Raw genomic sequence first — 56,709 nt, forward strand, 5'->3', positions numbered from 1 at the left:
GGGCGCCGGGGCCTGGTGCGCCCGCTCCGGGCCGGAACGCTCGTCCGATCCTGGCGAGCCGGGTGGCGGGGGCTCGGCCGGCGTCCGGCCGGGAGCGCCGGCCGGCAGTCGTCGGGAGGCGGGCGAGGTCTCGGGGGAGAGGTCGCCGGGCTGTTGAGGGACGCCGCCGGTGGGCCGCATGGGACGCTCCTTCGCTGTCGGTGTGGCAGCAGGAAAGAGCAGCCGGCGGGCCGGCGGAACGCCGAGAGGTGATCGTCGGGCCGGATACGGCGGTGCCGCCCGCCGCCGGCCGCCGCTCTCTGATCGTTTTCACGCCCGGTGGCGGACCGGTGGACCGCGGCCGTCGCCGCAGACCGGGGGGCCGCCGGCATCCGGTCTCACCTGGCGTTCGAGATGTGAGACTTGACTCTCACGATATATGAGAGAAGACTCTCACGTCATGGAGCAGCGAAACCGGATGGGTGACTTCGAGATCACCGACCCCCAGACCATGCGCGCGCTGGCGCACCCGGTGCGGCTGGCGATCCTCGAACGCCTGCAGCGGCACGGCCCGGCGACGGCGACCCAGCTCGCCCCCGACGTGGGCGCGACCCCGTCGGTGACCAGCTGGCATCTCCGGCACCTGGCCGCCTTCGGGCTGGTCCGCGACGCCGAGCCCGGCCCGGACCGCCGCCAGCGGTGGTGGGAGGCGGTGGCGCGCGGCTTCCGGTTCCAGGCACCCGAGGACCCCGACGACGGGGAGGGCTGGTCGGCGGCGAGCGTGCTGACCCGGGAGATGTTCCTGCGGTCCCAGGACCTGCCCGGCCGGTGGGCCGCCGAGGTCGAGCCCGGGCTCGAACCGGCGTGGCGGCGCCTCGCGGGACTGGCCGACACCCGCGTCGTCGTCTCCGCCGAGGAACTCGCCGCCATCGAGGACGCGATCGAGAGCATCCTCGCGCCGTACGTGACGCGCGACCCGGCCGAGCGTCCAGGCGACGGCCGCAGCGTCCGGCTGCTGCGCTACACCCTGCCGGAGGCCGCCGAGGACCGGACCGGAGGGACGTCATGAAGACCGCCGACCAGACCCCGACCGTTTCGCTGTGGCGCGACCGGCGGTTCCGCCGGTTCTGGGCCGGCCAGTCGATCTCGCAGTTCGGCGACCGGATCACCGAACTGGCCCTGCCGCTGATCGCCGTGGCCACGCTGCACGCCTCGGCCGACCAGGTGGCGTGGCTGACCGCGCTGATCTGGACCCCCAACCTGCTCGCGATCGTGCTCGGCGCCTGGGTCGACCGCCGCGCCCGCAAGCGGGCCCTGATGGTGCTGGCCGACCTGGTGCGCGCCGCGGTCCTGCTCTCCGTCCCGGTCGCCTACGTGATGGGGGCGGTGACGCTGGGCCAGCTGTACGCCGTGGCGCTGCTGACCGGTGCCGCCGGGGTGCTGTTCAACACCGCCTATCCGCCGTTCTTCACCCGCCTGGTGCCCCGGTCGTCCTACGTCGACGCGAACAGCAAGCTCAGCGCCAGCCGCTCGGTGTCCTACGTCGCCGGCCCGGCGATCGGCGGGGCCCTGGTCCAGCTGGTCACCGCGCCCGTCGCCCTCGTCGTGGACGCGCTGACGTTCCTGGCGTCCGCCGTGCTGGTCGGCCGGGTATCGGTCGACGAGACCCCGGCCGCCCACGACCCGGCGGCGGCCACGCTGCTGCGGCGCGCCCGGGAAGGGCTGGTGTTCGTGATCCGCCACCCGGTGCTGCGGGCGGGCCTCGGGTGCGCGGCGACCGTCAACTTCTTCACCTTCGTCGCGGGCAGCGGGCTGATCGTGCTGTTCGCCAGCCGGAATCTCGGCCTGGACGCGGGCGTCATCGGCCTGGCGTTCGGCATCGGCGCCACCGGCTCGCTCCTCGGCGCGGTGCTCGCCCCGAGGGTCTCGCGACGGATCGGCGTGGGCCGCAGCATCGTCGTGGGCGCCGTGATGTACCCCGCGCCGATCGCCGTCATCGCCGCCGCCACCGCCGACGGCCCGGTGTGGACCCGCGCCGGAGCCCTGGCCCTGGCCGAGTTCCTGTCCGGCGTCGGTGTCATGCTGTTCGACGTCAACCTCAACTCCCTGCAGGCGGCCGTGATCCCCGACGGCATGCGCAGCCGGGTGGCCGGTGCGTTCGGCACGCTCAACTACGGCGTCCGCCCGGTCGGCGCCGTCATCGGCGGCCTGCTCGCCACCTTCGCCGGCCTGCGGGTGACCCTGCTGGTCGGCGCGGTCGGCGGAGCCCTGTCGCTGCTCTGGCTGCTGCCCTCCCCGATCCCGCGCATCCGCTCCCTGACCCCCGACGACCCGGCATTCGCCGCGATCCCCGGCAGGGACGTGACCGGTGACGAGCGGCACGCGCATCCCTGATCGGCAGGGTTCCCCGGGACGGCGCTAGCGCTGATCCAGGTCGATCCGCATCACGACGCGACGGGTGGTCGGGTGGCTGACCTGGTGGAACCCGGCCGCCACGAACGTGTTCCGGGAGCCGACGTTCATCTCGCCCCAGGACACGGTCTGCCCGGGGTGGGGGATCATCGGGTATCCCTCGACGGCCTTGGCGCCGCGCGCTCGCGCGTACTCGACGGCCGCCTCGGCGAGCGGCCGGGTGAGGCCCTGTCCCCGGTAACCGGGGCGGATCGCGAAGCAGACGATCGCCCACACGTCCGGGTCGTCAGGATCCTCGGCCCGGCCGGCCCACGGCACCGGCGACCCGCGCAGCCGCCGGTAGCCGGCCCGCGGCTCGACGGCGACCCAGCCGACCGGCACCCCGTCCAGGTAGGCGACCATGCCGGTCGTGCCGTCCGCCTCCGGGTTGCCGCAGTCGGTCTCCGCGCGCAGCCGATGCGCCCGCTCCTCGACCGGCATGGCGTACCAGTCGCGGTCGCCCAGCTTGATCCGCCGGCACTGGCACCTGGCCGCGGCGCCCCGCCCGAACACCGCCTGCAGGTCGTCCCAGCTCGCCTCGTTGGCGGGCACCACCGACACTTCGCTCCCCGGCATAGGCAGCACCCAAGCACACCCCCCTGACATTACCTACCGCACCAGCATCATGGTCGCCCAATGTAGTCGGGCTGCTACGATCGGGTTTCGTCGGTGAAGGGCGTAGCGATTGGAGTATCGACGTCCGGCACCCAGGGCAGATCCAGAAGGCGGGCCGCGGCCAGGGATCTTCGCGACTCGTGGAAAGGGCGGGACAGGTGATGGGCGGGCTCCGGGTTCTTGATCGGCGGGTCATGAGTGCGCGTGCTGCGGCTCGTCAGCTTCGCATACCGCCGACCACCTTGATCCACTGGTTGGAAGGCGAGGAGCGGCAGGGCCGTTTCCATCCGCCGGTGCTCCGGGAGGAGCCGACCGGCAGTCACGATGTGACCTGGGGTGAGATGGTCGAGGCCCGCTACCTGCGCGCGTATCGCGGGCGCAATGTGTCGATGCAACGATTGCGGCCACTGATCGCCGGCCTGCGCCGGGAGTTCGGCGTACCGTATCCATTGGCGCACTTCACGCCGTTCGTCGACAGCCGGCACCGGTTCCTGCTGGAGATTCAGGATCGGCTCGATATCCCAGCCGGACTCCGGATGGTGTACCAGGTCGGTGACGGCCAACTCGTGCTGGACAACCGCGTCCTCGACTTCCTGGACCAGATCGACTTCAGCGAGACGGCCGATCGGGAGGCTCGGCGAATCCACCCGCTGGGGCGGAACTCGCCGGTGGTGATCGATCCGCTGCTCTCGTCTGGAGCCGCCACCGTGCAGGGAGTTCGTACCGAGATCCTTGCCGAGCTCGCCGATGCGCAGGTCCCGGTGGAGGAGATCGCCGAAGATTTCCAGCTCCCGATCTCGGCGGTCAAGGCGGCGCTCGCCTGGGAATGGCAGCCGGATGCCGCCTGACGTCCCATGAAGCACGTCACGGCGCGCTGGTACATCGACGCGGACGCTCTAGGTTTAGCCCACGTTCTGATACGTGCTCGACGGGACGTGACGTTCTGCGGTGATGACGGGCAACGCCACCACAAGTCGTGGACTCTGGCGCCCTGTCTGGTCCAGGACACGGCCACCCCGGACGACGTCTGGATCCCGCGAGTCGCCGGAGCCGGGCTGGCGATCATCACCCGCGACAAGCACATCTCGATGCGGACGGCGGAGAAGAACGCTGTCCTGGCGGCTCGCGCCAGGATGTTCGCGATCACTTCGGACGAGAGTCTCGACGCGTGGGGGATGCTCGAGGTCATCGTGACCCAATGGCGTCACATCGAGAAGGCGGCGACCAGGCCGGGGCCGTACATCTACGCGGTGACCCGTTCGGGCATCAGAGAAATCGCCTTGACCTCGTAAGCGGCGGATCAGGCGCGGTCGTCGCCCACGCCGGTGCCGGCCACGGCCGGGCGCCGCGTCAGCTCCTCGGCCCGGCCGGCTCCCTGCTGCACAGCTGACCGCTCGGGCGGCCGACCTCGCCCTGGGCAACGGGATCGGCCACGTGCCGGTGGCGGAGGACTCCCGGCAGGGCGCGCCCGAGTAGACGGGTACGCGGCGGCGGTGGGCCATGGGCCGGCGGATGCCGGAAGAGAAGGACGGTCACTCCTCGATGGCACCGCCGACGGAGCGCAGGTGCTCGCGGAAGGTCAGTGCGGGGTTCTCGCGGCGCCGGGCGAGATAGGCGGCGAAGTCCACCTGTTCGCGCAGCGAGACGCCGGCCAGGATCCGCTCGGCCTGGCGCCGCTCGGTGTCGCGGATGTTCTCCGCGAGCGCGAGCAGGTCGGCCAGGCCGGCGGCCGGGACGAAGATGACGCCGTCGTCGTCGCCCAGCACGACGTCGTCGCCGCTGACCGTCCATTCGCCCACGGTGGCCGACGCCAGTGCGTCCGCCGGCCGGTCGTCCAGGCGCTGCGGGCCGGCCGGCAGGGATCCGAGGCTGAAGACGGGCAGCCCGATCCGCCGGATGTCGGCCGTGTCGCGGTGCAGGCCCCAGATCACGATGCCCGACACTCCGGCGGCCCCGGCCTCCAGGGCCGCCAGGTCGCCGACGCAGGCCTCGTCGAGCCGCCCGCCGTTGTCGACCACCAGCACGTCGCCGGCTTCGGCTCCCTCGAACGCCTCCAGGAACACGTCCACGCTGCCGACGTGCCGGGCGGGGAGCACCCGTCCGGCCACCCGGCCGCCCGGCACCGCGGCCCGCAGGGCCGGGGGAGCACATCGCACCGGGACCTTCGCCCGGACGCAGGCGTCCGCCAGGTGCGCGGTGGTCAGGGCCGCGAACCGCTGCCGCAACGCGTGGTGGTCCATGGGCTCTCCTACTGGTCGTGTAGTTCAAGGGTCGGCGGCGCCGGCGTGCCGGTCACGGGGCGGCGGTGCTGGGCGGATTGGTGGAGGGTCGGCGGTGCCGGGCCTGCCGGTGGCGGGTCAGCGGCGCAGGGCCCATTCGACGGCGGGGCAGCGGTCCATGACGACGGCGAGGCCGGCCGCCGCGGCCCGCTCGGCGGCGGCCGGGTCGACCACGCCGAGCGGCAGCCATACCGCGCCCGCGCCGGCGGCGATGGCCTCGTCCACCACCTGGCCGGCGAACTCCGACCGCCGGTACACCCCGACGACGTCCATCCGGTCCGGCACGTCGGCCAGGGAGGCGTATCCCAGCTCGCCCAGCACGGTCTCGGCGGCCGGGTGCACCGGGATGATCCGCCGGCCGCGCAACTGCAGCAGCCGGGCCTGGTCGTACGCGGTGCGCGAGGGGTCGTCCCGTAGGCCGACGAAGGCCCAGGTCTTCGACTCGTCGAGCAGCCGGCTGATGACCCGCGGGTCGGCGAAACGATCGTCCACGTCCTGCCCAACGCGCTCGGTGCCGCGGAGCTTCCCGGCCGGGCCGCAGACCCTGGCATCGGTTCCGGGCCTGGGGCGGTGCCGGCTCCTCGCGTCGACCCCGGTGTTCCGGGTGTCGACTCCGGCCGGGGAGGGTGTCACGGGCTCACCGGGTCGCGCCGGCCGGCCGGGGTCAGCCGGGCGAGGGCGTCGAGGGGGTCGGCCAGCAGGCCGGCGAAGGCGAGTTCGGCGGCGCCGACCAGGGTGGCGTCGTCGCCGAGAGCCGAGGTGCGCAGCCGTACCCGTTCCCGGGAGATCGCCAGGACGTTGGCGGCCACCCGGGCGTGCACCTGCGCCGCGGCGCGGGGGTAGACCTCGCGCAGCATGCCACCGAAGATCACCAGGCCGGGGTTGAAGAGGTTGATCAGGTTGGCCACTCCGATGCCGAGCCAGTCGCCGATCCGCCGCACCGCCTCCCGCGCGGCGACGTCACCGCGGCCGGCGGCCCGGACCACCGCCCGCACCCCGTCCCGGCCGGACAGCTCGGCGGTCCGGCCGGCGGCGTCGATGAGGGCCTGCTCGCCGACCTCCGCCTCCAGGCAGCCGCGCGAGCCGCACCCGCAGGGGCGCCCGTCGTAGGGGTTGACCATCATGTGCCCGAGTTCGCAGCCGTACCCGCCGTCACCGTCCAGCAGCTTGCCGCCGACGATGATCCCGCCGCCCACGCCGACGTCCCCGTGCAGGTAGACCAGGTTCTGGAAGCCCACGCCCGCGCCGCGCTGGTGTTCGGCCAGCGCGCCCAGATGGGCCTCGTTGCCGACCGCGACCGGCAGGCCGAGGCCCAGGCGGAAGGCGAGTTCGGTGCCGAAGGCCTGGTCAACCCAGCCCATGTTCGGCCCGAAACGCACCATCCCGTCGTCCCGCCGGATCATGCCGCAGTACGCGGCGCCGGCTCCCGCGCACTGTGATCCGGCACCCGCTTCGCGGTGCAGCCGGCGGGCGAACCCGGCGAGCACCCCGACCACCTCGTGGACGTCGGCACCGGCGCGCCGCCGGGCCGCCTCCCGGCGGTCCAGGATCCGCCCGCCCAGCCCGACCCGGGCGGCGATCAGCCGGTCCACCCGGACGTCGAAGGCCAGCACGTACACCCGCTCGGACTCCGGCCGGACCACCAGGGACGGCCGCCCCGCCTTGCCGGTGTCGGTGGGAAGCTCCTCGCGGACCAGGCCGGCCGCGGTGAGGTCGGCGGTCAGCCCCTTGATGGTGCTGCGGTTCAGCCCCAGCCGGTCGGCGAGGGCGGCGCGGGAGGCCGGGCCGCCCAGGTGCACCTGCCGGAGCAGGGCGCTCAGATTGGACCGGCGAATCTCCTCCTGGGATCGGCCGGCTCTCATCATCATGGGGATCCTGACGACTCGGGGTTGTCATTCACGCGCGGCGACGGTGGCGCCGGGCCGGCCGTGGCACCGCGAACGGCGCACGGTCCCTCCAACGGACGATATATCAACGACGGCCGTCTGCCGATCAACCTGAGCCGGGGGGACCACCTGGCCGGTTCTCGGGCGGCTCGGCGGCCACCGACCCGAGCAGGCGCGCCGCCTCGGCCGCCACCGCCGGGAGGGCGCCGGCCGGGTCGCCGGCCCGGGCGAGCAGCATGCCGGCCTCGCACAGCGCGCCGAACATGAGCTGGGCGCGGACGAGCGGGTCGCCGCCGGCCATCCGCCCGTCCGCGATCGCCGCCCCGATGCCCGCGGTGAGGACGCGCAGCGTGTGCTCGCGCTCGATCTCGCGGACCGTCTCCCAGCCGAGGACGGCCGGGCCGTCCAGCAGCACGACCTGCCGGAACGTGGGGTCCAGGCAGTGCTCCAGGAAGGTGAGGCAGCCGCGCAGCAGGGCCGACCACGAGTCGGGTTCGGCGGCGGCGGCCTGCTCCAGCCGGGCCGAGATCCGCCGCTGTTCGTGGACGAACACCGCGCGGAACAGCGCCGCCTTGTTCTGGAAGTGGTGGTAGGCGGCGCCCTTGGTGACGCCGCCGGCGGCGGCCACCGCGTCGATCCCGGTGGCGGCGTAGCCGTCCCGCCCGAACAGCTCCCGCGCCGCGGCGACCAGGGCGGCCGTCGTCCGGTCGGTTCGCTCGGTCTGGGTGCGGCGCGGCATGGCACTCCCCTTGACAGTTCGATCATGCCGAACATATGTTCGATCCTCGGTTACATACTCTCGGTATGGAAGTGAGCCGTCATGACCCCACCTCCCATCGCAATCTATGGCGCCACCGGACATACCGGCCGGCTGGTGGCCGCCGAGCTGCACGCCCGCGGGCACGCCATGGTGCTGGCCGGGCGAGACGCCGCCGCCCTGGACGCGATGGCCGCCGAGTTCGGCGCCAGCGCCTGCCACGCGCCGCTGGACGATCCGGCGGCGCTGCGCGCGCTGGCCGGGATCGCGGCGGTGCTGGTGAACTGCGCGGGCCCGTACTCGGCGACCGGCGCGCCGGTGGCGACCGCCGCCGCCGAGGCCGGCTGCCACTACATCGACCACGCCGTCGAGCCGCACCACGTGAAGTGGCTGTTCGACACCCTGCAGGCCCCGGCGCAGCGGTCGGGCGCCACCATGATCCCGTCGCTCAGCTTCTACGGCGGCCTCGGTGACCTGCTGGCCGCCGCCGTGGCGCGCGGCGTGGCCGGGATCGACCGGGTGACCGCCGCCTACGCGGTGGCCGGCTGGCGGCTGACGGCCGGCGCCCTGGAGACCGCCCGGCAGCTGTTCGCCGACACCCGGCGGATCGGCTTCACCGGCGGCGCCCAGCAGGTCGGCTGGGTCGAGCCGCGCAACGCCGTGTTCGCCTTCCCGCCGCCGATCGGCCCGCGGGCGATGATCGCGCCGGTGCCGTTCCCCGAGGCGCTGACCGTCCCGCGGCACGTCCCGGCCCGCGAGGTGGAGGCGATGCTCACCGCGCGCACCTTCGAGGAGGAAGGCGTGTTCGACGGCGTGCACGCCACCGCCGCCACCCGGGCGGGCACCGACTTCACCGTGGCCGTCCAGGTCATCGCCGAGCATGGCGGCCGGTCCGGGCAGCTCAGCGGGCGCGACCTGTGGCGGGCCGCCGCGCTGGCCTCGGTGGAGGGCGCGGTGCGGCTGGCCGAAGGCGACCCGCCCGCCAAGAGCGGCGTGCTGGCCCCGGCCGAGGTCTTCCCCGCCGAGCCGTTCCTGCGCGACCTCGAACGCCTCGGCGCGTTCACCCTGCAGCTGTGAGACGCATGTCAAAGCCCCATGGAGGAGACACGATGGAGCCGATACTGGTCACCGGCGCGGCCGGCGGGCGGCAGGGGTCGACCGGCATGCGCGTCGCCCGGCTGCTGCTGGAACGCGGTCGGGCGGTGCGCGCCCTGGTCCGCCAGGACGACGCCCGGGCCGCCCGGCTGCGCGAGTGGGGTGCGCAGGTCGTGCTCGGCGACCTGCGCGAGATCACCTCGGTCATGCCGGCTCTGCGCGGGGTTCGCCGCGCGTTCTTCACCTACCCGGTGAGTGACGGCATGCTGGAGGCGGCGGCCGTGTTCGCCGCCGCCGCCCGCCGGGAAGGGCTGGACCGGGTGGTCGAGGTCTCGCAGCTCGCCGCCGACCCCTACGCCGGCACGCCGCACATGCGCCGGCACTGGGTGGCCGAGGAGCTGTTCGACCGGGCCGGCGTCGGCGCGGTGCACCTGCGGGCCGGGGTGTTCTTCGAGAACCTGGCCGTCCTGGTGCGCGCGGCGGGCGGGCGCGAGCTGGCGCTGCCGCTCGGCCCGCCGGACACGGTGCTGCCGCTGGTCGCGGCGGCCGATGTGGCGCGGGTGGCGGCCGGGCTGCTCAGCGCGCCCGCCGGCGAGCCCGACCCGATCTGCCGGATCACCGGCGAGGTCATGAGCATCGGCGCCGCGGTGCGGACCTTCGGTACCGGCCTGGTGTACGTGGAGCAGGATCCGGAGGAGTGGCGGCGCAAGGCCATGGCGCTGTACGAGGACGCGGTGGCGGTCGAGCACCTGTCCGCCCTGTGGGAGCTGTTCCGCCAGATCGGGGCGCACCACGAGCTTTACGAGGTCACCGAGTCGATCCGCCGCTTCGGCGGCCGCGCGCCGATGACCCTGCGCGAGTTCGCCACCGAGGAGGGCCCGTTCAGCTGACCGGGCCGGCCGGACGCGCGGCGAAGGCGGACGGCCGATGGGCGGCCCGCCGGGCGGTCCCGGATCTCCGGCCTTCGGCCTGGTGAGGTTCGTCACATCCGGCGGGCGGCTGACCGCCTGGCCGGCGCGGGCGGGACGCGCGCGCCGGCCAGGTCGAGGTCACCGGCAGGTGGCGCCGTTGAGCTGCCAGGCCGCCGGGGAGGGGTTGGCGCCGGTGTGGGCGCCGTTGAAGCCGATGAGGATGCTCTTGCCGGGCTTGAGATCCTGGTTCCAGGCCGGCGCCGCCGCGGTCACCGCCGAGCCGGTCTGCGACCAGACCGCCGACCACCCGCTGATCACCCGCTGCCCCGGGTCGGGGAAGGTAAAGGTGAGCCGCCAGCCGGAGATCGTCGTGCTGCCGGTGTTGGTGACCTCCAGCGTCGAGGTCATGCCGCTGTGCCAACTGTAGGAGTTGTAGGTCACCTTGCAGTTACCGGGCACCGGCGTGGGCGTCCAGGGGACCTGGTCGTTGTGGATGGTGACCTGCACCGTCGCGGACCGCGGGCTCTCGGCGCCCCACACGTCGACGGCGACCACGTACAGATTGGCGACACGCGACGCCACGCCCGAGGACGGCCAGTTCACCAGGAAGGTCGCCCCCAGCGCGTCACCGGCGACGGTGGCCAGCTTCTGCTGGGTGCTGCCGTAGTCCTCGTAGACCTTGTAACAGGCGATCCCGTCGGGGTCGACCGAGGCGCTCCAGGTCATCTGCACCTGGTTCAACACCCTCACCGACGCCTGCGGCGAGCCCGGCGCGGGCGGCGGCGTCAGCGGCGGGCTGCTCGGCGGCGGGGTCTGCGGGTCGTAGCACGGCCAGGGCAGCCCCGGCCCTGGCGTGCCCCCGGACGGGAACACCGTCGGTGACGCCGTCCCCTGCGCCGACGCGGCTGCCTCGCCGGCGGAGGCGCTCGCCACCGCCGGGATCAGGAATCCCGTGGCGACCGTTATGGCGACGGCCCACGATACGGCCCAGCGTCCTGTCATGGATTTCCCCCTTGTATCCGGTGCGGATGCCGTGCGGTCCGAGAATGGGAATGGAACGGCCGCCGGTCAACGGGGAGCGGGACTCGCGGACGCGACCGGCGAGGACGGGCAGGTGGTGGCCGGTGCTGCCGGTGCTACACCCCGTCAGGGTATGAACGTTTCATCCGCCGGGACGCCCGCCGCGGCCTGGACCGGCACCGTCGCGCCGGACCGCGGGGGTGGCCGCGGGCGGATTTCGGCCATCCGCAAACATGTCCGGCGGATCACATCCGTCCCCGCCGGCCGGGCGGCCGGAGCCCGCCCGCGGGCACCGAGGCGGGCAGGCCGGACGCCGGGCCGCCGGGGGACGCGCGTTCGCCGTCGCGCGCCGCGTGCCCGGTGCCGGGCACGCGGCGGCCGGGGACGGGCCGGCCCGGGGCGGTCAGCCGAAGGCGCGGCGGAGCCGGGGGACGCGGCGCAGCAGCAGGCCGTCCGCCGCCAGCGCGACCAGCATGGTCAGCCCGGCCAGCGGGAACAGCAGGCCGAGGACGGCCATGATGGCCAGCACGCCGAAGGTGGTCCGCCGGTCGGCCGCGCGGGCCGGGGCGCCGACCCGGCCGGCCGGGCGGCGTTTCCACCACATCCACACCCCGGTGACGGTCAGCGTGACCAGCGCCAGGCAGGCGCCGAGCATGACCACCAGGTTGGCCGGGCCGAAGCGCCGGCCCTCGTGGATCGCGATGCCCTGCTCCACCGTCTTGGCCAGCACGCCGTACTCCGGCCAGCCGTACGACACCAGCACCCGGCCGTTGTACTGGTCGACGTGCACGGTCCGCGACCCCGCCGGGTCGCGGCGCGGTTCGGCGACGACGGTGTAGACGCCCTCGCGCCCGCCGGGCAGCAGCACCTTGAGGTCGCAGTCGCCGGGCCGGCAGCCGCGCAGCACCGGCCGGGCCGCCGCCAGGGCCTGCTCGACGGTGATCGCCCCCTGCTGCAGCACCCCGCCGGTCGCGGTGTGCCCGGCGTGCCCGCCGGCCGGGTCGGTGCCGGACGGCGGGACGGGGAGCCGCTCGGCCGACCACGGCACCTTGGCGTCCGGGTGCTGCGACAGGTCCCCCGACAGCGCGGGCGGAGTCGAGGTGTTCGGGAAGGAGTCCGCGCTGGGTGAGGTGGAGCCGGTCTTCTCCTGTACGCGCTGCAGTCCGTCACCCCAGAACCCCGACCAGGGCAGCCCGGACAGGATCAGGAAGACGATCACCACGCCGGCGCCGGCCCCGGTGAGGGCGTGCACCCGGCGCAGCCGCGCCCGCCCGGTCCGCGGGGCGCGCCGGCGGGCCGGGCCGCGCCACCACAGGTAGGTGCCGGTGGCGGCCAGAATGAGGGCCCAGCAGGCGGCGGTCTCCACGATCCGGTCGCCGGCGGTGCCGGCCAGCAGCTCGCCGTGCACGGTGCGGACCACCCGCATGAAGGTGGCCGAGTCGTCGATCTGCCCGAGGACCCGGCCGGTGCCCGGGTCGACGTAGACCGAGACGCCCTGCGCGAACGGCCCCGTCTCCGTCCCGGACATGATCACCCGGGTGGAGCGGTCGGGCGCGGCCGGCGGGATGACCGACATCACGTCGGTGCCGGGCCGGGCCCGCCGGGCGGCGTCGATCTGGTCCGACAGCGGGATCGCACCGGCGACGGGGGCGGCGAGCGTGCGGACGTCCTGGTAGCGCCACTCCTCGAACGGCTCTTTGAACAGGTAGATCGAGCCGGTGATCGCCAGGACGAGCAGGACGGGGGCGACGATCAGGCCGGCGTAGAAATGCCAGCGCCACACGGCGCGGTACCGGCGGGAGGTGCCGCGCGGGGACGGCGTGGCCGGTTCGGTGTCCGGGTGGACGGCGACGGACGTCATGGGGGTACTCCGTTTCGAAGGCACGCGGGTGACGCGTGCGGCACGCGGGGCGTGCGAAGGCGAGAGGGGGCCGGTCAGGCGCCGGTGGCGGGCATGACCGGCCGGCCGGGCGGCTCCACCGCCGCGGGGGCGGCGGAGCGGCGCGCCGGTGACGGGCGCGTGGGCGGACCAGGCCTCGGCACCACCGCGCGGGGACGCGGGAGGCCGGCCGGGCTCGGCGGGACGGCGCCAGGACGCGTGGGGTCGGCCGGGCTCGGCGCGACGGCGCGAGGACGCGCGGGGTCGGCTGGGCTCGGCGCGACGGCGCGGGGCCGCGTGCTGGGCCGGCCGCCCGCGGCGCCGGGGACGAGGCCGTACCGGGGCCGGGACGGACCGGCCGCCCGGTGACCCCGTACGGGCCTGGCGCTCAGGCGCGGGCGAGGGCCGGCGGGCCGCGGCGGGAGAGCGGGGACGCCGCCGGCCGTCCGGTGGCGGCGGGGCCGCCGGCCGCGCGGCGCGGCGCGGGCCGGCACGGTGCGGCCGGTCCGGCCGCCTGGAGCAGGGCCAGCGTCCGCCGCAGCGGCGGCAGCGAGCAGGCGAGGGTGAGCAGCAGCGTGGCCAGCGCGGTATCGCCGCGGGCCAGCCACCAGGCCGACAGCAGGGCCACCAGCACGTGCACCAGGAGCATCACCAGGGCGGCGGGCAGGTCGCCGGTGGCATGCCCGCCGTGGTGCCCGGCCGGATGCGGGCCGTCGGGCGGCGCCGCGCCGGCGCCGAAGAGCTGGTGCATGCCGTACTGGGCGGCGAAGCAGGCCGCGAGCAGCGTGCCGGGCCCGCGCCGGCGCCCGCCGAGCGCCAGCCCCAGCAGGCCGGTGGCGGCGATGGCGGCCACGGCGACCTGCGGCCGTACCGAGGCGCCGCCGGCGAGCACGTGCCCGCCCAGGGACACCGTCCCGCACACCATGGCGAACACGGCCGCCCGCAGGGCGCGGATCGCCGGATGCCGGATGGTCGGCTGCACAGGCCCGATCGTGGCAGAACCATCGGGGACGGCAAGCCCTCGCCGGCGGCGCGCACGCCGGGCCCGGTCACCGCGTTTTTCGGTGACCGGTCTTGGCGCCGCGGCCGGATGGCCTTCCACGAGCGGAGATACGCGCGGGCCGTGCCGCCGGTTCGATCCGCGCGCCGGCGATCATCTCCGGATGCTCGGCGCTGGACGGAGAAACCGAATGAAAGATCCACGCCGGTGCACCCGTCGCGGACCGGTCGCGGCCGCGCGACCGGTGCACCGGGGCCCGACGCGGGCGTCGGTTCCGGCAGGAGTCCCCGGCGACGCGTGCGGTGGTTCCGGGTGGCCGCTCTCCCGGCCGGCGGATGCGACGGCCGGCCCGGGTCTCGCGGTCGTCCGCTCGGGTCGGCGGGCAGATAACCGGTAAAACGGTTTTCCCGGCGGCGCCCACCGTGATGGGGTGGCCTCCGTGATTCGCAACAAACTGTGTGAAACGGGACTGGATGATCGGGTGAGCGGCGGGGCGGGGCCGGTGGGGGAGTGAGCCGGCGGATGCTGTTCCTGCTGGCGGTGACCTGCGGGGTCGCGGTCGGCAACGTGTACTTCCCGCAGGCCGGCATCGCGCCGGTGGCCGCCGGGTTCGGCGTCCCGCCCGGTACGGCCGCGCTGGTGGTGACCGCGGTGCAGGCCGGGTACGCCGCCGGGATCTTCCTGCTGGTGCCGCTCGGCGACCGGGTCCCGCACCGCCGGCTGATCGTCACCCTGCTGGTGCTGACCGGCCTGGGCCTGGCCGCGGCGGCCGCCGCGCCCGGGCTGGGAACGCTGGTCGCGGCGAGCGCGGCCATCGGCGTCACCACCGTGGTCGCGCCGATCGCCGGGCCGATGGCGGCCGGCCTGGTGCCGGCGGGACGGCGGGGCGTGGTCAGCGGGACGCTGCTCAGCGGCTCGCTCGGCGGCATGCTGCTGTCTCGCACCGCCGGCGGGGCGCTCGGCGAGCGGCTCGGCTGGCGGGTCCCGTACCTGGTGGCGGCGCTGCTCACCCTGGCGCTGGCCGCGCTGCTGCACCGCGCGCTGCCCGCGCACCGGCGGGCGTCCGGGGACCGGCCGGAACCGGAACCGCCGCGCCCGCGGGTGGTGGCGGCCGGGCGGCGTTACCTGGCACTGATCATCGAGCCGCTGCGGCTGCTGCGCGCCGAGCCGGAGCTGCGCCGGTCCGGCCTCTACCAGGCGGCGATCTTCGGCGGGTTCTCCGCGGCGTGGACCGGGCTGGCGCTGTTGCTCACCGGGCCGCCCTACCGGCTGGGCGCGCAGGCGTTGGGGCTGCTCGCGCTGGTCAACGCGGTCACCATGCTGTGCACGCCAGTGGCCGGCCGCCAGGTGGACCGCCGCGGATCGGACGCGGTCAACCTCGTCACCATGACCGCGGTGATCGTCGCGGCCGGCGTCCTGCTGGCCGGCGGCGCGGGCGGCTGGGCCGGCCTCGCGGCGCTGGCCGCCGGCACGCTGCTGCTGGACGTCGCGATGCAGTCCGGCATGGTCGCCAACCAGGTGCGCATCTACGCGCTGCCCGTGGAGATCCACGCCCGGCTGAACACCGCGTACATGGTATGCGCGTATCTCGGCGGCGCGGCCGGGTCGTGGCTGGCCGCCCGGGCCCACGCCCTGGCCGGCTGGCCGGCCGTGTGCGCCCTGGTCGCGCTGCTCGCCGCCGCGGTTCTCGCCGTCCACCTGGCGGTCACCCGCGCCCGGCGCCGCGGCGGCGCGGGCGGTCCGGTGGCGGCCCCGAAGGTGGCCGGGATCGAGTGAGCGGGCACGCCGGGCGGCCCGTGCCGGCCGGTGGCCGGCGACCCGAGGCCCCGCGTCACGGCCGTTGCCTCGCCCCGCCGCCGGTCCGGGCCCCCGAGACCGGCGCCGGCGGGGATGCCGCCACCGGCGAGGTGCCGCCGGCGGTTCCCGCGGGGGCGGTGGCCGCCCGGCGGACGGGCGGGTCCGGGGGTCAGCCGGCGGGCCACCAGTCGGGCAGGTCGGGCTCGTCGGAGGCCCGGGACGGCTCGGGGCCGTCCGGGCCGACCCGGATCATGCGGACGCCGCGGATGATGCGGAACAGGTGGCCGGCGACGACCAGGTCACCGGTGATCCGGCCGGGCGGGCACCCGGCGGTGCGCACCGCCTCGGCGACCTCGTCGGCGGTCCAGCCGGGCGGCGGGAAGCGGGGGAGGATCTCCCGGAAGTAGCCGGCCAGCGCCTCGCGTGCCCGGCCCGGCCCGGACGCCTGGCCGACCGGCGTCCAGTCGCCGTCCCGCAGCTCCATGGCCCGGTAGCACAGCGGCAGCAGGACGATGCCGGGGTATCTCTCCAGCGCGGCCCGGGCGTCCAGCCAGGTCTGCGCGGACACCGTGCCGGGCTCGGGAACGAGATTGACCAGGTCCAGCCGCAGCGCGGCCTCGGTCGGCGCGGTCGGCGCCACCGGGTCGAGCAGGAACCCCCGCTCGGGGTGGCGGTCGGCGGGGTCGACGTCGGTCACCCGGGCCGGCTCCGGCCCGTCGGCGCCCCAGCGGACGAACTCGTGCCCGCGGACGACGCGGTAGCGGCGCCCGCCGACCACCCACTCGTTGCCGCGCGCCGGCCGGCCCCGGTCCAGCCCGGGGTCCAGCCGGGTGGCCAGCCGGAACATCTCCGCCCGGACCGCCGGGTCGCGGGTGCGCCGGCCGGTGCGGCGCAGGTGGGACGCGAAGCCGACCCGCACGTCCCACGGGTCGGATTCGGCGCCGAGGACGATGCGCCACCGCCCGTCGTAGGCGGCCAGCCAGAACTGGGCGGGGCCGCCGCCCATCAGCGCCGGGTACCGCACCGAGCGCTCCGCGGCCTCGCGTTCCTGCGCCGCCAGGGCGGTGCCGGCCACCTCGATCACGTTGATCAGGCCGAAGCCGGGCATGCTGCCGGGGGTCATGCCCATATGGTGACCGCTCGCCGCCGGATACGCCACGTGTTCGTTCGGATTCGTAGCGTGTGCGACCGGGGTGTCGGGGCGGGCCGGCCGATCCGCTGGTGTGGGCGCCACCGCCCCGGCGGTCAGCGCCGATGTCCGTCCGCTTCCGGCGCGCCCAGGACAGGTTCGCGGGCGGCGGCCAGGCGGGTGGTGACCCGCAGGCCCCACTCCGCGGCGGACCGGTCGACGCTCAGCAGGTCGGGAAGCAGAACGGCCGCCCGGAGCACCCGCCACGACGGATACCAGCGGCCGGCGAGGGCGCCGGCCCGCCGGACGTGCGTGGCCGCCGCCGTGCCGCTCATCATGCCGATCCGCAGTCCGGTACGGGCGAGATGGACGCCGTCCGCCCATTGGGCGGCAAGGACGCTCGGCACCCGCTCGCCGGGGTCGAGGACGCCCCGGCCGCGCAGTTCCGCCTCGGCACGCTCCACGGCGTCCGCCACCTGGTGCAGCAGCGACCGCTGTGCCGGGGAGGCAGACTCGTCCAGCGCGTGCCGCCACAGGTCCGGACCGGCGAGTTCCCGCCGGCGTAGCACCTCCTCCACCGCCGACAGCGCCGGTCGCACCACCTCCGCGGTGCCGCCGAGCACCGCCCACAGCGCGGCCCGCAGGTTGTCCTCCACCGGCATGTCGGGATCCTCGGCCTTGACCAGGCGCTCGGCCTCCGCCCAGGCGTGGCGGCGCGAGCACCGGCGCGGCAGGACGTTGACCGGTTCTCCGGCACGGGTGGCGCGCAGCGCGCCGACGGCGAGCCCGGCGGCCAGCTCGGGATCGTAGGACGGGTCGTCCTCCCATCGGGGCTCCTCCGCCGGTGGGCGCCTCAGTGATCTGCGGCCGAGCATGCGGTAGGCGGTGCCGTACACCCAGAGCAGCACGGTGCCGGCCAGCACGGGGCCGAGAATCCACGGCAGGACGGTTTCGAGCGTCATCGGGTCGGGGCCGGTCGCGCCTGCCAGGCCAGGGTCCGCCAGGGGCTTGCCGGGTCGCCGGTCAGGACGCGGTGCGTGGCCAGCGCGGTGTCGTACCACATGCCGAACTCGTCGTTGTCGAACTGCAGGACACGGCCCAGGATGTAGCCGGCGGAGTACTCGTCCCACGACCGGTAGGTGGCGGCGGCGAGCGCGCCGGCCTGGAGCACCGCGGTCCGCGCCTCGGGCTCGCCGCAGTAACCGGCGCGCAGGTTCCACAGCGCCAGCGGAGGGACGCGGCCGTAGTCGAAGGCGCGCACGGTGTGGACCAGGCCTTCCAGCGGGAGCACCCCGTCGGCGCGCAGCCGTGCCTCGTAGCGGGTGATCCGTTCGGCGATCGCGCCCAGTTCGGTGATGGCGATCTCGCTGAAGCCGCACTCCCGGCCCGTCTGGAGCAGGGCGTCCCGCCACTGCGCCAGGTTGGGGGGGAAGCCGGCCTGGGCGAGCCACCGCTGCCGGATGCCGAGCGCCACCTTCACCGCCGGGTCGCCGCCCGCCGCGTCGAGCAGGTTCGTGACGGTCTCGCCCCAGGAACGGGCGTCGGTGATGCCCCAGATGTCGCGTAGGTCGGCGATGGCGATGCTCGGGTGCTCGCGGTCCGGAACCAGCGCGTTCCACGGCTCGCCGTTGGCGTGCAAGAGGGGCGCACCGCACGCCATGGCCTGGGCGAACTCGCCGACGATCGGGGCACCGGGGAAGGTGACCAGCCGGTGCATCCGCAACTGTTTACGAACGACCCGGCCGGCGCGGACGCCTCGGACCACCCCCCACCCGGATAGACCGACGGCGAGGACCATCAGTACCACGATCACGGCGAACATGAGATCGGACATCGCGCATCTCCAGCATTGATCCCCGGCGGGAGCGATCGGGCCCCCTCCCTAAATGATCAAGCTTATCCGCAAATGTGATCTTGTCGGAATCCGCAGGCCACCGGGCCGGTGCGGGCACCTCCCGGCCGGGCGAGGCCGGCGGCGGACCGCCGCGGCTCCCGCGGTCACCGCGGCGCGGGGCCGGCGACGGAGAACGTCTCGCCGTTCGCCGGGACGCCCACCTCGAACCAGGTGAACGGGACACCGGTCGCGCCGGCCGGGTCCGGCCGGTCCATCAGCTGGAAGTGGACGTGCGGCTCGCTGGAGTTGCCGGAGTCGCCGCACTCGGCCAGCACCTGCCCGGCGGTGACCCGGTCGCCCGCGCGCACCTTGAGCGAGCCGCGGCGCAGGTGGGCGTAGAGGGCGAAGGTGCCGTCTCCGAGGTCGAGCACCAGATGGTTGCCGATGACCCGGTGTGCGCCCAGCAGCTCGCGGACGGCGCCCTCCACCACCAGGTAGAGCAGCGCGGGATAGGAGTTGCGGCTCAGGTGATCGCGCTGCCGGTCGGTCGCGCGGACCACCGTGGCGTCGGCGACGGCGTGCAGCGGCGCGCCGAACGCGGGGAAGTCGCGGTTGCGGCGCATGATCGGCCACCAGCCGAAGCGGGGGCGGGTCCCGCCGGCCGGCTCGGCGACGACGTCGATCGCGTACGTCTGGCCGTAGGCGTGCGTGCCGTGGCTGGGCGCCTTGTCGGCCGGGCTGTTGAGCGCCGACCATCGCCCGGTGACCGGCGGGCGGACCTCGACGGGCCGGGTCTGATCGGCGGTGGGCGCCCGGCCGGCGGCGAACTGCAGGACGAGCATCGCGCCGAGCGGGATCCACGCCCACATCCAGGAGATGTCGTAGTAGTAACTCGCCACCACCAGGGCGAAGAACGCCGCCCAGCAGCACCGGTTCAGCGTCGTGACATTGCGGTGCATCGGAGACCTCCATCGTCGGTATCGGGCTGGTCTGGGAGTGCTCGGACGACTCCCCTCCTTCCGGTGGGCCGCTCCGGGGCGGAACTCAGGGCCGGGAGGCGAGCAGCGCCACCAGCAGCGGGACCACCCGCCCTGGCGGGACCTCGTGCCGGCCGCGGCCGGTGGTGTGCAGCCAGCCGGCCGCGGCGAGTTGCCGCAGGTGGTGGTACACCTGCCCGGTGGTGCCCAGGCCGGGGAGTTCGGTCAGCTCGGCGGCGGTACGCCGGCCGCCGAGGATCTCGCGCAGCAGGCGCAGCCGGACCGGATGGCCGAGGGCCGCGAACGACTCCGCGGCGGCCGGCCAGTCGCCGGCCAGCAGCGCGTCGGTGCCGAGCGCCTGCTGCCACTCGTAGCGCTCGCCGGCCGGCAGGCGAACCGTGCCGGTGAACAGCACGCCGCCGTCGCCGGCGCCGTCGGCGGCCAGCTTCGCGGTGAGGCCGTCCAGCGCCCAGAAGTCGCCGTCCGCCCGGGCGCCGTCCGGGCGGACGGCGCGCCCGGCGCCCTCCAGTTCGGCGACCCGGCGCTCCAGCTCGGCGAGTCGCTCCTCCAATTCCATATTTTCGATATTACGTAATCACGTAGATATGTCAATCGGGCAGGTGCCATGGCCACGAGACCGGGGTGGTCGATCGGGTCTGCCGCGCGCCCGGTATCGGCCCGCCGGTTCCTGATCAAGGGCGGGACCGGGTCCGTTATCTCTCCCAGCGAACGGCGGAGCAGCTCAGCGGCCGGAAAATCAGGCGATACCGGCCGCGGCCTCGTATAACGTGATCCGAGTGAATCTCCCCCGTCGCGGCGAGGTGGGACCGTGCTGAGCCGGCTGCTCCGCGCCCATCTGCGTCCCTACTCGGCCGCCCTGGCGCTGGTCGTGCTGTTCCAGCTGGTCGGCACCATCGCGTCCCTGTACCTGCCCAGCCTGAACGCCGACATCATCGACCGGGGCGTCGCCCGCGGCGACACCGGTTACATCCTCGGTACCGGCGGGTGGATGCTGGCGGTGTCGCTGCTGCAGATCGCCTGCGCGATCGCCGCCGTCTACTACGGCGCCAAGGTGGCGGCCGGCTTCGGCCGGGACGTGCGCGGCGCGGTGTTCCACCGGGTGATCGGGTTCTCCACCCGGGAGGTCACCGGCCTGGGCGCGCCGTCACTGATCACCCGCTGCACCAACGACGTGCAGCAGGTGCAGATGCTGGTCGTGATGACCTGCACGATGCTGGTCGCCGCCCCGATCATGGGGGTCGGCGGCATCATCATGGCGCTGCGCGAGGACGTCGGCCTGTCGTGGCTGATGCTGGTCTGCGTCCCGGCGCTGCTCATCTCGGTCGGCCTGATCGTCTGGCGGATGGTGCCGCAGTTCCGCCTCATGCAGGAGCGCATCGACCTGGTCAACCAGGTGCTGCGCGAGCAGCTCACCGGCATCCGGGTGGTCCGGGCCTTCGTCCGCGAGCGCGAGGAGACCCGGCGGTTCGCCGCGGCCAACGAGGCGCTGACCGACACCGCGCTGCGCGTCGGGCGGCTCACCGCGCTCATCTTCCCCACCGTGATGCTGATCTTCAACGCCTCCATGGTCGCGGTGCTGTGGTTCGGCGCCTCCCGGGTGGACGGCGGCGAGATGCAGGTCGGCGGGCTGATCGCCTTCCTCAGCTATCTGATGCAGATCCTCACCGCGATGATGATGGCCACCTTCATCTCGATCATGATCCCGCGGGCCGCCGTGTGCGCCGAGCGCATCGTGGAGGTGCTGGACACCGACTCCTCGGTGCGCGCCGCCGGCCGCCCGGTCCGCGAGGTGCACCGCCGGGGCGAGGTGGAGATGCGCGAGGTGGAGTTCCGCTATCCCGGCGCGGCGGCGCCCGTGCTGTCCGGCATCACCTTCCAGGCCCTGCCCGGGCGGACCACCGCGGTCATCGGCAGCACCGGCTCGGGCAAGACGACGTTGCTGTCGCTGATCCCGCGGCTGTTCGACGCGACCGCAGGCACCGTGTCGGTGGACGGCGTGGACGTGCGCGAGCTGGACCCGCAGGTGCTATGGACCAGGATCGGCCTGGTGCCGCAGAAGCCCTACCTGTTCAGCGGCACCGTGGCCAGCAACCTGCGGTACGGCAATCCCGCCGCCACCGACGAGGAGCTGTGGGAGGCGCTGGAGGTGGCGCAGGCCCGCGACTTCGTCGAAGCGATGCCCGAAGGCCTGGCCGCGCCCATCTCCCAGGGCGGCACCAACGTCTCCGGCGGGCAGCGGCAGCGGCTGTCCATCGCCCGGGCCCTGGTGGCCCGGCCGGAGATCTACCTCTTCGACGACGCGTTCTCCGCGCTCGACCTGGCCACCGACGCCCGGCTGCGCGCCGCGCTGCGCCCCTACACCGCCGAGGCCGCCGTGGTCATCGTCGGGCAGCGGGTGTCCACCATCGCCGACGCCGACCAGATCATCGTGCTGGACGGCGGCCGCATCGCCGGCATCGGCACCCATCACCAGCTGCTGGAGACCTGCCCCACCTACGTGGAGATCGTGGAGTCCCAGCTGACCGCGGAGAGTGCGGCATGAGCGACCGTCCCACCGCGCCGGCGGGCAAGGCGCCCGCCGCGCCCGCCGCACCGGCCCGCCCGCCGGCCGGCGGCGGCCCGTTCGGGCGCGGCCCGTTCGGCGGCGCCGGGATGCCCGCCGAGAAGTCGATGGACTTCTGGCCGTCCGCCCGCCGGCTGCTCGGCCGGCTGCGCCCGGAACGGCCCCGGCTGGTGGCGGTCATCCTGCTCGCGGTGTCCAGCGTGGCACTGCAGGTCATCGGGCCCAAGATCCTCGGCCACGCCACCGACCTGATCTTCAGCGGCGTGGTGTCCCGCGGGCTGCCGTCCGGCATCACCGCCGAGCAGGCGGTCCAGGGCGCCCGCGCGTCCGGCAACGGCAACCTCGCCGACATGCTCGCCCGGATGGACCTGACGCCTGGCCGGGGCATCGACTTCGTCGCGCTCGGCACCACGCTGACCTGGGTGCTCGTCATCTTCGTGGTGTCCTCGCTGTTCATGTGGCTGCAGGGCCACCTGCTCAACGACGTCACCCAGCGCACCGTCTACCGGCTGCGCTCGGACGTGGAGGACAAGCTGCACCGGCTGCCGCTGCGCTATTTCGACGGCCGGCCGCGCGGCGAGCTGCTCAGCCGGGTCACCAACGACATCGACAACGTCGCCCAGACCATGCAGCAGACGCTCAGCCAGCTGCTGGTCTCGGTGCTCACCGTGGTCGGCGTGCTGGCGATGATGTTCGTGATCTCGCCGCTGCTCGCGCTGATCGCGCTGGTCACCGTGCCGGTGTCCATGGTGCTCACCGGCCTGGTGGCCAAGCGCTCGCAGAAGCTGTTCGTCGCGCAGTGGGCGCACACCGGCACCCTGAACGGCCACATCGAGGAGGCGTTCACCGGGCACGAGCTGGTCAAGGTGTTCGGGCGCGGCCCGGAGGTCGAGGAGGTCTTCCGGCAGCGCAACGAGGAGCTGTACAAGTCGAGCTTCGGCGCCCAGTTCATCAGCGGGATCATCATGCCGCTGATGATGTTCGTCGGGAACCTCAACTACGTGGCGGTCGCCGTGGTCGGCGGCCTGCGGGTGGCCACCGGCTCGATGTCGCTGGGCGACGTGCAGGCGTTCATCCAGTACTCTCGCCAGTTCACCCAGCCGCTCAGCCAGGTCGCCTCGATGGCCAACCTGCTGCAGTCCGGGGTGGCCTCGGCCGAGCGGGTCTTCGAGCTGCTGGACGCCGCCGAGCAGGAGCCGGACCCGGCCGAGCCGGTGCCGGCCACCGCGCGGCGCGGGCGGGTGGAGTTCGAGCACGTCTCGTTCCGCTACGAGCCGGACCGGCCGCTCATCGAGGACCTGTCGCTGGTCGCCGAGCCCGGCCACACCATCGCCATCGTTGGCCCCACCGGCGCCGGGAAGACCACCCTGGTCAACCTGATCATGCGGTTCTACGAGCTGGACGCCGGCCGGATCACCCTGGACGGGGTGGACATCACCGCGATGAGCCGCGACGAGCTGCGCGCGCAGACCGGCATGGTGCTCCAGGACACCTGGCTGTTCGGCGGCACCATCCGCGACAACATCGCCTACGGCGACCCGCGGGCCACCGAGGAGCAGATCATGGCCGCGGCCCGGGCGACCTATGTCGACCGGTTCGTGCGCACGCTGCCGGACGGCTACGACACGGTGATCGACGACGAGGGCGGCAACGTCAGCGCCGGCGAGAAGCAGCTGCTCACCATCGCTCGCGCGTTCCTCGCCGACCCCTCGCTGCTCATCCTGGACGAGGCGACCAGCTCGGTGGACACCCGCACCGAGGTGCTGGTGCAGCACGCCATGGCGGCGCTGCGCTCCGACCGCACCAGCTTCGTCATCGCGCACCGGCTGTCCACCATCCGCGACGCCGACCTCATCCTGGTGATGGAGGAGGGCAGCATCGTCGAGCACGGCACGCACGAGGAGCTGCTCGCCGCCCGCGGCGCCTACCACCGGCTGTACTCGGCGCAGTTCGCCGGCGCCCTGGTGCCGGCGGACGGCGAAGCCGCCCAGGGCTGACCCCGTCCGATCATCCGGCCCCGGCCACCCGGCCGCGCGACACGGCGTGGCCGGGGCCGGCGGCTCAGCCGGGGGTCTGCGCCGTCTCCAGCCGGCGGATGATCGGCGTCACCAGCTCGTTCAGCTCGCGGACCAGCACGGTGACGGCCAGCCGGGCGGACTCGGCCAGCCCGGCGGACGGGCCCTCCGGGGCCGGCGGCAGCGCGTCCAGCGGCACCGGCGCGTCGATCAGCAGGGTGGTGCGCAGGAACGGCGCGCGGCTCACGTCCTGGTCGGTGGGCTCCAGGTACTGGCCGAAGGTCTGCGGCCACTCGCGCCAGCCGCGGTCGCGCCACCACTCGCGCGAGGCGGTCAGCTCGGCCGGCAGCGGGGACACCATCAGGATGTGCGCGGTCAGCGTGCCGTCCCACGGGTTGCGGTCGCAGGCGGCCGACAGGATGCGCCGGTGCCGGCGGACGTACGGCGGGGACGGCGTGACGGCCAGCCGCCAGGCGGCGCAGGCGAAGGTGACCGGCGCGATGTCGCCGTAGGACCCCTCGAACGCGAGGCTGTGCTTGTGGACGTATTCGGCGTAGTGGCTGAGGCCGTCCGCGGCGAGCTGCCGGTCGTGGCCGTGGTCGATCCAGAAGGCATCGTGCTCGCCCATGCGTACCTCTCCGTGCGGTGGTCCCGCCCGCCATCCAACGCGATCCGGCCGGGGCGGCGCGCCCGGTTTCTCCCACAGCCGACAGCCGGCCGGCCGCGGCCGCCGATGCTCACCGAAAGTGGCGTCCCGGTGATAGCTCGCAGTCGGAAAAGGGCGCACAATCGGGGCGAGTTCCAGCAGTTCGGGGGATCCACCAGCCGTCCGCTTCCGATCACGAGAGACGAAGGCAGCCGATGGACGAGGGCCACCGCCCGGAAGAGCAGGGCACCGAGATCGAGCTCGACTTACCCGACCTCGATCTGACCGACATCGACGCGCTGGACGGCACCGCGCTGGGCGCGATCCTCCAGGAGATCTACGGCTCCGGCCGCGACATCACCGCCGGCGGCTCGCCGGTGGGGCAGATCTTCAGCTCGCACAGCTCGCACAGCCGGTTCAGCTCGTTCAGCTCGTTCTCCTCCTTCAGTTCCTTCTCGTCGTTCTCCTCCTTCAGCTCGCACAGCTCCACCTCGTGGGCGACGTAGCCGGGCGGCCGGCGGCGGTCACCGGCGCCGAGCCGTTCCGGTCGTTCATCTGCAAGGTGGCCTCGCGCTGCAACCTCGACTGCGACTACTGCTACGTCTACCGGCACGCCGACCAGTCCTGGCGCGCCCAGCCGCAACGCATGTCGCTGGCGACGGCCGCCCAGCTCGGCCGGCGGATCAACGAGCACGCCGTCGCGCACGGCCTGGCCCAGGTCGACTTCGTGCTGCACGGCGGCGAGCCGCTGCTGCTCGGGGTGGACTACCTGCGGGCGCTGTGCCAGGCGGTCACCCGGCACGCCCCGGACGTGCGGATCAGGTGGAACGGGCAGACCAACGGCACCGCGCTCACCGAGGAGGTGCTGGACTTCTGCCAGGAGTGGGACGTCACCTTCGGGCTCAGCGTCGACGGCCCGCGCGCGGTGAACGACCGGCACCGGCGCGACCACGCCGGCCGGTCGTCGTTCGACGAGGTGGCCCGGGCGCTGGAGTTGTTCGGCGGCGAGCGCGGCCGGCCGTACTGGGGCGGCGTGCTGGCGGTGATCGACCTGGCCGCCGACCCGCTGGAGTGCTACTCCTACCTGCGCTCGTTCGGCCCGCCGTCCATCGACTTCCTGCTGCCGCTCGGGCACCACGACCTGCGGCCGCCCGGCAAGGAGCACAGCCTGACCGGCACCCCGTACGCCGACTGGCTGCTGGAGATCTTCCAGGTCTGGTACCGCGAGCGGCCGCAGCCGCTGCGCATCCGCCGGTTCCGCGACATCATCGCGCTCTACCTCGGCGCCACCCGCAGCTCCGAGGAGTGGGGACTGCAGGCGGTCGACTTCATCGTGGTGGAGACCGACGGGGAGATCCAGGCGGTCGACACGCTCAAGGTGACCTATCCGGGCGCCTGCCGGCTCGGCCTGGACATCTTCCGGCACGACTTCGACGCGGCGCTCGCCTCCCCGCTGGTCCGCGCCCGCCAGGAGAGCTGGCGGGCGCTCGGCGAGACCTGCCGCCGCTGCGAGGTGGTCCGCGTCTGCGGTGGCGGCTACTTCCCCCAGCGGTACTCGCGGCGCGGCGGCTTCCAGAACACCTCGGTCTACTGCGCCGACCTGATGAAGCTCATCCGCACGGTCACCGGCACGGTGCTGGCCGACCTGCGCGAGGTGTCCCGGCCCCCGACCGAAAGGCCCGCGCGGTGACCGTCCGACTCGACACCACCACGATCGCCTCCTTCGCCGCGCCGGCCGGCCGCACCGGCCCGAACCGCGCGGTGTTCGCCGCCCGCTACTACGACACCCTGGTCGGGCTGCGCCGGCTGCGCGACCTGCTCGCCGACGCCCGGCCGGACTGCCTGGCCGAGTCGGGGTACGCCGAGCACCTGGCCGTGCTGAGCACCGCCCCCGGCCCGGTGCAGCGGCGGGTGCTCGGCCATCCGAGCGCGGGCTTCTGGGTGGACGTGGCGTGGAGCCTGGTCCGCCGCCGCGCGCACGAGCGCTTCCCCGGCATGCACCTGGTCCCGCACCTGCGGGAGTTCGCCCGGTTCGCCGCGAGCGCGGCGGTGCTGGCCGGCGGCTCATCCCCGCCGGCGGCCGTCCGCGCCGACCGCGACGGGCGGGTCGCGCTGCCCGGCGCCGGCCTGGCCCTGCGGCCGCGCGGCGCCACCCCGTACGCCCGCACCACGCTCGCCGTCGAGGCCGGCGAGCCGGCCGGCGGGCCGCACCTGGACCGGGTGCCCCACCTGGCGGCCGGCCCCGAGCTGAACTGGCTGGACGCCGACCTGCGGCTGGGCGGCCGCACCCGCTACGACTTCGCCGTGCTCGCAGCGCCGGAGGCCGAGCGGTGGCGGCGGGAACTGGACGAGTGCTTCGCGACGGTGCGGCGGGTGCACGAGCCGCTGCACGCCGAGCTGGCCGGCGGGCTGCGGGCGATCGTGCCGATCCGCGCGCCGGACGCCTCGACGCACGTCAGCGGCAGCTTCCGCGAGGCGCCCGGCCTGGTCGCACTCGCGCTCGGCACCGAGGTGGCCACGGTCGAGGCCCTGGTCCACGAGTACGGGCACCAGAAGTTGTACGCGCTGATGATGCTGGACCCGCTCATCGCCGGCGACACCGGCGAGGCCGTGCACTACTCGCCCTGGCGGGACGACCCGCGCCCGCTCGGCGGGCTGCTCCAGGCGGTCTACACCTTCGTGTCGGTGCTGCACTTCTACCGGGCCGCGCTCGGCACGCCGGGCACCGGCGGCCTGCCCGCCGCCGAGGTGATCACCCGCGCCTACCAGCTGACCGGCCAGGTGCGCGACGGGCTGGCCGGGCTGCGCGAGCGCGACGCGTTCTCGCCGCTCGGCCGGGCGCTGGCCGCGGCGCTGGAGCTGCGGCTGGCCGAGGCGACCGGGGACCTGCCCGCGCCGCCGGCGGCCGACCGCCGCGGAATCGACGCGGCGCGCCGGGAGCACCGGGCCCGCTGGGCCGCGCGCAACGGCCCGGCGAATCCGGCACCCCCGGGCGCCCGCGCCGAGCCCGCCGGCCGGCCGGCGACCGCATCGTCGGGCGCGGCGGCCCTTCCACCGGCAGACCCGGCGGACCGAGATCCGGCGGGCCGGGATCCGGCGGACCGGGTGGGCCGGGCGGGTTCGGGGGGGCCGGTGACCCGGGTGGCGGGCTCGTCCGGTCCGGTGGCAGAGGCAGGACCGGACGGCGGGGCGCGAACCGAGCTGGAGGCGCGCACCCTGCGGGCGCTCGGCCTGCCGGAACGGTGGACGGCCGGCGCCATCCTGCGCCGCTGGTACCCGGGCGACTCCCTGCTGGAACGGGTGCGCCACCTGAGCGAGCGGGGCGAGCTCGTCCTGCCGCCCGCGCCGGCCGGCGCCTCGCTGATCACCGACCTGGCCGCGGCGCACGCCGCCTACGTCCGCGACGACCATCCGGAGGCGGCGGCGCGTTACGCGGCGTGCGTCGCGCACGACCCGGGCAGCCCGTACTTCTGGCAGTGCTACGCCTTCGCGCTGCGGCACCTGGGCCGGCACGCCGAGGCGCTGTACATCCTGGCGCACACCGCCTACCTGCTGACCACCGGCCGGGTGCCCGACCCCGCCACCGACGTGCGCCGGACCCCGGCCGCCCGGAACTGGGGCCTGGCGCTGCCGCCCGCCGGGCCGGAGCCGTCCGGCCCGGCGGCCGGCCCCACCGGCGACGCGGTCGCCGACGAGCTGCGGCACAGCCGGTACCGGGACTTCGTCGCGGCGACCGGCGGCGGGCAACTGCCGGCGCTCATCGCGGTCGCCCAAGGGCTGAAGCCGGCGATGGACGTGTGGATCCCGCCGGCCGGGTGGCCGGCGTTCCTGCGCGCCGCCGACCGGCTGGGCCTGGTTCACCACGTGGACGCGTGCTTCGACCGGCACTCACCGCAGCTCGCCCAGGTGCCGCCCGACCAGCTGACCACCACCCGGGCCGGGTTCAGCCCGGAGCTGCGGCCCGGCACCGAGGCGCACGTGTTCCTGGCCCGGGACCGCGCGGCGCTCGACCGGGTGGTGGGCGCCGGATGGTACCCGCTGGTCATCGGCGGCAAGGTGGTCAACAAGCACCGCGCCGACCACGACAAGTTCGGCGACGCGCTCGGCTACCCGCCCTGCTGCCAGGAGTTCTTCCGGCACCGCAACAACTGGCACGACGACAACACCTACTACGCGGCGCTGCTGGCCACCAAGGGCGAGCCGTCGGCCTGGTGCAACCCGTTCCTGCGCCACACGATGTACGGCCTGGTTCCGTACATGCCCTGTTCGTACGCGTGCCCGGCCACCACCGCGTTCGCCGGGCGGCTGCGCGACGCCGTCGCCGGGGAGCTGCCGGAGTACCTGGCGGCGATGGAACGGGCGCTGCGCAAGCCGTTGCTGTGCGTGTCGGAGCTGCGCATGTACTGGTTCCACGACGAGTCGGTGACGCGGGACGACGCCGGGGAGGGCGTGGTGACGATCGCCTACCGGGGCGTGGAGTCGCTCTACCCGATCGAGGAGGACGACCCGCTGTGCCGGCTGCTGGCGTCCGGGGACCGGCTGGAGCTGGACGGCGAGGTCATCCGGGTGTACGCGGGGGACGCCTACGTCGGCGGCCATCAGGCCCGCGGCGACCGGCACGGCCCCGAGTGCCCCTTCGTGCTGACCTTCGCTCCCTGACCGGCGACTCCGACCGGCGACCCTGGGAGGAGCCGCCTGCCGGCCCTACCTGCGGCCGGCCCGCCGGGATCGCGGCACCGGACGCCTGGCGGCCACCGGTCCCGGCGAGCCGGCGATCCGGGGGGCCCGCTCCTGCCGGGCCGCCGGTCGTGCCGGGCTCAGCGGGCCGGGGCGGGGATGCGGCCGATGCCGAGGGTGTTGGCGGTCGGCAGCACGCCGGACTCCAGCGCGGCGACCAGCAGCGGCATGACCAGCTCGGCCAGCCGCTCGGCCCGCTCGGTGCCGAGCGCGCGCCACGGCCCGTAGGCCAGGTCGTCGGTGCGGCGCTCGACCTCCTCGCGCAGCGCCCGGCCGCGCTCGGTGGCCGCGCCGGCCGCGTCCAGCAGGCCGCGGGCGGCGAGCCGGTCCCGGGCGGCGGCCCACTCCTCGGCGGTCCAGCCGCGGCTCGCGAAGGTCTCCTGCGGCGCGGCGCCCACGGCGGCGAACGACACCAGCGCCTCGCACGGGTCCAGCTCCGCGGTGAGCAGCGCGGCGATGTGCCCGTCGCCGCGGTGCTCGCGCAGCACCCCGATGGCCTGCCACAGCGCCAGGTGCGGCTCGTCCGGCCAGGGCAGCGCCGCGTTGGCGGCGGCCAGCGGGCGGCCCGCGGTACCGGCCGCCTCGGCCGCCGCCCGGGCCAGCCGGGCCGCCTCGGCGAGGCCGGGGTCGGTGATCCGGTCGCCGAGCATGGTGCGGTACATCCGGTCCACGGCGCGCAGCCGGCCCGCCAGCACCCGCCGGGCCGGCGCGACGGCCCAGGCGGCCGGGATGTGCTCGGCCACCATGCGCGGGCTGAAGCTGTAGAAGGCCGCGCTCACCAGGGCGGCGCTCGCCTCGCCCAGCGGGGCCGCGCGCCAGGCGAAGTAGCTCGGCCAGCGGCTGTGCACCGGGAACCCCAGATCCGCCGCCTCCTTGAGCATCTCCGGGCCGTACCAGAACGGCGCGTGCACCGGCTCCAGCTGGTGCCACATCCGCCGCGCGAACCCGGGGTCCTCACCCATCGTCCCCACCCTCTCCATACCGGTCCGGTGCTCGCCGGACACCGCGTCGTGCTGATGGTCCGACATATTAGATAGTAGAACTATCGAATGTCCAGTCGAGACGGGATGCGGTGCGGGTCTGTGGTGGCGGGCCCGGGTACGGGACCCGGTGCGGGCGGGCCGCCTTGGGCGATGCGCGGGGATGCGAGGGAACCGGAGGGATTCGGGGGAGGTGGAGGCCCGAAGGGGCCGGCGCGGCCGGCGGGGTCACGCCACCCGGCCGGCCGCGGCGGACGGCGGGGTCAGGGCGACCTGATCTCCGCCGGGGGCCGGCCCTGGGCGGGCCGGGGCTGGCGGATGGTGGTGGACGGCCGGTCGCCCCGCTTGCGCGCGTAATAGGTGGGATAGCAGTCGTAGTAGCACCAGTACGGGTCGCAGTACCGCAGGAAACAGATGTACGGGCGGGTCGCGGCGGATGCCTCGGCCGCCGGGCAGACCACCGCCGAGCCGGTGGCCGGCGCGGTCCGGGCCGCCGCGGACGCGGGCGCCGCCGGCAGGCCGAACCCGGCGCCGGCGATCACCATTCCGGCCAGGGCCGTTCCGGCGGTATGGAGGAACCTGTGCATGATCTTCCCTTCTCGCGGATCGACTTGATCATGATCAAGCTAGCCGGACGATCACCTCAGGTCACGGACCCGTCGCGGTGCGGAGCCGATCTCTGTCGCCGATCTCGGTCGCCGGTGGCGCAGGGCGGTCCAGAGAGTCGATGCCCGATCTCCCGCCTGCGCGGCCAGGACCCGATCCGGCGGGCCGGCGCGTCCTGAGGGGCTCGCGTGCCGCAAGGCCACGGCGCCGGTCGCGGTCGACGCGGCCCCGGCGTGCGTCGGCGGGGCCGCCTAGGAGGTCGAGGAGCAGGGGGGCGGGGGTCAGGGGCGCGTCAGGGGGTGCCGGTTAGCTTGGTGATCATGTGGGAGCCGGATGCCCTGGCGGCGGTGGGCCCGGCGGCCGGACGGCCCGCGCCGGCCGCCGGCGCGGGCCGCCGCCGCTGGAGTGGTGGTCCGCCGGAACGGGCCGCGGGGTGGCGTCGACCGGCGGATCGGCTAGAGTTGAGTTGCTCGCTCTCTTGTACCATTCGTGTTTGTGAAGGCAGGTTCCGCGCCATGACCACACCCCGGACACCGACCGCCGCCGAGGAGTTGCGCGCGGCCGGGCTGCGGGTGACGGCCGCCCGCGTCGCCCTGCTGGAGACCGTCCGGGGCGGTGACCACCTGGAGGCCGAGGCGGTCGCCGCCGGGGTGCGGGAGCGGGTCGGCCACATCTCTCTCCAGGCCGTGTACGAGGCCCTGCACGCCCTCACCGCGGCCGGGCTGGTCCGCCGGATCGAGCCGGCCGGCAGCCCCGCCCGGTTCGAGGGACGCGTGGGGGACAACCATCACCACATCGTGTGCCGGTCATGCGGCACCGTCGCCGATGTCGACTGCGAGGTCGGCGAGGCGCCCTGCCTGACGGCGTCCGACGACCACGGCTTCGTGATCGACGAGGCCGAGGTCATCTACTGGGGGCTGTGCCCCGGGTGCTCCACCGCCCGCAGTTCCCGAGCACTGTGATCCGAGAAGTTCGGAAGGATTCCCATGTCTGAGAACCATGATGCGATCATTGCCGACCCCAAGGGGGGCGACGAGGGCGGCTGCCCGGTCGCGCACGATCGCGCCGCGCACCCGACGCAGGGCGGCGGCAACCGCCAGTGGTGGCCGGAGCGGCTCAACCTGAAGATCCTCGCCAAGAACCCGGTCGTGACCGACCCGTTCGGCGGCGAGTTCGACTACGCCGAGGCGTTCCAGAGCCTCGACCTGCCGGCCGTGAAGCGGGACATCGCCGAGGTGCTGACCACCTCGCAGGACTGGTGGCCGGCCGACTTCGGCCACTACGGCCCGCTCATGATCCGAATGGCCTGGCACAGCGCGGGCACCTACCGCATCAGCGACGGCCGCGGCGGCGCCGGCGCCGGCCAGCAGCGCTTCGCCCCGCTCAACAGCTGGCCGGACAACGTCAACCTCGACAAGGCCCGCCGCCTGCTGTGGCCGGTCAAGAAGAAGTACGGCAGGAACATCTCCTGGGCCGACCTGCTGATCCTGGCCGGCAACGTCGCGCTGGAGTCGATGGGCTTCCAGACCTTCGGCTTCGCCGGCGGCCGGGCCGACGTCTGGGAGCCCGACGAGGACGTGTACTGGGGCCCGGAGACCGCCTGGCTCGACGACGAGCGCTACAGCGGTGACCGGGAGCTGGAGAACCCGCTGGCCGCGGTGCAGATGGGGCTGATCTACGTCAACCCCGAGGGCCCGAACGGCCACCCCGACCCGCTCGCCTCGGCGCGCGACATCCGCGAGACGTTCCGGCGGATGGCGATGAACGACGAGGAGACCGTCGCGCTGATCGCCGGCGGCCACACCTTCGGCAAGACCCACGGTGCCGGCCCGGCCGACAACGTCGGCCCGGACGTGGAGGCGGCGCCGATCGAGCAGCAGGGCCTCGGCTGGCGGAACACCTACGGCACCGGCAAGGGCGGTGACACGATCACCAGCGGGCTGGAGGTCACCTGGACGCCCACCCCGACCGTGTGGGACAACAGCTTCTTCGAGATGCTGTTCGGCCACGAGTGGGAGCTGTTCAAGAGCCCGGCCGGTGCCAACCAGTGGCGGCCGAAGGGCGGCGCCGGCACGGTCACCGTGCCCGACGCCCACGACCCGGCCAAGACCCACCCGCCGACGATGCTGACGAGCGACCTGGCGCTCCGGGTCGATCCGGTGTACGAGCAGATCTCCCGGCGCTTCCTGGCCAACCCCGCGGAGTTCGCGGACGCCTTCGCCCGGGCGTGGTACAAGCTCACCCACCGCGACATGGGCCCGATCCAGCGCTACCTCGGCCCGGAGGTCCCGGCCGAGGTGCTGCTCTGGCAGGACCCGCTGCCCCCGGTGACGCACGAGCTGGTCGACGCCGGCGACGTCGCCGCCCTCAAGGAGCGGGTGCTGGCCGCCGGGCTGCCGGTCTCGCGGCTGGTGGCCACCGCGTGGGCGTCGGCGGCCTCGTTCCGCGGCAGCGACAAGCGCGGCGGCGCCAACGGCGCCCGGATCCGCCTGCAGCCGCAGATCGGCTGGGAGGCCAACGACCCCGACCGGCTGGCGACCGCGCTGCGCGTCCTGGAGGAGATCCAGCAGGAGTTCAACGACGCCCAGACCGGCGGCAAGCGGATCTCGCTGGCCGACCTGATCGTGCTGGCCGGCGCGGCCGGCGTCGAGCAGGCGGCCCGGGACGCCGGGTTCGAGGTCCAGGTCCCGTTCACCCCGGGCCGGGTGGACGCCTCGCAGGAGCAGACCGACGTGGAGTCGTTCGCCGCGATGGAGCCGACCCACGACGGGTTCCGCAACTACCTGGGCAAGGGGCACCGGCTGCCCGCCGAGTACCTGCTGATCGACCGGGCCAACCTGCTCGACCTGAGCGCGCCGGAGATGACGGTGCTGGTCGGCGGCCTGCGCGTCCTCGGCGCCAACCACGGTGAGTCGCCGCACGGCGTGCTCACCGCGACGCCAGGGCGGCTGACCAACGACTTCTTCGTCAACCTGCTCGACCTCGGCACGACCTGGCACGCGACGTCGCAGGACCAGAACGCCTTCGAGGGCCGCGACGCCGCGACCGGCGAGGTGAAGTGGACCGGAACCCGGGCCGACCTGGTGTTCGGCGCCAACTCCGAGCTGCGCGCGCTGGCGGAGGTCTACGCGAGCGACGACGCCAAGGAGAAGTTCGTCCGGGACTTCGTCAAGGCGTGGGACAAGGTCATGAACCTCGACCGGTACGACCTGCCCCGGCGCTGAGCCCGCCGGACGCCTCCCGGCCGGACCCGGTCACCGGCGCACCGCCCGGTGACCGGGGCCGCCGGCCCGGGAGGCGTCCGACCGGGTCATGACGTCCGGCCCGGCCGCCGCGCGGCCGGGCCGGACGCCGTTCAGCGGGCGGGCCTCCGGGACCGGGCCGGCGGGGGCCGGGATCAGCGGAAGTCGTCGGCGTGGTCGCGGGCCCACCGGGCGTAGGGGGTCGCCGGCCGGCCGATCAGCCGCTCGACGGTCGGCAGCACCGGCTCGGGCGCGGCCACCATCGCCGCCTGCCCCGCGATGATCGTCGCGGCCATCTCGACCGGCATGCCGCCGGCCACCATCTGCTCGCGCGCCTGGCCGGGGTCCAGCTCCACCCAGCGCACCGGCCGGCCGATCGCCTCGCCGATCGCCGCCGCCTGCTCGGCCTGGGTGAGCGTCTCCGGCCCGGTCAGCTCGTACACCGCGCCGTCGTGTCCCGGCGTGGTCAGCACGTGCGCGGCCACCGCGGCGATGTCCCGCTCGTGGATCAGGGACCGGCCCGCGTCGCCGTACACCCAGTGCACATCCCCGGTCTGGCGGATCTGCGGTGCCCACATCAGCGTGTTGGCGGCGAACCCGCCGGGCCGCAGGAAGGTGTGCGCCGCCCCGGAGCCGGCGATGAGCCGCTCCAGCAGCGCGTGCGAGCCGAGAATGGACCCGGGGACCGGCTCGGTGTCCGGGGTGACCCCGCGCGTGGACAGGTAGACGATCCGCCGGGCCCGCGCCGCGAGCGCGGCGATCGTGGCGGGCGCGGCGTGGTCGGCCGCCAGCGTGGGCCAGACCAGGAAGACGGTGTCCACCCCGTCCAGCGCCGCGTCCAGCGACCCGGGATCGGCCAGGTCGCCGCGGGCCACGCCGGCCGCCGCGGGCAGGTCCGCCCGCGCCGGGTCGCGGGTCAGCGCGCGCACCTTGGCGCCCCGCTCCAGCAGCATCTGCACCACGTGCCGCCCGACGTTCCCGGTGGCCCCGGTTACCAGGATCATGGACACTCCTCGTTCGCTCGCCTCGCTGCGGCGGTCGCCGCCGGCACCAGCGTGGAACATCAACCGAGGTTCAGGTCAACCCGGCGGTCCGGCCGGTCCCGAGCCGACGCCAGGGCCGGGAGGGGCGGGCGACCGGGCCGGGACGCGGTGGTCGCCAGGGTGCGGGATACTACAGAGTCGGTCACGAAACGCCATCCGGGCGTCGGCCGGACAGCCTCCGGCCCGCCGGCCGGAGGTCGGAGTCGAAGGAGCGGGCCGGCGCGGCCGCCCGCCGGGAGAGGGGACCGGCCGGTGAGGGACGTCGTCGCGGAGGCGGCTCGCAGGCGGACGTTCGCGGTGATCAGCCATCCGGACGCCGGTAAGTCCACGATGACCGAGGCGCTGGCGCTGCACGCCTCGGCGATCACCCAGGCGGGCGCGGTGCACGGCAAGGGGGAGCGGCGCGGCGTCACCTCCGACTGGATGGAGATGGAACGCGCCCGCGGCATCTCGATCACCTCGGCGGCGCTGCGGTTCGAGTACCGCGACCACGTCTTCAACCTGGTGGACACCCCCGGGCACGCCGACTTCTCCGAGGACACCTACCGGGTGCTGGCCGCGGTCGACTGCGCGGTCATGCTGATCGACGCCGCCAAGGGCATGGAGCCGCAGACGCTCAAGCTGTTCGAGGTCTGCCGGCACCGCCGCATCCCGGTCATCACGTTCGTCAACAAGTGGGACCGGCCGGGCCGCGAGGCGCTGGAGCTGCTGGACGAGGTGGAGGAGCGCACCGGCCTGCGCCCGACCCCGGTGACCTGGCCGCTCGGTGTGGCCGGCGACTTCCACGGCGTGGTGGAGCGGCCCGGCGGCCGGATCGTCCGGTACACCCGCACGCCCGGCGGGGCGACCCGGGCGCTGGAGACCGAGCTCAGCCCCGGGCAGGCCGCCGCCGAGCTCGGCGCGGACTGGACCCGTGCCGACGAGGAGCGCGCGCTGCTGGACGCCATCGGCGCCGACCACGACCAGAAGCGGTTCGAGTCGCACGAGTCGACGCCGGTGCTGTTCGGCGCGGCGCTGACCAACTTCGGGGTGGCCCGGCTGCTGGACCTGATGGTCGAGCTGGCGCCGCGCCCGCAGGCCCGGCTGGACGTGCGCGAGCGGCCCCGCCCGCTGGCCGCGCCGATGTCCGGCCTGGTGTTCAAGGTGCAGGCCAACATGGACCCGGCGCACCGCGACCGCATCGCCTTCGTCCGGGTGTGCTCGGGGCGGTTCGAGCGCGGCATGGTCCTGACCCACGCCGCCACCGGCCGGCCGTTCGCCACCAAGTACGCCCAGACCGTGTTCGGCCAGGAGCGCGCCACCGTCGACGAGGCCTACCCCGGCGACGTGGTCGGCCTGGTCAACGCGGGCGCGCTCCGCCCCGGCGACACCCTGTACGAAGGGCCGGCGGTGGAGTTCCCGCCCATCCCGAGCTTCGCGCCCGAGCACTTCGCGGTGGCCCGGGTCCGCGACAGCGGCAAGTCCAAGCGGTTCCGCCGCGGCATCGAGCAGCTGGACGCCGAGGGGGTGGTGCAGGTGCTGCGGTCACCGGCGCGCGGCGACCAGGCACCGGTGCTGGCCGCGGTGGGGCCGATGCAGTTCGAGGTGGTGCGGCACCGGCTGGCCGCCGAGTTCGGCGCCGAGATCAGCCTGGACCGGCTGGACTACTCGGTGGCCCGGGTGACCGACGCGGCCTCGGCCGAGCGGCTGGCCGGCCAGCGTGGTGCCGAGGTGCTCACCCGGGGGTACGACGGGGCGCTGCTCGCCCTGTTCGCCGACCGGTGGCGGATGCGGTTCATCCAGCGGGAGATCTCCGGGCTGGTGCTCCGGCCGCTGATCGCCGACACCACGGCGGAGCCGGCCGACGGCGGCTGACCGTCCCCGGGGCCGCCGTGCCCGCATGGGCCGCCCGGACGCCGACCGTCCCGGGCGGGCGCGCTCGCGGTGCCGTCCGCCGGCGGGACACGCCGGACGGCACTTAATGGGGTTTCGGCCTGGTTTGTCGGCGAATAGCTGAGAAGCTGGGGTTATGCGGATCGATCTCCACTGCCACTCCACCGCCAGTGACGGCACCGACGCCCCCGGAGGGCTGATGGCGGCGGCCGCGGCCGCCGGGCTGGGCGTGGTGGCGATCACCGACCATGACACCACGGCGGGCTGGGACGCGGCCGCGGCGGCGGTGCCGGCCGGGATGACGCTGGTGCGCGGTGCCGAGCTGTCCGGCCGGTGGTACGGCGCCGGGCAGTCGGTCGGGCTGCACCTGCTGGCCTACCTGTTCGACCCCGGCCATCCACCGCTGGTGGCGGAGCTGGCCCGGGTACGGCGCTCGCGCGACGTGCGCGCCGAGAACGTCGTCGCGCTGCTGAACGCGGACGGCATCGACGTCGGCATGGACGAGATCCGCGGGCAGGCCCCCGGCGCCACGGTCGGCCGCCCGCACATCGCCCGGGCCCTGGTCGCCCGCGGGCTGGTCGGCTCGGTGAACGAGGCTTTCGCGCCGGAGTGGCTGGGGCGGCGCTACCGGCTGCCCAAGACCGACATGGACGTGCTCACCGCCATCGGGCTGGTCGGCGCGGCCGGCGGCGTCACGGTGCTCGCCCACCCCCGGGCGGGCAGCCGCGGGCACATCGTGCCGGACGCGCTGATCGCCGAGCTGGCCGCGGCCGGGCTGTGGGGCGTGGAGGCCGGCCACGTGGACCACGAGCCGGCCGACCAGGAGCACGTGCGGGCGCTGGCCCGCGAGCTCGGACTGCGGGTCACCGGCTCCAGCGACTACCACGGCGAGAACAAGACGGTCCGGCTGGGGGCGTTCACCACCGCCCCGGAGGTGTACGAGGAACTCGCCGCCGCGGCCACCGGCACCCCGCCGCTGGCCGGCTGAGCCGGTCCCTTTCCGGCCGCGAAAAAGGGCCTGTGGTCTACACCAATTACCGCCCTTGAATCGGCGGCGGGCCGGCGGGTGAATTGGTTCATACCATTCCGTACGGCAGCGCTGGTTTTTCCGCGCGATGCGGTCGCCGGGCAAATGGATTAGACCGCCATGATGGCTCTACCAGCGAGAACGTCTTCTTGACCTGGTGGTGACGTTCCGTCGTGTGAAAAATAGGTAGAGTCCCGGCAAGCGCGGCGGGAACATGCGCCGTCGAAGTCGTGGGAGGCGTTCGAGTGCCCAAGTACGTTTACGATTTCACCGAGGGAAACAGGGATCTCAAAGATCTCCTCGGCGGCAAGGGTGCCAATCTCGCGGAGATGACCGGGCTGGGCCTTCCGGTCCCGCCGGGGTTCACGATCACGACCGAGGCGTGCCGCCACTACCTGACCGAGGGCGGCCTGCCCGACGGGCTGTCCGGCGAGATCGACACGCACCTGGCCGCGCTGGAGCGGGCCATGGGCAAGCGCCTCGGCGCGCCCGACGACCCGCTGCTGGTCAGCGTGCGCTCCGGTGCCAAGTACTCCATGCCCGGCATGATGGAGACGGTCCTCAACATCGGCCTCAACGACGAATCGGTGCACGGCCTGGCCAAGCAGGCCGGCGACGAGCGGTTCGCCTGGGACTCCTACCGGCGGCTCATCCAGATGTTCGGCAAGACCGTCCTGGACATCGACGGCGACCTGTTCGAGGACGCCCTGGCCGCCGCCAAGCGCGACAAGGGCGTGCCCGACGACCTGGACCTGTCGGCGGCCGACTTCCAGCGGCTGGTGGAGACCTACAAGGGCATCGTCCGCGAGCACACCGGCGAGGACTTCCCCGCCGACCCGCGCCGGCAGATGCGCCTGGCCGTCCAGGCGGTCTTCTCCTCGTGGAACGCGCCACGCGCCGTCGTCTACCGGCGGCAGGAGCGGATCCCGGCCGACCTCGGCACCGCGGTCAACATCGTGGCCATGGTCTTCGGCAACCTCGGCATGGACTCCGGCACCGGGGTGGCCTTCACCCGCGACCCCGGCTCCGGCCGCCAGGGCGTGTACGGCGACTACCTGCAGAACGCCCAGGGCGAGGACGTTGTGGCCGGCATCCGCAACACCGTGCCGCTGCAGGACCTGGAGCGCATCGACCCCGCCTGCTATCGCGAGCTGCTCGGCATCATGGAGACGCTGGAGAACCACTACCGCGACCTGTGCGACATCGAGTTCACCATCGAGCGCGGGAAGCTGTGGATGCTGCAGACCCGGGTCGGCAAGCGCACCGCGGCGGCGGCGTTCTGCATCGCGGTCCAGCTGGTCGACCAGGGCCTGATCGACCTGGACGAGGCGGTGCGCCGGGTCACCGGCGAGCAGCTCGCCCAGCTGATGTTCCCCCGGTTCGACACCGGCGCCGACCGGCGGCTGATCACCAAGGGCATGAACGCCTCGCCCGGCGCCGCGGTGGGCAAGGCGGTGTTCACCCCGGCCCGGGCCAAGGAGCTGGCCGACCGGGGCGAGGACGTCATCCTGGTCCGCCGGGAGACCACGCCCGACGACCTGGTCGGCATGATCGCCGCCCGCGGCGTGCTGACCAGCCGCGGCGGCAAGACCTCGCACGCGGCCGTGGTGGCCCGCGGCATGGGCAAGACCTGCGTCTGCGGCGCCGAGGAGCTGGACGTCGACGCCGCCGGCGGCCGGTTCACCGCGCCCGGCGGCCTGGTCATCGAAGACGGCGACGTCATCTCCATCGACGGCGGCACCGGCGAGGTGTACCAGGGCGAGGTACCGGTGGTCGACTCGCCGGTGGTGGAGTACTTCGAGACCGGGCGGGACGGCGGCGAGGAGCTGGTCGGGGCGGTCGACCGCCTGATGCGGCACGCCGACACCGGCCGGCGGCTGGCGGTGCGCGCCAACGCCGACAACGCCGAGGACGCCGCCCGGGCCCGCCGCTTCGGCGCGCAGGGCATCGGGCTGTGCCGCACCGAGCACATGTTCCTCGGCGACCGGCGCCGGCTGGTCGAGGACCTGATCCTGGCCGGCTCCGCCGGCGAGCGCGAGGCGGCGCTGGAGGCGCTGCGGCCGCTCCAGCGGTCCGACTTCGCGGCGATCTTCGCCGAGATGGACGGGCTGCCGGTCACCATCCGGCTCATCGACCCGCCGCTGCACGAGTTCCTGCCCGACCTGACCGCGCTGTCGGTGCAGGTCGCCCTGGCCGGGGACGAGGCGTCGCCGCGGGACCGCAGGCTGCTGGAAGCGGTCCGGCGGCTGCACGAGCAGAACCCGATGCTCGGCCTGCGCGGCGTCCGGCTCGGCCTGGTCATCCCGGGGCTGTTCGAGATGCAGGTCCGGGCGATCGCCGAGGCGGCGGCCGAGCGGCGCGCGGCCGGCGGCGACCCGCGCGCGGAGATCATGATCCCGCTGGTCAGCGCGGTTCAGGAGCTGGAGGGCGTCCGCGACGAGGCCCGGCGAATCCTGGCCGAGGTGGGGGTGGCCGCGCTGGTCGGCACCATGATCGAGGTGCCGCGCGCGGCGCTGACCGCCGGGCAGATCGCCGAGGCCGCCGAGTTCTTCTCGTTCGGCACCAACGATCTGACCCAGATGACCTGGGGATTCTCCCGCGACGACGTGGAGGCCGCGTTCTTCTCCCGCTACCTGGAACTGGGCATCTTCGGGGTGTCCCCGTTCGAGACCATCGACGCCGACGGCGTCGGCCGGCTGATGACGATCGCCGTCGCGGAGGGCCGCCGGGCCCGCCCGGACATCAAGCTCGGCATCTGCGGCGAGCACGGCGGCGACCCCGAGTCGGTGCGCTTCTGCCACCGGATCGGGCTGGACTACGTCTCCTGCTCGCCGTTCCGCGTCCCGGTGGCCCGGCTGGAGGCCGGCCGGGCCGCGCTGGCCGGCGGCGACAGCGACACCCGCTGACCCCGCCCGCCTTACCGGGGGCGGGCCGGGCCGCGGGCACATCACCGGGACGCGCGGTGCGCGGTGCGCGCCGGGATGTGCGAAGTTCACCCCGGACATCAGCGGTTTCCAGGAGGTTCACCGTCTCGCGCGCCGCACGGGGGTACCATCCGGCTAGCAATGGAAGGTTACGGACAGTCCGATCAGGCCAGGTGGGTGCCGGAAGGCCCCGGCAACCGCGAGCGCGGCGCGTTCGAGCGCGACCGGGCGCGGGTGCTGCACAGCGCGGCGCTGCGCCGGCTGGCCGCCAAGACGCAGGTGGTCGGCCCGGGGGACGTCGCCGACCACGGGCGGCACATCCCGCGTACCCGGCTGACGCATTCCCTGGAATGCGCGCAGATCGGCCGGGAGATGGGCAAGGCGCTGGGCTGCGACCCCGACCTGGTGGAGACCGCCTGCCTGGCGCACGATCTCGGCCACCCGCCGTTCGGGCACAACGGCGAGGCGGTGCTGAACGAGCTGGCCGCCCGGTGCGGCGGCTTCGAGGGCAACGCGCAGAGCCTGCGGCTGCTCACCCGGCTGGAGGCCAAGGTGCTCGCCCCGGGCGGCGGCAGCGCCGGTCTCAACCTCACCCGGGCCACGCTCGACTCCTCGCTCAAGTACCCTTGGACGTCCGCCCGCGGGGCCAAGTTCGGCGTGTACCCCGACGACCTGCCGGTGTTCGACTGGATCCGGCGCGGCGCGCCGGAGGGCCGGGTCAGCTTCGAGGCGCAGGTCATGGACTGGTCCGACGACGTCGCCTACTCGGTGCACGACCTGGAGGACGCTCTGCACTCCGGGCATCTCACCCCGGCGCTGCTGCGCGACCCCGGGCAGCGGCGCGAGGTGTGCGAGCGCACCCTGAAGTGGTACGCCCCGGACGCCTCGCTGACCGAGCTGGAGGAGACCCTGGCGGGCCTGCTCGCCGCGCCGCTGTGGCCGGCCGGCTTCGCGGGCACCATGGCCGACCTGGTGGCGCTGAAGTCGCTGACCAGCGCCCTCATCGGCCGGTTCTGCCTGGCCGCCCAGGCCGCCACGCTCGCCGCCTACGGCCCGGGGCTGACCCGGTACCGGGCCGACCTGCTCGTGCCGCGGGCCGTCCGGCTGGAGTGCGCGCTGCTCAAGGGGGTCACCGCGCACTACGTGATGTCCCGGGACGACCACCACGCCAACCAGGCCCGCCAGCGCGAGCTGATCGCCGAGCTGGCCTCCATGATCATGTTGCGGGCGCCGGAGAGCCTGGAGCCGGCGCTGCGGGAGGCCTTCACCGGCGCGGCCGATGACGCCGCCCGGCTGCGCGTGGTGATCGACCAGATCGCCTCGCTGACCGACGTGTCCGCGGTGGCCCTGCACCGCGCCCTCGGCGCCCGCCGCTGACCGCCGCCACCGGGCCGGCCGCCGCCATCGCCTGCGGCCGGCGCCGCCTGGGGGCCGGCGCCGCGTGACGACCGGCGCCGCGTGACGACCGGCGCCGCGTGACGACCGGCGGGGTCAGCCGCGGGTGACGTCCGGCGGGGTGGTCTCGGTGGGGGTGGGCCGGCTGGTGGGCTTCCTGGTCGGGCGCTTGCCCGAGCACAGCGTGCGGCAGGGCGGGGTGGCGCCCACCCGGGCGCGCGTCCCGGCGACCTCGCCGGCCGGGGAGAGGGTGGCGTTGCCGTTCTTCCAGGCGTCCAGGTAGCTCCACGGGTCGACCATGCCGCGCCGCACCCACCAGTACTTGGCCGCGGTGGCCCAGGACATCGCGAAGTACACGTTCGGCCCGCCGTTCCCGGCGTTGCCGGAGTTGCCGGCCCGGCCGAGGGTCTGGCCGGCGTTCACCCGCACCCCGGCCCGGATGCCCGGCTCGACCGCGGCCAGATGGGCGCCCACGTACAGCACGCCGTCGTCGCCGCGCACCGACACCAGCCGGCCCTCGCGGTCGATGCCGCGGTCGGTCGAGGCCCGCCACCGGTCGCCGCGCACCGCCTCGTGCACCACGCCGCCGACCGGGGCGACGAACGCGCAGCCGCTGCCGGTCCAGATCGTCGTCCGCGGCGGCACCGGCCGCTGGTCGGTGAAGCTGGTGCGGCAGCCGCGCACCGGGAAGGCGTAGGTGAAGGGGGAGAGCTTGGGCGGCGGTACCCGGACCGGGTCGTCGCCGGGCGGCGGCTGCACCGCGGGCGGTACCGCGACCGGAGAGGTATCGGTGTCGGCGGTCTTCTCGCCGTCCCCGGTCTCCCCGCCGCCCTGCTCGGCGGGCGGTGTCGCGGTGGCCGGGGCGATCCGGGCGGCGGCCGCCTCGACGGTCTCCCGCGGCCCCGAGCCGGTGCCGGGGCCCGTGCCGGTGCCGGGGCCCGTGCCGGTGCCGGTGCCGGTGCCGGACGGTCCGGCGGCGGCGGCGCCCGCGTCCGGTGCCGGGGCGGGCGGCAGGGTGCTGACCCCGGCCACCCCGGCCGGCGCCGTGCAGGCGGCGGTGACGAGCACCGTCGCGGCAAGTGCGGCGAGTCGTCCCGTTCGCATGATCTCCACCCGTCGGACGTTACCGAAAATGAGCGTTTCCTTGATAGTCGAGCGCAATGGCACTCGCGACCCTTTTGCCGAAAATGTGAAGCCTGTGCTGGTCGCGGGCGAGGCTGTCGGCCGCGGGCCGTAGACTCGCGGCGTGGCAGGGCGGATCAGTGACGAGGACATCGCGCTCGTGCGCGAGCGGTCGGCCATCGCCGAGATCGTCGGCGAGCATATCCAGCTGCGCAACGCGGGCGGCGGCAATCTCAAGGGCCTGTGCCCGTTCCACGATGAGAAGTCCCCGTCCTTCAACGTGACCCCGGCCCGGGGCTACTGGTACTGCTTCGGCTGCGGCGAGGGCGGCGACGTCATCACCTTCGTCCGCAAGCTGGAGCACCTGACCTTCAGCGAGGCGATCGAGCGGCTGGCACAGCGCGCCGGCCTCTCGCTCCGCTACGAGCAGGGCGGGTACGTCCCCGGCCGCGAGCAGGGCGAGCGCAGCAGGCTCATCGACGCGCACCGGGCCGCCGCCGAGTTCTACGCCGGCCTGCTGGCCTCGCCCGAGGCCGCCCCCGGCCGGCGGTTCCTGGCCGAGCGGGGCTTCGAGCAGGTCGACGCCGAGCGCTTCGGCGTCGGGTTCGCCCCGCCGGAGTGGGACCGGCTGGCCCGCCACCTGATGGGCCGCGGCTTCTCCGCCGCCGAGCTGATCAAGGGCGGCCTGGCCCGCGAGGGCCGCCGGGGCCCGGTCGACCGGTTCCGCGGCCGGCTGATGTGGCCGATCCGCGACATCACCGGCGAGGTCATCGGGTTCGGCGCCCGCCGGCTGCTGGACGGCGACGACGGGCCGAAGTACCTCAACACCCCGGAAAGCCCCATCTACAAGAAGAGCACCGTGCTCTACGGCGTCGACCTGGCCAAGCGCGAGATCTCCAAGCGCTCGCAGGCGGTGGTCGTCGAGGGTTACACCGACGTGATGGCCTGCCACCTGGCCGGCGTGCCCACCGCCGTCGCCACCTGCGGCACCTCCTTCGGCGAGGAGCACATCAAGGTGCTGCGCCGGCTGTTGCTGGACCAGGCCGAGTTCCGCGGCGAGGTCGTCTTCACCTTCGACGGCGACTCCGCCGGGCAGAAGGCCGCGCTGCGCGCCTTCGCCGACGAGCAGAAGTTCGTCACCCAGACCTTCGTCGCCGTGCAGCCCGACGGCCTGGACCCGTGCGACCTGCGGGTCAAGCACGGCGACGCGGCGGTCCGCGACCTGATCGCCGCCCGCGAGCCGCTGTTCGCGTTCGCCATCCGCAGCGTCATCTCCCGCTACGAGCTGGACACCAACGAGGGCCGGCTGGCCGCGCTGGACGCCGCCGCCCCGCTGGTCGCCGGCATCAAGGACCAGGCGCTGCGGGGGCGCTACGCCGTCGACCTCGACCGCTGGCTCGGCTTCATGGACGAGCGGATGGTGCTGCGCCGCATCCAGGAGGCCGGCGGCCGCGGCGCCGGCGGCCGGCCAGGCCAGGCCAGGCCCGGCGGGCGGCGTGCCCCGGCGGCGGCCCGGCCCGCCGACCAGGCCGACCCGGTGGTGCGGCTGGAGGCCGAGGCGCTGAAGCTCGCCGTCCAGCGGCCGGTGCTCATGGGGCCGGAGTTCGACGCGCTCGGCGCGCAGGCGTTCACCGCCGCCGAGCACATCGCGCTCTACGAGCTGATCATCGCGGCCGGCGGCACCGCGGCGGCCGGGCCGGGCGGCCGCGAATGGGTCGACCTGCTGCTCGCCGAGACCCATGACGACGAGCTGCGCGCGATGGTCACCCGGTTCGCCGTCGAGCCGGTGCGCACCGACCTGGCCAGCGAGGAGCGTTACGGCCCGGCGGTCCTGGCCCGGCTGGGGGAGGTCGCGGTCACCCGGGCGCTGGTGCGGATCAAGGCGCGCATGGAGCGGCTCAACCCGGTCGAGCAGCAGCAGGAGTACAACCGCCTCTTCGGGGAACTGGTCGCGCTCGAACAACAACGACGGCTGCTCAGAGAACGCGCCGTGGGAGCGTAAATAACTTTACTATCCGCTGCTCACCGCCGCCAAACTTTGGTTTGATATCGATTCGGTAATACCGACGGCCTTACCTTTTGTGACAAAAATAGGCCTGCCGTTTCCCGGGGCCGGTACCGCAGACTATGTCCCGTGGGTGCATCGGTGCTGCCAAGTGGACCGCCATCGATCGACCAGGTGGCGGATCTCGTCGTGACAGGAAGGGAGCGCGGGAGCGTCACCGTCGAGGACGTCGCCGCCGCGCTCGACCGCTCCGAGTTGCCGGCCGACGCGCTGGAGCGCGTCGTGCGGATGCTCGCCGACAAGGGTGTGGAGGTGCTCGAGCCCCAGGCCGACGACGAGCCGGCCCGCCCGGAGGAGGAGGACGTCGGCAAGCGGGCCCCCACCAGCGATCTGGTCCGCATCTACCTGCGCGAGATCGGCCGGGTGCCGCTGCTGACCGCCGAGGAGGAGGTGGAGCTGGCCAAGGCCATCGAGGCCGGGCTGTTCGCCGAGGACAAGCTCTGCGACCTCGGGCTGCGGATCGCCAAGCCGGAGTTCGAGGAGCTGGTCTGGGAGGGCGTGCGGGCCAAGCAGCGCCTCATCGAGGCCAACCTGCGACTGGTGGTCTCCATCGCCAAACGCTATGTGGGCCGCGGAATGCTCTTCCTGGATCTCATCCAGGAGGGCAACCTGGGACTCATCCGGGCGGTCGAGAAATTCGACTACACCAAGGGATATAAGTTCTCGACGTACGCCACCTGGTGGATTCGCCAGGCGATCACCCGGGCGATCGCCGACCAGGCGAGGACCATTCGAATTCCGGTGCATATGGTCGAGACGATCAACAAGCTGGTCCGGGTGCAGCGCCAGCTCCACCAGGATCTCGGGCGCGAGCCGGTGCCCGAGGAGATCGCGCTGGAGATGGACCTGCCGATCGACCGGGTCGTGGAGATCCAGCGCATCGCCCAGGAGCCGGTGTCGCTCCAGTCGCCGATCGGCGAGGAGGACTCCGACCTCGGTGACTTCATCGAGGACGCCGACGCGGTGGTGCCCATCGAGGCGGCGGCGTTCATCATGCTGCAGGACCAGCTGGACGACATCCTCGCCACCCTGTCCGACCGCGAGCAGCGGATCATCCAGCTGCGCTTCGGCCTGTCCGACGGCCACCCGCGCACCCTGGAGGAGGTCGGCCGCGAGTTCGGGGTGACCCGCGAGCGCATCCGGCAGATCGAGTCCAAGACGCTGGCCAAGCTCCGCCACCCCACCCGGGCCCAGATGCTCCGCGACTACCTGGAGTGATCCCGCACGGCCCGGGCGGGTAGCGTTCGGGTCATGCGACTTCCCTGGGGTTCGCGCGGCCTGCCCGCGACGGCCGCGGTCGCGCTGGAGCGGGGTGAGCGGGTGCTGGTGCACGCCCGCACCCCGGCCGGCGGGTACGTGGTGGTCACCGACCGCGCGCTGCACCTGCCGGACGGCGGGCCGCTGCCGTGGCATCGCGTGGAGAACGCGCTGTGGGACGAGGAAGGGCTGCGGGTGGTCACCACCGGCGGTGAGGAGCGCCGGGTGCCGCTGCCCGAACCGGGCCGGGTGCCCGAGGCGGTGCGCGAGCGGGTCACCTCCTCCATCCTGGTCAACCGGCACGTGCGGCTCGGCGAGCGCGGCGGCGTGCGGCTGGTCGCCCGCCGGATGCCCGGCGGGGCCGAGGCGTCCTGGCAGATGGTCTTCGACGGCGGCGTGGACTCCGGCGACCCGGGGGTGCGGGCCGCCGCGGAGCAGGCGCTCGCGGGGCTGCGTCGCAGCCTCGGCGTCTGAACGCGGAAAGCTCGGCGTCTGAACGCGGAAAGGCGGCCCGCGCGGATGGAGTCGCGGGCCGCCCGGGGTCGGCGAGGGTCAGGTGACCCGGTTCATCTCGTTGTCCGGCCAGCCCGTGCCCGTGTCGTCCTTGGCGCCGCTCCACCCGTTGCGGTGCAGGAACGGCACCCGGTCGCCGAGGACACCGCCGATCTTCGTCTTGGTCACCTCGGCGGCCTTGGACGCCTGGGCGCCGGCCAGTCCGGCCGCCTGCTGCACCATCGGGCTGTCGGTCATCCGCTGGGCCGCCCGCTTGATCTGCTCGTACCGCTCGCGACCGGCCCGGCTGCCCAGCACGTAGCCCACGGCCATACCGGTGACGAACGTGAATTTGTATCGCATCTACTACCTCCGGGTGCGGCTGCCATCCTGCTCTCGGCTTCCCCTACCCCTCTGGCGGCCGGTTATGGTCCTCCGGCGCGGCGAGTCACCTCGGCGGCTCGCGGTCCCGGACCGGCCCGGCGGATCGGGCGGAACACACACCCCTCGGAATGCGCTAATCTAGTTCCGCGCCGGACGGAAGGGCTTCAGCCCGGACCGCGCGGCGTGCAGCGATCCCGTGTAGCTCAATCGGCAGAGCAGCCGGCTGTTAACCGGCAGGTTATAGGTTCGAGTCCTATCGCGGGAGCCCGTCTCGGCGGCCTCGGGGGTTCCCTCCCGGGGCCGTTTCGCGTTTCCGGCGCGTGATTCCCGCCTCCCCGTGCCGTGCCGCCGCCCGTCCTCCCGGCCGCCCGGCGGGCGACGGGCGGCCGCCCATGGTGTAGAACAATATTCGGCAGGGTGGATCTCCCAGGAGGTGCGATGTCCGATCTGGTGCTCTCGTCGGTGCGGGACGGCGTGCTCACGCTCACGTTCAACCGGCCGGAGCGGCTGAACGCGTGGATCGATCCGCTCGGCCGGCGCTACTTCGACCTGCTGGAGGAGGCCGAACGCGACCCGCAGGTGCGGGTCGTGGTGGTGACCGGCGCCGGCCGCGGGTTCTGCGCCGGCGCCGACTTCGCCGACCTCACCGCCCTGCAGGAGGGCAGCTACGACACCGAGCCGGACCGGCGGCCGGCCACCCACCCGACGACGATCCGCAAGCCGCTCATCGCCGCGGTGAACGGCGCCTGCGCCGGCCTGGGCATGGTGCACGCCCTGATGTGCGACGTGGTCTTCACCGCGGCCGAGGCCAAGTGGACCACCGCCTTCGCCCGGCGCGGCCTGATCGCCGAGTACGGCCTGGCCTGGGTGCTGCCCAGGCTGGCCGGCCAGGCCCGCGCGATGGAGCTGCTGCTGTCCGGCCGTACGTTCACCGGCGCCGAGGCCGGGGAGCTGGGGTTGGCGGCCCGGGTGGTGCCCGGCGAGCACCTGCTGGCGGAGACCCTCGCCTACGCCCGGGAACTCGCCGTGCACAGCTCGCCGGCGTCGATGGCGGTGATCAAGCGGCAGGTGTGGGGGGATTGGGAGAGGTCGCTGGACGATTCCGCGGCCGAGGCCGTCCGGCTGATGATGGAATCGTTCGGCCGCGCGGACTTCGCCGAGGGCGTAGCGAGCTTCCTGGAGCGGCGGCCACCTGCGTTCCCACCGCTGTTCTGAGCGGCGGCCACCCGCCGTGCACCGGAAGTTCACCGGGGCGATGCCGCGTCGCGTTCGCCATCGGGGGGTTCCATGGTGTTGAATAGGGAGCGGTTGTAGTAGAAGTTCGTTACGTGTAGCAGCGCCTGCGGAGTTCTGAACAGCGGGCGCTTCGGCATGGGGAGACTCCAGCGGGCGGTCGCGATACAACCCGGGGCACCACGTCCGTGGTCCCTGTAGATCGCTTAGTAGGAGATCAGTTTTATGGCACAGGGCACCGTCAAGTGGTTCAACGCCGAGAAGGGCTTCGGTTTCATCGCCCCCGACGACGGTAGTGCGGACGTCTTCGTCCACTACTCCGCCATCGAGTCGAGCGGTTACCGCAGCCTGGAGGAGAACCAGCGCGTGGACTTCCAGACCACGCGTGGCCCGAAGGGCCCGCAGGCCGAGCAGGTCCGCCCGCTCTGAAGCGGGTGAGCCCCGCGGCTTCGCGAGGCTCGTGACGGCGGCTGACCGCCGCCGTACTCAAGGACGCGTCACCGGGCGGTCCACGCAACGCGTGGGCCGCCCCCCGCGTCGATTGGAGGTCCTGACCATGGACCTGATCCTGACCGACCGCGCCGACTCCGTCTGGGGCCGGATCAGTGGCGACCTGGACATCTCGACATCCCCCTGCCTGCGCCGGCGCCTGGTCGCCGCGCTGGAGCCCCCGCGGGTCGGCCTGGTGCTCGACCTGTCGGAGGTCACCTTCATGGACGCCAGCGCCCTCGGCGCGCTGATGGCCGCACGGCAGCGCTCGCTCACCATCGGCGGCGACGGCATCCGCCTGTCGGCCCCCTCCCGGCCGGTACTGCGGCTGCTGAACGCGGCCGGACTGCAGGACCGATTCCCCCCGATCATCATTCCCGCCCAGCGCGCCGCGGCCGAGCCCGCGACCTGACCCCCGGGGCCGGCGGCCTGGGCCCAGCGGCCCGGGGTCAGGCCAGGCGCCGGGCGCCGGGCGCCGGGGTGGCGGGCAGCAAGCGCGGCGCCGCCCAGCCCCGCTCCCGGTAGGACCGCTCGACCTCCTCGCGCACCGCGCCGGCCCGCTCGCCGGCCACCAGGGCGATCGCCGAGCCGCCGAACCCGCCGCCGGTCATCCGCGCGCCGCGCGCCCCGCCGCGCACCGCCGCCTCCACCGCCACGTCCAGCTCCGGGCAGGACACCTCGTAGTCGTCGCGCAGCGAGATGTGCGAGGCGTTGAGCAGCGGGCCGATCTCGCGCACCGCGCCGGCGCGCAGCAGGCCGATGAGCGCCTCCACCCGGTGGTTCTCGGTGACCACGTGCCGGACCCGCCGGCGCTCGTCGCCCGCCAGCCGGGACAGCGCACCCGAAAGGTCGGTGACGTCGCGCAGCGCGTCGACCCCCAGGCGCTTGGCGGCGCTCTCGCAGTCGCGCCGCCGGCGGGCGTACTGCCCGTCGGCCAGCTCGTGGTGGACGCCGGTGTCGATGATGAGCAGTTCCAGCCCCGCGGCGGCCAGGTCGAGCGGCACCGCCCGGGTGGCCAGGCTGCGGCAGTCCATGAACAGCGCGTGCCCCTCGCGGCTCAGCGCCGAGGCGGCCTGGTCCATGATGCCGCACGGCATGCCGACGAAGTCGTTCTCCGCCCGCTGGGCCAGCAGCGCCAGGTCGAGTCGGCCCAGGCCGAGACCGGCCAGTTCGTTCAGCGCGGCCGCCACCGACACCTCCAGGGCGGCGCTGGAGGACAGCCCGGCGCCCTGGGGGACGTCGCCGTCCACCACGATGTCGGCGCCGCGCACCGGGTGGCCGGCCTCGCGCATCGCCCACAACACCCCGGCCACGTACCGCGCCCAGCCCTCGGCGGCGGCCAGGTCGGCGAGCTCCACCGGCCGGCCGGCGTCCGCCCCGTCGCCGGCCTGCAGCGAGAGCAGCCGCAGCGTGTCGTCGCCGCGGGCGGCGACCGCGGCGGTCACCCCCCACGGCACCGCGAACGGCAGCACGAACCCGTCGTTGTAGTCGGTGTGCTCGCCGATCAGGTTGACCCGGCCGGGCGCGTGCCACACCCCCTCGGGGGCACGGCCGAAGGTGGCGCGGAAAGCCTCGGCAGCGCGCATGATGGCGATCTCCTCGTCTGCTCGGGGGTCGGCTCGTAGCCTACCGACGCCCGCCGGGCCGGCGGCATGGCAGGATCGCCGCTGTGGACGACCCCGGCGAGACGCGGTCCCGGCCGGCCGCCGCGGGCCTGGCGCTCCGGCTGCCCACCCCGGTGACCGAGGTGCGCGACGAGCGGCTGCGCGGCGTGCGGCTCTTCCTCAAACGCGACGATCTGCTGCATCCGGAGCTGCCGGGCGGCAAGTGGCGCAAGCTGCGGCACAACCTGGCCGAGGCGGACCGCCAGGGCCATCACACGCTGCTCACCTTCGGTGGGGCCTACTCCAACCACCTGCGGGCGGTGGCGGCGGCCGGCCACCACTTCGGGTTCGCCACCGTCGGGGTGGTCCGCGGCGAGCCGTACGAGCCGCTCAACCCCTCGCTGGCCTTCGCCGCCGCGCGGGGCATGCGGCTCACCTACCTGGACCGGGCGGCTTACCGGGCCAAGGACACCCCGGGGGTGCTGGCCGGGTTGCACGAGCGGTGGGGCGACTTCTACCTGCTGCCGGAGGGCGGCAGCAACGCCTGGGCGGTCCGCGGCTGCGCCGAACTGCCCGCCGAGCTGGACGCCCAGCTGGCCCCGGCCGGCGTCCCGGACCAGGCCGGCTTCGACGTGATCGCCTGTGCCTGCGGGACCGGCGGCACGCTGGCCGGGCTGGCCGCGGGCCTTGGGCCCGGGCGGCGGGCGCTGGGCTTCCCGGTGCTGAAGGGCGGCGCCTTCCTGGCCGGGGAGGTGCGGCGGCTGCAGGTGGCGGCGTACGGCGCGCCGGCCGGGGACTGGACGCTGGATCACCGCTTCCACTTCGGCGGGTACGCCCGGCGCACCCGCGAGCTGGACGACTTCACCGACGACTTCGCCGGGCGGCACGGCGTGCGGCTGGACCGGGTCTACGTGGCCAAGATGATGGCCGGCCTGTTCGCCCACGCCGCCCAGGGGTCGTTCCCGCCCGGCACCCGGGTCGTCGCCCTGGTCAGCGGGCCGGCGGCCGACCCCTCCTGGGACGGCCGGCCCCCGCCGCGCGGGCCGGCCGCCCGGCGGGCGAACCCGGTCGGCTAGGCTCCACCGCGCAAGCCACGAAACACTCCGCAGAGCACTCTCGCGCGGGTCGGCCGCCGGGCCGGCCGGGAAAGGCGGGTGGGGCCGTGCCGGATCGGCGCGTGCTGTTCGTCCATGCACATCCGGACGACGAGACGATCGGCACCGGCGCGACCATGGCCAGGTACGCGGCCGAAGGCGCGCACGTCTGCCTGGTCACCTGCACGCTGGGGGAGGAGGGCGAGGTCATCCCGCCCGAGCTGCGGCACCTGGCCGCCGACCGGGAGGACCGGCTCGGCGCGCACCGGGCCGGCGAGCTGCGGCGGGCCTGCGCGGCGCTGGGCGTGAGCGACCAGCGGTTCCTCGGCGGGGCCGGCCGCTGGCGCGACTCGGGCATGATGGGCGCGCCGTCCAACGACCGTCCGGAGTGCTTCTGGCAGGCCGACCTCGACGAGGCGGCCGCCGAGCTGGTGTCGGTGGTCCGCGAGGTCCGGCCGCAGGTCATCGTCACCTACGACGACAACGGCTACTACGGTCACCCCGACCACATCCAGGCGCACCGGGTGGCCTGGCGGGCGTTCGAGCGGGCGGGCGACCCGGCGTTCGGCGCCGGCGAGCCGTGGGCGCCGTCCCGTTTCTACGCCACCGCGATGCCGCTGTCGGTGCTGGCCGGCGCGGTGGGCACCGGGCCGTTCCGGCAGGTGACCTCGGTGGCCGAGTTCGGGTTCGGGGTGCCGGACGAGCAGGTGACCACCCGGGTCGACGCGGCGGGGCACCTGGCGGCGAAGGTGGCGGCGCTGCGGGCGCACCACACCCAGATCAGCGTGGCCGGCGGCCATTTCGCGCTGTCCAACGACGTCGGGCAGCCGGTGCTCGGGGCGGAGTACTACACCCGACTGGCCGGCGACCCCGGGCCGGCCGGCGCGGACGGCCGGGAGGCGGGCCTGTTCGGCTGACCCGCCATACCGGGACGGCGGTGGGTGGTGGTCCCGCCGCCCCGGCCGCGCGGGTCAGGCGGTCTGCTCCTCCACGTGGAAGGAGATGCCGCCCTGGTCGTCCACGTCGGCGTGCAGGGACTTGTCGTCCAGCACGGTCGCGGCGACCGGGTCGAGGAAGACCTTGGCCCCCTCGCTCTCCACGACCTGGTCGGTGCTCTGCGGCCCGTCGGCGACCGAGAGCATCAGCGATCCGGCGTCCTCGCCGTGCGACGAGATCCGGATGCCCTTGTCGGCCTCCTCGCCGGACCTGGTGTTGAGATCACGGATCACCTTGGCGGCGGTGTCTGTCAGCGTCAGCATTACTTGCTCCCTCGCCGGGGTGGTTTGTCGGATCAGTGACGCCTTTGCCGCTTAGAGAGCATATAAACCGTATGTCGGGATTATTGGCGGCGAATCTTCCTGATCGGCCCGGCCCGCGCGCGCGGCGGCCTAGCGGGCCGCGGTGACGGTGAAGGTCACCGTGGCCGCCGAGCCGCCGTGCGTCGCGTCGCCGCCGTAGGCGACCCGCACGTGATGGACCGCCAGCCCGGGGTGCCCGATCATGAACGCCGCGTTGCCGTGCACCACCGGTGCCGCGCCGAGCAGGGTGCCGAACTCGGTGAACGTCACCTCCCCGGCGGCGTCCCGCGCCGCCACCCCGGGCCGCCGCAGTTCGGCGATCCGCACCTGGACGGTCACCGGGCCGCCGGCCGGCACCGGATCGGGCTCGGCGGTGGCCGTCAGCACCGTCGGGATCAACGGGACCCCGGAGACGTCGAGTACTCCGGGGACGGGTTCGGCGGTGGCCGCGGCGGCCGGCGGGACGGCCGGTATGGCGATCATCACGCCCGCCGCGAGCACCGCCGGCAGCCGGTGGCGGCGGGCGGGCCGGCGGGCGGCGTGGAATCGGTCGGTCAGCATGTCATCCTCGCGAAGGTCCTCGAAGGTGCCGCGGCCGGCGGCAGGACGGTGGGCGGCCAGACCCGCCGGATACCCGCCCTACCGGGCCGCCACGCCACGCTTGATCTCCCCTTGGGCGGGTGGTGATCAAGGCTGGACCGGCCCGCCGGCCTCGGCCGTCCAGGGCCGGGGCCGGCGGACGCCGCCGCGTCGCCGGCCGCGCTCCGGCCGGCGGGCCGGCCGGGAGCGCGTCAGGACCTGACGAAGACCGCGACCGTCCGGGCCGGGACGGTCAGCGCGCCGGTCGCGGCGTCGAAGGCGGACCGCCGGACGACCGGATCGGCCGAGGCGGCCTGCACCGGGTGCAGGGCGACCGCGGCGCCGCGCAGCCCGGGCAGCACCGGCGCCTGCGCCTGCGGCGTCGCGTTGAACACCACGGTGATCGATTTCCAGCGCGGATCCAGGCCGGTGGTGTCCAGGTGCATGGTGATGACGCCGGGGACCTCGCCGGCCACCGGGAACGACAGCCGCCGCCGCACCTCGGCGGCCGACCCCAGGCCGAAGCCCGGCGAGGAGGCGCGGATCTTCAGCAGCTCCCCGGTCCCCGCCCGGGCCGCGCCGATCGCCGCGCAGTCCGGGCGCAGCGCCGGATCGGCCAGCAGCGGCCGCGCGTACGGCCACTTGTCCTCGTTGTCGGCCCGCGGCGGCAGGCCGCCCCCGAAGCCGTTGCCCGCCGCGCAGTCCCACAGCAGGCGGTTGAACCAGTCGCCGGAGTCGTAGGAGTTGCGGTCCAGCGACTTGGAACGCAGCCGCTCGCTGCCGGCGTGCAGGAAGGCGGTGCCCTGCGACAGGATCGCCGTCGCCAGCGAGAGCGTCTGCATGCGCACCCGGTCGGCCATCGGCGTCGCCGGCGGCAGCTTGTAGGCCAGCGCGTCGAACAGCGTCTCGTTGTCGTGCGCGTCCACGTAGGTGACCGCCTCGCCGGGCGCGGCGGTGTAGCCGGCCGGCGCGCCGTTGTAGTCGACCTCCCCGCCGGTCACCTCGCGGCCCGAGGAGGCGGTGAACCGGTACTCGCGCAGGTTGCCGGCCAGCCCCACCTTGATCAGGTCGTGGTAGTGCAGCAGCCGGGCCCGCCGCTGCTCGTCGGTGCCGTTGGCCGGGGAGTCGTTCGGCGCGCCCGCCAGCCCGGAGCCCAGGCCCTGGACCCGCGGGTCGGCGTCGAACGGGGTGCCGCCGCGAACCGCGTCGCGCAGCCGGTCGTTGAAGGTGCCGACGCCGGTGCCCGCCATGTTCGCCTGGGTGGCCTGCACGAACCGGGCGCCGTCCGCGACCTCGCCGAAGTTCCAGCCCTCCCCGTACAGCACGATCGACCGGCCGTCCACGCCGTCACGCGCCGGCGTCAGCGCGTCGAGCGCCGCGCGCACCGCCAGGATGTTCGCCTTCGGGTGGTGGCCCATCAGGTCGAACCGGAAGCCGTCCACCTTGTACTCCCGGGCCCAGGTCACCACCGAGTCGACGACCAGCCGGCCCATCATTGCGTGCTCGGGCGCGGTGTTGGCGCAGCAGGTGGAGGTGGCCACCGACCCGTCGTCCAGCAGCCGGTGGTAGTACCCGGGCACCAGCCGGTCCAGCACCGACCGGGGGTCCTGCCCGGCGGCCAGGGTGTGGTTGTAGACCACGTCCATCACCACCCGCAGCCCGGCCCGGTTCAGCCCGGCCACCATGGCGCGGAAGTCGCGGATCCGGCCCGGCCCGTCCGGGTCGGCGGTGTAGGACCCCTCCGGCACGGTGTAGTGCACCGGGTCGTAGCCCCAGTTGAAGGAGTCCTTCGCCGCGGTCGCCGCCACGCACTGCTGCTGCCGCTCGGAGTCGGGCGGCAGCGCGGCCAGGTCGCAGTCCGGCTCGGTGCGGCCGGCCCGGCGCTCCGGCACGCTGCCGAAGTCGAACGCCGGCAGCAGGTGGACGTGGGTCAGCCCGTCGGCGGCCATCGAGCGCAGCTCCTTCATCCCGGCCGAGTCGCCGGTGAAGGCCGCGTACGTGCCGCGCTCGGCGGCCGGTACGGTGGCGTCGGCGGCCGAGAAGTCGCGCACGTGCAACTCGTAGATCGAGGCGCGGTGCTGCGGTACGGCGGCCGGCTTGCGCAGCGCGTCCCACCCGGCCGGGCGCAGCGACCGGCCGGCCAGGTCCACCAGCCGGCTGCGGGCGCCGTCGGCGGCCAGCGCCACGCTGTAGGGGTCGGTCACCTCGTTGGTGACCACCTTCTGGGCGGCGGGCGCGTACACGGTGACCAGGAAGGTGTAGTAACGGTCCCGCCAGGACGGCGTGCCGCGCGCCGACCACACGCCGGTGGCGTCGTCCCGCCGCATCTCGTGCACGGTCCGGCCGCCGCCGGCCGGGTCGCGGTACAGGGCCAGCTCGACCTTCGCCGCGGTGGGCGCCCACACCGCGAGC

The 56,709-nt window shown here is 74.3% G+C and carries 49 protein-coding genes, 1 tRNA gene and 1 pseudogene (1 of these 51 only partly in view); 27 read left to right on the plus strand and 24 right to left on the minus strand.

Annotated elements, in window-relative coordinates; genetic code table 11:
- Positions 1–180: pseudogene (locus Sru01_RS03680) on the minus strand (hypothetical protein); the annotation flags it as partial.
- A gap of 259 nt (positions 181–439) precedes the next feature.
- Between Sru01_RS03680 and Sru01_RS03685 the strand changes: the two are divergent.
- Complete coding sequence (locus Sru01_RS03685) at positions 440–1,048, plus strand: ArsR/SmtB family transcription factor (RefSeq protein WP_203982408.1); 609 nt, start codon at positions 440–442, stop codon at positions 1,046–1,048.
- A complete protein-coding gene (locus Sru01_RS03690) occupies positions 1,045–2,373 on the plus strand; it encodes an MFS transporter (protein ID WP_203982409.1) in 1,329 nt (442 codons plus the stop codon). The genes Sru01_RS03685 and Sru01_RS03690 overlap by 4 nt, the downstream gene beginning before the upstream one ends.
- Before the next feature lie 24 nt (positions 2,374–2,397).
- Here Sru01_RS03690 and Sru01_RS03695 read toward each other — a convergent pair whose 3' ends face one another.
- Complete coding sequence (locus Sru01_RS03695) at positions 2,398–3,006, minus strand: GNAT family N-acetyltransferase (RefSeq protein WP_203982410.1); 609 nt, start codon at positions 3,004–3,006, stop codon at positions 2,398–2,400.
- Between the two features lie 281 nt (positions 3,007–3,287).
- On the opposite strand from Sru01_RS03695, the gene Sru01_RS03700 reads away from it, so the two are divergent.
- A complete protein-coding gene (locus tag Sru01_RS03700; RefSeq protein WP_203982411.1) occupies positions 3,288–3,893 on the plus strand; it encodes a DUF433 domain-containing protein in 606 nt (201 codons plus the stop codon).
- A gap of 6 nt (positions 3,894–3,899) precedes the next feature.
- Positions 3,900–4,337, plus strand: coding sequence for a PIN-like domain-containing protein (locus tag Sru01_RS03705; protein WP_203982412.1), 438 nt, complete (start codon positions 3,900–3,902; stop codon positions 4,335–4,337).
- Positions 4,338–4,577: 240 nt separating this feature from the next.
- Here the strand turns inward: Sru01_RS03705 and Sru01_RS03710 are convergent, their stop codons facing one another.
- The 4 genes from Sru01_RS03710 to Sru01_RS03725 form a co-directional block, all read right to left on the minus strand.
- A complete protein-coding gene (locus Sru01_RS03710; protein WP_203982413.1) occupies positions 4,578–5,285 on the minus strand; it encodes an RraA family protein in 708 nt (235 codons plus the stop codon).
- Between the two features lie 117 nt (positions 5,286–5,402).
- The gene (locus tag Sru01_RS03715; protein WP_203982414.1) at positions 5,403–5,816 is read right to left on the minus strand and encodes a CoA-binding protein; all 414 of its coding nucleotides are present in this window, start codon (positions 5,814–5,816) and stop codon (positions 5,403–5,405) included.
- 137 nt (positions 5,817–5,953) lie between these two features.
- Complete coding sequence (locus Sru01_RS03720; RefSeq protein ID WP_203982517.1) at positions 5,954–7,186, minus strand: ROK family protein; 1,233 nt, start codon at positions 7,184–7,186, stop codon at positions 5,954–5,956.
- Positions 7,187–7,316: 130 nt separating this feature from the next.
- A complete protein-coding gene (locus tag Sru01_RS03725) occupies positions 7,317–7,949 on the minus strand; it encodes a TetR/AcrR family transcriptional regulator (protein WP_203982415.1) in 633 nt (210 codons plus the stop codon).
- An 81-nt stretch (positions 7,950–8,030) separates the two neighbouring features.
- Here Sru01_RS03725 and Sru01_RS03730 point away from each other — a divergent pair, with 81 nt between their 5' ends.
- The gene (locus Sru01_RS03730) at positions 8,031–9,044 is read left to right on the plus strand and encodes a saccharopine dehydrogenase NADP-binding domain-containing protein (RefSeq protein ID WP_203982416.1); all 1,014 of its coding nucleotides are present in this window, start codon (positions 8,031–8,033) and stop codon (positions 9,042–9,044) included.
- A gap of 32 nt (positions 9,045–9,076) precedes the next feature.
- Positions 9,077–9,952, plus strand: coding sequence for an NmrA family NAD(P)-binding protein (locus Sru01_RS03735; RefSeq protein ID WP_203982417.1), 876 nt, complete (start codon positions 9,077–9,079; stop codon positions 9,950–9,952).
- Positions 9,953–10,111: 159 nt separating this feature from the next.
- Here the strand turns inward: Sru01_RS03735 and Sru01_RS03740 are convergent, their stop codons facing one another.
- The 3 genes from Sru01_RS03740 to Sru01_RS03750 all read right to left on the minus strand — a co-directional run bounded on the left by Sru01_RS03740 (position 10,112) and on the right by Sru01_RS03750 (position 13,854).
- Complete coding sequence (locus Sru01_RS03740; RefSeq protein ID WP_203982418.1) at positions 10,112–10,975, minus strand: cellulose binding domain-containing protein; 864 nt, start codon at positions 10,973–10,975, stop codon at positions 10,112–10,114.
- A gap of 421 nt (positions 10,976–11,396) precedes the next feature.
- Positions 11,397–12,854: a PepSY-associated TM helix domain-containing protein gene (locus Sru01_RS03745; RefSeq protein WP_203982419.1), complete on the minus strand. Its 1,458-nt coding sequence runs from the start codon at positions 12,852–12,854 to the stop codon at positions 11,397–11,399.
- A 406-nt stretch (positions 12,855–13,260) separates the two neighbouring features.
- Positions 13,261–13,854: a hypothetical protein gene (locus Sru01_RS03750; protein WP_203982420.1), complete on the minus strand. Its 594-nt coding sequence runs from the start codon at positions 13,852–13,854 to the stop codon at positions 13,261–13,263.
- A gap of 540 nt (positions 13,855–14,394) precedes the next feature.
- Between Sru01_RS03750 and Sru01_RS03755 the strand changes: the two genes are divergently transcribed.
- Complete coding sequence (locus tag Sru01_RS03755) at positions 14,395–15,648, plus strand: MFS transporter (RefSeq protein ID WP_203982421.1); 1,254 nt, start codon at positions 14,395–14,397, stop codon at positions 15,646–15,648.
- Positions 15,649–15,838: 190 nt separating this feature from the next.
- Here the strand turns inward: Sru01_RS03755 and Sru01_RS03760 are convergent, their stop codons facing one another.
- From Sru01_RS03760 to Sru01_RS03780, 5 genes are all read right to left on the minus strand, one after another.
- Positions 15,839–16,792 (minus strand): DUF5954 family protein, encoded by a 954-nt coding sequence (locus Sru01_RS03760; protein WP_203982422.1) that lies wholly within the window; start codon positions 16,790–16,792, stop codon positions 15,839–15,841.
- Between the two features lie 122 nt (positions 16,793–16,914).
- A complete protein-coding gene (locus tag Sru01_RS03765; RefSeq protein WP_203982423.1) occupies positions 16,915–17,760 on the minus strand; it encodes a DUF1266 domain-containing protein in 846 nt (281 codons plus the stop codon).
- Complete coding sequence (locus Sru01_RS03770; RefSeq protein WP_203982424.1) at positions 17,757–18,632, minus strand: DUF1266 domain-containing protein; 876 nt, start codon at positions 18,630–18,632, stop codon at positions 17,757–17,759. The genes Sru01_RS03765 and Sru01_RS03770 overlap by 4 nt, the downstream gene beginning before the upstream one ends.
- A 164-nt stretch (positions 18,633–18,796) precedes the next feature.
- Entirely contained in the window at positions 18,797–19,591 is a 795-nt protein-coding gene (locus Sru01_RS03775; protein WP_203982425.1) for a M23 family metallopeptidase, read from the minus strand.
- An 85-nt stretch (positions 19,592–19,676) separates the two neighbouring features.
- Positions 19,677–20,186, minus strand: coding sequence for an ArsR/SmtB family transcription factor (locus Sru01_RS03780; protein ID WP_203982426.1), 510 nt, complete (start codon positions 20,184–20,186; stop codon positions 19,677–19,679).
- Positions 20,187–20,438: 252 nt separating this feature from the next.
- Here Sru01_RS03780 and Sru01_RS03785 point away from each other — a divergent pair, with 252 nt between their 5' ends.
- Positions 20,439–22,172: an ABC transporter ATP-binding protein gene (locus tag Sru01_RS03785; protein WP_203982427.1), complete on the plus strand. Its 1,734-nt coding sequence runs from the start codon at positions 20,439–20,441 to the stop codon at positions 22,170–22,172.
- Positions 22,169–24,190, plus strand: a complete 2,022-nt coding sequence (locus Sru01_RS03790; RefSeq protein ID WP_275412136.1) for an ABC transporter ATP-binding protein — start codon at positions 22,169–22,171, stop codon at positions 24,188–24,190. Before Sru01_RS03785 ends, Sru01_RS03790 begins: the two co-directional genes overlap by 4 nt.
- A 64-nt stretch (positions 24,191–24,254) precedes the next feature.
- Here the strand turns inward: Sru01_RS03790 and Sru01_RS03795 are convergent, their stop codons facing one another.
- Positions 24,255–24,836: a hypothetical protein gene (locus tag Sru01_RS03795; RefSeq protein ID WP_203982428.1), complete on the minus strand. Its 582-nt coding sequence runs from the start codon at positions 24,834–24,836 to the stop codon at positions 24,255–24,257.
- A 233-nt stretch (positions 24,837–25,069) separates the two neighbouring features.
- Between Sru01_RS03795 and Sru01_RS03800 the strand changes: the two genes are divergently transcribed.
- From Sru01_RS03800 to Sru01_RS03810, 3 genes are read left to right on the plus strand one after another with little or no spacing between them, the layout of a single operon-like run.
- Positions 25,070–25,360: a hypothetical protein gene (locus Sru01_RS03800; protein ID WP_203982429.1), complete on the plus strand. Its 291-nt coding sequence runs from the start codon at positions 25,070–25,072 to the stop codon at positions 25,358–25,360.
- Positions 25,348–26,544, plus strand: a complete 1,197-nt coding sequence (locus Sru01_RS03805; protein WP_203982430.1) for an FxsB family cyclophane-forming radical SAM/SPASM peptide maturase — start codon at positions 25,348–25,350, stop codon at positions 26,542–26,544. Before Sru01_RS03800 ends, Sru01_RS03805 begins: the two co-directional genes overlap by 13 nt.
- Positions 26,541–29,513, plus strand: coding sequence for an aKG-HExxH-type peptide beta-hydroxylase (locus Sru01_RS03810; protein ID WP_203982431.1), 2,973 nt, complete (start codon positions 26,541–26,543; stop codon positions 29,511–29,513). The genes Sru01_RS03805 and Sru01_RS03810 overlap by 4 nt, the downstream gene beginning before the upstream one ends.
- Before the next feature lie 158 nt (positions 29,514–29,671).
- On the opposite strand, the gene Sru01_RS03815 is transcribed toward Sru01_RS03810, so the two are convergent.
- Positions 29,672–30,619, minus strand: coding sequence for an SCO6745 family protein (locus Sru01_RS03815; protein WP_239136866.1), 948 nt, complete (start codon positions 30,617–30,619; stop codon positions 29,672–29,674).
- Positions 30,620–30,834: 215 nt separating this feature from the next.
- Entirely contained in the window at positions 30,835–31,158 is a 324-nt protein-coding gene (locus Sru01_RS03820; RefSeq protein ID WP_203982432.1) for a hypothetical protein, read from the minus strand.
- Positions 31,159–31,692: 534 nt separating this feature from the next.
- On the opposite strand from Sru01_RS03820, the gene Sru01_RS03825 reads away from it, so the two are divergent.
- Both Sru01_RS03825 and katG read left to right on the plus strand, forming a co-directional pair.
- The gene (locus tag Sru01_RS03825) at positions 31,693–32,139 is read left to right on the plus strand and encodes a Fur family transcriptional regulator (RefSeq protein WP_203982433.1); all 447 of its coding nucleotides are present in this window, start codon (positions 31,693–31,695) and stop codon (positions 32,137–32,139) included.
- A 24-nt stretch (positions 32,140–32,163) separates the two neighbouring features.
- Complete coding sequence (gene katG / locus Sru01_RS03830; RefSeq protein WP_203982434.1) at positions 32,164–34,401, plus strand: catalase/peroxidase HPI; 2,238 nt, start codon at positions 32,164–32,166, stop codon at positions 34,399–34,401.
- 173 nt (positions 34,402–34,574) lie between these two features.
- Here the strand turns inward: katG and Sru01_RS03835 are convergent, their stop codons facing one another.
- Positions 34,575–35,423 (minus strand): NAD(P)H-binding protein, encoded by an 849-nt coding sequence (locus tag Sru01_RS03835; RefSeq protein ID WP_203982435.1) that lies wholly within the window; start codon positions 35,421–35,423, stop codon positions 34,575–34,577.
- A 291-nt stretch (positions 35,424–35,714) separates the two neighbouring features.
- On the opposite strand from Sru01_RS03835, the gene Sru01_RS03840 reads away from it, so the two are divergent.
- From Sru01_RS03840 to Sru01_RS03855, 4 genes are all read left to right on the plus strand, one after another.
- The gene (locus Sru01_RS03840) at positions 35,715–37,316 is read left to right on the plus strand and encodes a peptide chain release factor 3 (protein ID WP_203982436.1); all 1,602 of its coding nucleotides are present in this window, start codon (positions 35,715–35,717) and stop codon (positions 37,314–37,316) included.
- Positions 37,317–37,470: 154 nt separating this feature from the next.
- A complete protein-coding gene (locus Sru01_RS03845) occupies positions 37,471–38,322 on the plus strand; it encodes a PHP domain-containing protein (protein ID WP_203982437.1) in 852 nt (283 codons plus the stop codon).
- A gap of 284 nt (positions 38,323–38,606) precedes the next feature.
- Positions 38,607–41,267: a pyruvate, phosphate dikinase gene (gene ppdK / locus Sru01_RS03850; protein ID WP_203982438.1), complete on the plus strand. Its 2,661-nt coding sequence runs from the start codon at positions 38,607–38,609 to the stop codon at positions 41,265–41,267.
- 159 nt (positions 41,268–41,426) lie between these two features.
- Positions 41,427–42,662, plus strand: coding sequence for a deoxyguanosinetriphosphate triphosphohydrolase (locus Sru01_RS03855; RefSeq protein ID WP_203982439.1), 1,236 nt, complete (start codon positions 41,427–41,429; stop codon positions 42,660–42,662).
- A 114-nt stretch (positions 42,663–42,776) separates the two neighbouring features.
- Here Sru01_RS03855 and Sru01_RS03860 read toward each other — a convergent pair whose 3' ends face one another.
- Positions 42,777–43,784 carry a peptidoglycan DD-metalloendopeptidase family protein gene (locus tag Sru01_RS03860; RefSeq protein ID WP_203982440.1) on the minus strand — a complete coding sequence of 336 codons (1,008 nt, stop codon included), beginning with the start codon at positions 43,782–43,784 and terminating at the stop codon, positions 42,777–42,779.
- 142 nt (positions 43,785–43,926) lie between these two features.
- Between Sru01_RS03860 and dnaG the strand changes: the two genes are divergently transcribed.
- The 3 genes from dnaG to Sru01_RS03875 all read left to right on the plus strand — a co-directional run bounded on the left by dnaG (position 43,927) and on the right by Sru01_RS03875 (position 47,598).
- On the plus strand, positions 43,927–45,804 hold the full coding sequence (gene dnaG, locus Sru01_RS03865) for a DNA primase (protein WP_203982441.1): 1,878 nt from the start codon (positions 43,927–43,929) through the stop codon (positions 45,802–45,804).
- A 144-nt stretch (positions 45,805–45,948) separates the two neighbouring features.
- Positions 45,949–47,085 (plus strand): RNA polymerase sigma factor RpoD, encoded by a 1,137-nt coding sequence (gene rpoD, locus Sru01_RS03870; protein ID WP_203982442.1) that lies wholly within the window; start codon positions 45,949–45,951, stop codon positions 47,083–47,085.
- Between the two features lie 33 nt (positions 47,086–47,118).
- A complete protein-coding gene (locus Sru01_RS03875) occupies positions 47,119–47,598 on the plus strand; it encodes a hypothetical protein (RefSeq protein ID WP_203982443.1) in 480 nt (159 codons plus the stop codon).
- A 78-nt stretch (positions 47,599–47,676) separates the two neighbouring features.
- Here Sru01_RS03875 and Sru01_RS03880 read toward each other — a convergent pair whose 3' ends face one another.
- Entirely contained in the window at positions 47,677–47,979 is a 303-nt protein-coding gene (locus tag Sru01_RS03880) for a YtxH domain-containing protein (protein ID WP_203982444.1), read from the minus strand.
- Between the two features lie 213 nt (positions 47,980–48,192).
- Between Sru01_RS03880 and Sru01_RS03885 the strand changes: the two genes are divergently transcribed.
- From Sru01_RS03885 to Sru01_RS03900, 4 genes are all read left to right on the plus strand, one after another.
- Positions 48,193–48,265, plus strand: a tRNA-Asn gene (locus Sru01_RS03885).
- Positions 48,266–48,438: 173 nt separating this feature from the next.
- Positions 48,439–49,215, plus strand: coding sequence for an enoyl-CoA hydratase-related protein (locus Sru01_RS03890; RefSeq protein ID WP_203982445.1), 777 nt, complete (start codon positions 48,439–48,441; stop codon positions 49,213–49,215).
- Between the two features lie 243 nt (positions 49,216–49,458).
- Positions 49,459–49,662, plus strand: a complete 204-nt coding sequence (locus Sru01_RS03895; RefSeq protein ID WP_203982446.1) for a cold-shock protein — start codon at positions 49,459–49,461, stop codon at positions 49,660–49,662.
- A gap of 127 nt (positions 49,663–49,789) precedes the next feature.
- Entirely contained in the window at positions 49,790–50,134 is a 345-nt protein-coding gene (locus tag Sru01_RS03900; protein ID WP_203982447.1) for an STAS domain-containing protein, read from the plus strand.
- Positions 50,135–50,171: 37 nt separating this feature from the next.
- Here the strand turns inward: Sru01_RS03900 and galK are convergent, their stop codons facing one another.
- Positions 50,172–51,308 (minus strand): galactokinase, encoded by a 1,137-nt coding sequence (galK, locus tag Sru01_RS03905; protein ID WP_203982448.1) that lies wholly within the window; start codon positions 51,306–51,308, stop codon positions 50,172–50,174.
- An 83-nt stretch (positions 51,309–51,391) separates the two neighbouring features.
- Between galK and Sru01_RS03910 the strand changes: the two genes are divergently transcribed.
- Together Sru01_RS03910 and mshB are read left to right on the plus strand one after the other, a co-directional pair.
- The gene (locus tag Sru01_RS03910) at positions 51,392–52,402 is read left to right on the plus strand and encodes a 1-aminocyclopropane-1-carboxylate deaminase/D-cysteine desulfhydrase (protein ID WP_239136868.1); all 1,011 of its coding nucleotides are present in this window, start codon (positions 51,392–51,394) and stop codon (positions 52,400–52,402) included.
- 86 nt (positions 52,403–52,488) lie between these two features.
- On the plus strand, positions 52,489–53,337 hold the full coding sequence (gene mshB / locus Sru01_RS03915; RefSeq protein WP_203982449.1) for an N-acetyl-1-D-myo-inositol-2-amino-2-deoxy-alpha-D-glucopyranoside deacetylase: 849 nt from the start codon (positions 52,489–52,491) through the stop codon (positions 53,335–53,337).
- A 54-nt stretch (positions 53,338–53,391) separates the two neighbouring features.
- Here mshB and Sru01_RS03920 read toward each other — a convergent pair whose 3' ends face one another.
- The 3 genes from Sru01_RS03920 to pulA form a co-directional block, all read right to left on the minus strand.
- Complete coding sequence (locus Sru01_RS03920; protein WP_203982450.1) at positions 53,392–53,679, minus strand: Fe-S cluster assembly protein HesB; 288 nt, start codon at positions 53,677–53,679, stop codon at positions 53,392–53,394.
- A gap of 129 nt (positions 53,680–53,808) precedes the next feature.
- On the minus strand, positions 53,809–54,279 hold the full coding sequence (locus Sru01_RS03925; protein ID WP_203982451.1) for an Ig-like domain repeat protein: 471 nt from the start codon (positions 54,277–54,279) through the stop codon (positions 53,809–53,811).
- 230 nt (positions 54,280–54,509) lie between these two features.
- A protein-coding gene (gene pulA / locus Sru01_RS03930) for a pullulanase-type alpha-1,6-glucosidase (protein ID WP_239136869.1) crosses the window boundary here: on the minus strand, positions 54,510–56,709 show its 3' portion. The gene runs 485 nt beyond the window's last position; only the last 2,200 of its 2,685 coding nucleotides appear in the window; the start codon falls outside the window, past its right edge; the stop codon is at positions 54,510–54,512.

This window comes from Sphaerisporangium rufum (assembly GCF_016863395.1).
GTDB classification, from domain to species: Bacteria; Actinomycetota; Actinomycetes; order Streptosporangiales; family Streptosporangiaceae; genus Sphaerisporangium; species Sphaerisporangium rufum.

Excerpts from the sequence above, each read along its gene's own strand:
- Sru01_RS03875 (WP_203982443.1), top strand. The coding sequence starts at position 47,119 with ATGCGACTTCCCTGGGGTTCGCGCGGCCTGCCCGCGACGGCCGCGGTC.
- Sru01_RS03920 (WP_203982450.1), bottom strand. The coding sequence starts at position 53,679 with ATGCTGACGCTGACAGACACCGCCGCCAAGGTGATCCGTGATCTCAAC.
- Sru01_RS03780 (WP_203982426.1), bottom strand. The coding sequence starts at position 20,186 with ATGGAATTGGAGGAGCGACTCGCCGAGCTGGAGCGCCGGGTCGCCGAA.
- Sru01_RS03820 (WP_203982432.1), bottom strand. The coding sequence starts at position 31,158 with ATGCACAGGTTCCTCCATACCGCCGGAACGGCCCTGGCCGGAATGGTG.
- Sru01_RS03725 (WP_203982415.1), bottom strand. The coding sequence starts at position 7,949 with ATGCCGCGCCGCACCCAGACCGAGCGAACCGACCGGACGACGGCCGCC.
- Sru01_RS03790 (WP_275412136.1), top strand. The coding sequence starts at position 22,169 with ATGAGCGACCGTCCCACCGCGCCGGCGGGCAAGGCGCCCGCCGCGCCC.
- Sru01_RS03745 (WP_203982419.1), bottom strand. The coding sequence starts at position 12,854 with ATGACGTCCGTCGCCGTCCACCCGGACACCGAACCGGCCACGCCGTCC.
- galK (WP_203982448.1), bottom strand. The coding sequence starts at position 51,308 with ATGCGCGCTGCCGAGGCTTTCCGCGCCACCTTCGGCCGTGCCCCCGAG.
- Sru01_RS03800 (WP_203982429.1), top strand. The coding sequence starts at position 25,070 with ATGGACGAGGGCCACCGCCCGGAAGAGCAGGGCACCGAGATCGAGCTC.
- Sru01_RS03895 (WP_203982446.1), top strand. The coding sequence starts at position 49,459 with ATGGCACAGGGCACCGTCAAGTGGTTCAACGCCGAGAAGGGCTTCGGT.
- Sru01_RS03720 (WP_203982517.1), bottom strand. The coding sequence starts at position 7,186 with ATGAGAGCCGGCCGATCCCAGGAGGAGATTCGCCGGTCCAATCTGAGC.
- Sru01_RS03825 (WP_203982433.1), top strand. The coding sequence starts at position 31,693 with ATGACCACACCCCGGACACCGACCGCCGCCGAGGAGTTGCGCGCGGCC.
- Sru01_RS03705 (WP_203982412.1), top strand. The coding sequence starts at position 3,900 with ATGAAGCACGTCACGGCGCGCTGGTACATCGACGCGGACGCTCTAGGT.
- Sru01_RS03795 (WP_203982428.1), bottom strand. The coding sequence starts at position 24,836 with ATGGGCGAGCACGATGCCTTCTGGATCGACCACGGCCACGACCGGCAG.
- Sru01_RS03710 (WP_203982413.1), bottom strand. The coding sequence starts at position 5,285 with ATGGACCACCACGCGTTGCGGCAGCGGTTCGCGGCCCTGACCACCGCG.
- Sru01_RS03900 (WP_203982447.1), top strand. The coding sequence starts at position 49,790 with ATGGACCTGATCCTGACCGACCGCGCCGACTCCGTCTGGGGCCGGATC.
- katG (WP_203982434.1), top strand. The coding sequence starts at position 32,164 with ATGTCTGAGAACCATGATGCGATCATTGCCGACCCCAAGGGGGGCGAC.
- Sru01_RS03815 (WP_239136866.1), bottom strand. The coding sequence starts at position 30,619 with ATGTCGGACCATCAGCACGACGCGGTGTCCGGCGAGCACCGGACCGGT.
- Sru01_RS03890 (WP_203982445.1), top strand. The coding sequence starts at position 48,439 with ATGTCCGATCTGGTGCTCTCGTCGGTGCGGGACGGCGTGCTCACGCTC.
- Sru01_RS03765 (WP_203982423.1), bottom strand. The coding sequence starts at position 17,760 with ATGACGCTCGAAACCGTCCTGCCGTGGATTCTCGGCCCCGTGCTGGCC.
- Sru01_RS03845 (WP_203982437.1), top strand. The coding sequence starts at position 37,471 with ATGCGGATCGATCTCCACTGCCACTCCACCGCCAGTGACGGCACCGAC.
- Sru01_RS03735 (WP_203982417.1), top strand. The coding sequence starts at position 9,077 with ATGGAGCCGATACTGGTCACCGGCGCGGCCGGCGGGCGGCAGGGGTCG.
- Sru01_RS03880 (WP_203982444.1), bottom strand. The coding sequence starts at position 47,979 with ATGCGATACAAATTCACGTTCGTCACCGGTATGGCCGTGGGCTACGTG.
- Sru01_RS03755 (WP_203982421.1), top strand. The coding sequence starts at position 14,395 with ATGCTGTTCCTGCTGGCGGTGACCTGCGGGGTCGCGGTCGGCAACGTG.
- Sru01_RS03685 (WP_203982408.1), top strand. The coding sequence starts at position 440 with ATGGAGCAGCGAAACCGGATGGGTGACTTCGAGATCACCGACCCCCAG.
- Sru01_RS03860 (WP_203982440.1), bottom strand. The coding sequence starts at position 43,784 with ATGCGAACGGGACGACTCGCCGCACTTGCCGCGACGGTGCTCGTCACC.
- Sru01_RS03855 (WP_203982439.1), top strand. The coding sequence starts at position 41,427 with ATGGAAGGTTACGGACAGTCCGATCAGGCCAGGTGGGTGCCGGAAGGC.
- Sru01_RS03740 (WP_203982418.1), bottom strand. The coding sequence starts at position 10,975 with ATGACAGGACGCTGGGCCGTATCGTGGGCCGTCGCCATAACGGTCGCC.
- Sru01_RS03775 (WP_203982425.1), bottom strand. The coding sequence starts at position 19,591 with ATGCACCGCAATGTCACGACGCTGAACCGGTGCTGCTGGGCGGCGTTC.
- Sru01_RS03835 (WP_203982435.1), bottom strand. The coding sequence starts at position 35,423 with ATGATCCTGGTAACCGGGGCCACCGGGAACGTCGGGCGGCACGTGGTG.
- Sru01_RS03770 (WP_203982424.1), bottom strand. The coding sequence starts at position 18,632 with ATGTCCGATCTCATGTTCGCCGTGATCGTGGTACTGATGGTCCTCGCC.
- Sru01_RS03760 (WP_203982422.1), bottom strand. The coding sequence starts at position 16,792 with ATGACCCCCGGCAGCATGCCCGGCTTCGGCCTGATCAACGTGATCGAG.
- Sru01_RS03730 (WP_203982416.1), top strand. The coding sequence starts at position 8,031 with ATGACCCCACCTCCCATCGCAATCTATGGCGCCACCGGACATACCGGC.
- Sru01_RS03925 (WP_203982451.1), bottom strand. The coding sequence starts at position 54,279 with ATGCTGACCGACCGATTCCACGCCGCCCGCCGGCCCGCCCGCCGCCAC.
- Sru01_RS03690 (WP_203982409.1), top strand. The coding sequence starts at position 1,045 with ATGAAGACCGCCGACCAGACCCCGACCGTTTCGCTGTGGCGCGACCGG.
- Sru01_RS03695 (WP_203982410.1), bottom strand. The coding sequence starts at position 3,006 with ATGCCGGGGAGCGAAGTGTCGGTGGTGCCCGCCAACGAGGCGAGCTGG.